Source organism: Pantoea sp. YR525, from assembly GCF_900116775.1.
Lineage (GTDB): Bacteria > Pseudomonadota > Gammaproteobacteria > Enterobacterales > Enterobacteriaceae > Pantoea > Pantoea symbiotica.
On record NZ_FPBU01000004.1, the window covers coordinates 286314 to 343984 of the forward strand.

At 54.5% G+C, this 57671-nt stretch carries 48 protein-coding genes (2 of these 48 cut by a window edge); 31 read left to right on the forward strand and 17 right to left on the reverse strand.

Features of this window, described 5'->3' with window-relative positions; genetic code table 11:
- Both BM323_RS10255 and hisP read left to right on the forward strand, forming a co-directional pair.
- On the forward strand, positions 1–315 hold the final stretch of the coding sequence (locus BM323_RS10255; RefSeq protein WP_008105190.1) for an ABC transporter permease. It extends 402 nt beyond the left edge of the window; only the last 315 of its 717 coding nucleotides appear in the window; the start codon falls outside the window, past its left edge; its stop codon occupies positions 313–315.
- An 8-nt stretch (positions 316–323) separates the two neighbouring features.
- Positions 324–1097 carry a histidine ABC transporter ATP-binding protein HisP gene (hisP, locus tag BM323_RS10260; RefSeq protein WP_008105186.1) on the forward strand — a complete coding sequence of 258 codons (774 nt, stop codon included), beginning with the start codon at positions 324–326 and terminating at the stop codon, positions 1095–1097.
- A gap of 59 nt (positions 1098–1156) precedes the next feature.
- Here hisP and BM323_RS10265 read toward each other — a convergent pair whose 3' ends face one another.
- The gene (locus BM323_RS10265) at positions 1157–2104 is read right to left on the reverse strand and encodes a sugar-binding transcriptional regulator (protein ID WP_008105184.1); all 948 of its coding nucleotides are present in this window, start codon (positions 2102–2104) and stop codon (positions 1157–1159) included.
- 195 nt (positions 2105–2299) lie between these two features.
- Here BM323_RS10265 and dalD point away from each other — a divergent pair, with 195 nt between their 5' ends.
- The 3 genes from dalD to BM323_RS10280 are packed head-to-tail and all read left to right on the forward strand — an operon-like array spanning position 2300 to position 6477.
- Positions 2300–3694: a D-arabinitol 4-dehydrogenase gene (dalD, locus tag BM323_RS10270; RefSeq protein ID WP_008105181.1), complete on the forward strand. Its 1395-nt coding sequence runs from the start codon at positions 2300–2302 to the stop codon at positions 3692–3694.
- A gap of 10 nt (positions 3695–3704) precedes the next feature.
- Positions 3705–5174, forward strand: coding sequence for a xylulokinase (gene xylB, locus BM323_RS10275; protein ID WP_008105179.1), 1470 nt, complete (start codon positions 3705–3707; stop codon positions 5172–5174).
- A 22-nt stretch (positions 5175–5196) separates the two neighbouring features.
- Entirely contained in the window at positions 5197–6477 is a 1281-nt protein-coding gene (locus tag BM323_RS10280) for an MFS transporter (RefSeq protein WP_008105177.1), read from the forward strand.
- Between the two features lie 28 nt (positions 6478–6505).
- Here BM323_RS10280 and BM323_RS10285 read toward each other — a convergent pair whose 3' ends face one another.
- Positions 6506–7399, reverse strand: a complete 894-nt coding sequence (locus BM323_RS10285; RefSeq protein ID WP_008105175.1) for a TIGR01777 family oxidoreductase — start codon at positions 7397–7399, stop codon at positions 6506–6508.
- Positions 7400–7603: 204 nt separating this feature from the next.
- Here BM323_RS10285 and yfcF point away from each other — a divergent pair, with 204 nt between their 5' ends.
- A complete protein-coding gene (gene yfcF, locus BM323_RS10290; protein ID WP_008105173.1) occupies positions 7604–8245 on the forward strand; it encodes a glutathione transferase in 642 nt (213 codons plus the stop codon).
- Positions 8246–8356: 111 nt separating this feature from the next.
- On the forward strand, positions 8357–8902 hold the full coding sequence (yfcD, locus tag BM323_RS10295) for an NUDIX hydrolase YfcD (RefSeq protein ID WP_007889295.1): 546 nt from the start codon (positions 8357–8359) through the stop codon (positions 8900–8902).
- 35 nt (positions 8903–8937) lie between these two features.
- On the opposite strand, the gene BM323_RS10300 is transcribed toward yfcD, so the two are convergent.
- The 3 genes from BM323_RS10300 to ackA all read right to left on the reverse strand — a co-directional run bounded on the left by BM323_RS10300 (position 8938) and on the right by ackA (position 13745).
- Entirely contained in the window at positions 8938–10197 is a 1260-nt protein-coding gene (locus BM323_RS10300) for a 4-aminobutyrate--2-oxoglutarate transaminase (RefSeq protein ID WP_008105170.1), read from the reverse strand.
- A gap of 127 nt (positions 10198–10324) precedes the next feature.
- Positions 10325–12469, reverse strand: a complete 2145-nt coding sequence (gene pta / locus BM323_RS10305; protein WP_008105167.1) for a phosphate acetyltransferase — start codon at positions 12467–12469, stop codon at positions 10325–10327.
- Positions 12470–12542: 73 nt separating this feature from the next.
- Positions 12543–13745 (reverse strand): acetate kinase, encoded by a 1203-nt coding sequence (ackA, locus tag BM323_RS10310; RefSeq protein ID WP_008105164.1) that lies wholly within the window; start codon positions 13743–13745, stop codon positions 12543–12545.
- Between the two features lie 338 nt (positions 13746–14083).
- Between ackA and yfbV the strand changes: the two genes are divergently transcribed.
- The 3 genes from yfbV (at position 14084) to BM323_RS10325 (ending at position 15855) form a co-directional block, all read left to right on the forward strand.
- Complete coding sequence (gene yfbV / locus BM323_RS10315; protein WP_008105162.1) at positions 14084–14536, forward strand: terminus macrodomain insulation protein YfbV; 453 nt, start codon at positions 14084–14086, stop codon at positions 14534–14536.
- A 150-nt stretch (positions 14537–14686) separates the two neighbouring features.
- Positions 14687–15181 carry a YfbU family protein gene (locus BM323_RS10320; RefSeq protein ID WP_008105160.1) on the forward strand — a complete coding sequence of 165 codons (495 nt, stop codon included), beginning with the start codon at positions 14687–14689 and terminating at the stop codon, positions 15179–15181.
- A gap of 14 nt (positions 15182–15195) precedes the next feature.
- Positions 15196–15855, forward strand: a complete 660-nt coding sequence (locus BM323_RS10325; RefSeq protein WP_008105158.1) for a sugar phosphatase — start codon at positions 15196–15198, stop codon at positions 15853–15855.
- Positions 15856–15883: 28 nt separating this feature from the next.
- On the opposite strand, the gene yfbR is transcribed toward BM323_RS10325, so the two are convergent.
- The 3 genes from yfbR to BM323_RS24290 form a co-directional block, all read right to left on the reverse strand.
- Entirely contained in the window at positions 15884–16483 is a 600-nt protein-coding gene (yfbR, locus tag BM323_RS10330; protein ID WP_008105157.1) for a 5'-deoxynucleotidase, read from the reverse strand.
- 70 nt (positions 16484–16553) lie between these two features.
- Positions 16554–17771, reverse strand: a complete 1218-nt coding sequence (locus BM323_RS10335) for a pyridoxal phosphate-dependent aminotransferase (protein WP_008105154.1) — start codon at positions 17769–17771, stop codon at positions 16554–16556.
- Entirely contained in the window at positions 17755–17943 is a 189-nt protein-coding gene (locus BM323_RS24290) for a hypothetical protein (RefSeq protein ID WP_139221411.1), read from the reverse strand. Before BM323_RS24290 ends, BM323_RS10335 begins: the two co-directional genes overlap by 17 nt.
- 796 nt (positions 17944–18739) lie before the next feature.
- Between BM323_RS24290 and lrhA the strand changes: the two genes are divergently transcribed.
- The 15 genes from lrhA (at position 18740) to BM323_RS10410 (ending at position 35999) form a co-directional block, all read left to right on the forward strand.
- Positions 18740–19663: a transcriptional regulator LrhA gene (gene lrhA, locus BM323_RS10340; protein ID WP_007889314.1), complete on the forward strand. Its 924-nt coding sequence runs from the start codon at positions 18740–18742 to the stop codon at positions 19661–19663.
- Positions 19664–20323: 660 nt separating this feature from the next.
- Positions 20324–20767 (forward strand): NADH-quinone oxidoreductase subunit A, encoded by a 444-nt coding sequence (locus tag BM323_RS10345; protein ID WP_007889316.1) that lies wholly within the window; start codon positions 20324–20326, stop codon positions 20765–20767.
- A gap of 15 nt (positions 20768–20782) precedes the next feature.
- On the forward strand, positions 20783–21463 hold the full coding sequence (locus BM323_RS10350; RefSeq protein ID WP_008105151.1) for a NuoB/complex I 20 kDa subunit family protein: 681 nt from the start codon (positions 20783–20785) through the stop codon (positions 21461–21463).
- 116 nt (positions 21464–21579) lie between these two features.
- A complete protein-coding gene (nuoC, locus tag BM323_RS10355; RefSeq protein ID WP_008105149.1) occupies positions 21580–23379 on the forward strand; it encodes an NADH-quinone oxidoreductase subunit C/D in 1800 nt (599 codons plus the stop codon).
- 2 nt (positions 23380–23381) lie between these two features.
- Positions 23382–23897 (forward strand): NADH-quinone oxidoreductase subunit NuoE, encoded by a 516-nt coding sequence (nuoE, locus tag BM323_RS10360; protein WP_008105146.1) that lies wholly within the window; start codon positions 23382–23384, stop codon positions 23895–23897.
- A 2-nt stretch (positions 23898–23899) separates the two neighbouring features.
- Positions 23900–25240 (forward strand): NADH-quinone oxidoreductase subunit NuoF, encoded by a 1341-nt coding sequence (gene nuoF, locus BM323_RS10365; RefSeq protein ID WP_175501701.1) that lies wholly within the window; start codon positions 23900–23902, stop codon positions 25238–25240.
- A 103-nt stretch (positions 25241–25343) separates the two neighbouring features.
- Entirely contained in the window at positions 25344–28067 is a 2724-nt protein-coding gene (nuoG, locus tag BM323_RS10370) for an NADH-quinone oxidoreductase subunit NuoG (RefSeq protein WP_036648501.1), read from the forward strand.
- Positions 28064–29041 (forward strand): NADH-quinone oxidoreductase subunit NuoH, encoded by a 978-nt coding sequence (gene nuoH, locus BM323_RS10375; protein ID WP_091003726.1) that lies wholly within the window; start codon positions 28064–28066, stop codon positions 29039–29041. The genes nuoG and nuoH overlap by 4 nt, the downstream gene beginning before the upstream one ends.
- Before the next feature lie 11 nt (positions 29042–29052).
- The gene (gene nuoI / locus BM323_RS10380; protein ID WP_007889332.1) at positions 29053–29595 is read left to right on the forward strand and encodes an NADH-quinone oxidoreductase subunit NuoI; all 543 of its coding nucleotides are present in this window, start codon (positions 29053–29055) and stop codon (positions 29593–29595) included.
- A gap of 10 nt (positions 29596–29605) precedes the next feature.
- Entirely contained in the window at positions 29606–30157 is a 552-nt protein-coding gene (nuoJ, locus tag BM323_RS10385; RefSeq protein ID WP_008105138.1) for an NADH-quinone oxidoreductase subunit J, read from the forward strand.
- A complete protein-coding gene (gene nuoK / locus BM323_RS10390) occupies positions 30154–30456 on the forward strand; it encodes an NADH-quinone oxidoreductase subunit NuoK (RefSeq protein WP_007889334.1) in 303 nt (100 codons plus the stop codon). The genes nuoJ and nuoK overlap by 4 nt, the downstream gene beginning before the upstream one ends.
- Positions 30453–32288 (forward strand): NADH-quinone oxidoreductase subunit L, encoded by a 1836-nt coding sequence (gene nuoL, locus BM323_RS10395; RefSeq protein WP_008105135.1) that lies wholly within the window; start codon positions 30453–30455, stop codon positions 32286–32288. Before nuoK ends, nuoL begins: the two co-directional genes overlap by 4 nt.
- A gap of 84 nt (positions 32289–32372) precedes the next feature.
- A complete protein-coding gene (gene nuoM, locus BM323_RS10400) occupies positions 32373–33893 on the forward strand; it encodes an NADH-quinone oxidoreductase subunit M (RefSeq protein ID WP_036648497.1) in 1521 nt (506 codons plus the stop codon).
- Positions 33894–33899: 6 nt separating this feature from the next.
- On the forward strand, positions 33900–35357 hold the full coding sequence (nuoN, locus tag BM323_RS10405) for an NADH-quinone oxidoreductase subunit NuoN (RefSeq protein ID WP_008105131.1): 1458 nt from the start codon (positions 33900–33902) through the stop codon (positions 35355–35357).
- Positions 35358–35546: 189 nt separating this feature from the next.
- On the forward strand, positions 35547–35999 hold the full coding sequence (locus tag BM323_RS10410) for a GNAT family N-acetyltransferase (protein WP_008105129.1): 453 nt from the start codon (positions 35547–35549) through the stop codon (positions 35997–35999).
- Between the two features lie 29 nt (positions 36000–36028).
- On the opposite strand, the gene BM323_RS10415 is transcribed toward BM323_RS10410, so the two are convergent.
- Positions 36029–37687: a glucan biosynthesis protein D gene (locus tag BM323_RS10415; RefSeq protein WP_008105127.1), complete on the reverse strand. Its 1659-nt coding sequence runs from the start codon at positions 37685–37687 to the stop codon at positions 36029–36031.
- 291 nt (positions 37688–37978) lie between these two features.
- On the opposite strand from BM323_RS10415, the gene elaB reads away from it, so the two are divergent.
- Together elaB and BM323_RS10425 are read left to right on the forward strand one after the other, a co-directional pair.
- Positions 37979–38287: a stress response protein ElaB gene (gene elaB, locus BM323_RS10420; protein WP_008105125.1), complete on the forward strand. Its 309-nt coding sequence runs from the start codon at positions 37979–37981 to the stop codon at positions 38285–38287.
- A gap of 145 nt (positions 38288–38432) precedes the next feature.
- Entirely contained in the window at positions 38433–39629 is a 1197-nt protein-coding gene (locus BM323_RS10425) for a nicotinamide mononucleotide deamidase-related protein YfaY (protein ID WP_008105123.1), read from the forward strand.
- A gap of 39 nt (positions 39630–39668) precedes the next feature.
- Here the strand turns inward: BM323_RS10425 and yfaE are convergent, their stop codons facing one another.
- From yfaE to ubiG, 4 genes are all read right to left on the reverse strand, one after another.
- Positions 39669–39929, reverse strand: a complete 261-nt coding sequence (yfaE, locus tag BM323_RS10430) for a class I ribonucleotide reductase maintenance protein YfaE (protein ID WP_008105122.1) — start codon at positions 39927–39929, stop codon at positions 39669–39671.
- 2 nt (positions 39930–39931) lie between these two features.
- The gene (nrdB, locus tag BM323_RS10435) at positions 39932–41062 is read right to left on the reverse strand and encodes a class Ia ribonucleoside-diphosphate reductase subunit beta (protein WP_008105120.1); all 1131 of its coding nucleotides are present in this window, start codon (positions 41060–41062) and stop codon (positions 39932–39934) included.
- Between the two features lie 53 nt (positions 41063–41115).
- The gene (nrdA, locus tag BM323_RS10440) at positions 41116–43401 is read right to left on the reverse strand and encodes a class 1a ribonucleoside-diphosphate reductase subunit alpha (RefSeq protein WP_008105118.1); all 2286 of its coding nucleotides are present in this window, start codon (positions 43399–43401) and stop codon (positions 41116–41118) included.
- Positions 43402–43960: 559 nt separating this feature from the next.
- A complete protein-coding gene (gene ubiG, locus BM323_RS10445) occupies positions 43961–44686 on the reverse strand; it encodes a bifunctional 2-polyprenyl-6-hydroxyphenol methylase/3-demethylubiquinol 3-O-methyltransferase UbiG (RefSeq protein ID WP_008105116.1) in 726 nt (241 codons plus the stop codon).
- A 176-nt stretch (positions 44687–44862) separates the two neighbouring features.
- Between ubiG and gyrA the strand changes: the two genes are divergently transcribed.
- A complete protein-coding gene (gene gyrA / locus BM323_RS10450) occupies positions 44863–47502 on the forward strand; it encodes a DNA topoisomerase (ATP-hydrolyzing) subunit A (protein ID WP_008105113.1) in 2640 nt (879 codons plus the stop codon).
- Between the two features lie 162 nt (positions 47503–47664).
- Positions 47665–50520: a two-component system sensor histidine kinase RcsC gene (gene rcsC / locus BM323_RS10455; RefSeq protein ID WP_008105111.1), complete on the forward strand. Its 2856-nt coding sequence runs from the start codon at positions 47665–47667 to the stop codon at positions 50518–50520.
- A gap of 49 nt (positions 50521–50569) precedes the next feature.
- Here the strand turns inward: rcsC and rcsB are convergent, their stop codons facing one another.
- The 4 genes from rcsB to BM323_RS24295 are packed head-to-tail and all read right to left on the reverse strand — an operon-like array spanning position 50570 to position 55404.
- Positions 50570–51220, reverse strand: coding sequence for a response regulator transcription factor RcsB (gene rcsB / locus BM323_RS10460; protein WP_007889370.1), 651 nt, complete (start codon positions 51218–51220; stop codon positions 50570–50572).
- A 1-nt stretch (position 51221) separates the two neighbouring features.
- Positions 51222–53885, reverse strand: coding sequence for a phosphotransferase RcsD (gene rcsD / locus BM323_RS10465; RefSeq protein ID WP_036648519.1), 2664 nt, complete (start codon positions 53883–53885; stop codon positions 51222–51224).
- 23 nt (positions 53886–53908) lie between these two features.
- On the reverse strand, positions 53909–55063 hold the full coding sequence (locus BM323_RS10470) for an MFS transporter (protein ID WP_008105107.1): 1155 nt from the start codon (positions 55061–55063) through the stop codon (positions 53909–53911).
- On the reverse strand, positions 55060–55404 hold the full coding sequence (locus tag BM323_RS24295; RefSeq protein WP_008105105.1) for a hypothetical protein: 345 nt from the start codon (positions 55402–55404) through the stop codon (positions 55060–55062). Before BM323_RS24295 ends, BM323_RS10470 begins: the two co-directional genes overlap by 4 nt.
- 219 nt (positions 55405–55623) lie before the next feature.
- Here BM323_RS24295 and BM323_RS10480 point away from each other — a divergent pair, with 219 nt between their 5' ends.
- Together BM323_RS10480 and BM323_RS10485 are read left to right on the forward strand one after the other, a co-directional pair.
- Positions 55624–57084 carry an Ig-like domain-containing protein gene (locus tag BM323_RS10480; protein ID WP_008105102.1) on the forward strand — a complete coding sequence of 487 codons (1461 nt, stop codon included), beginning with the start codon at positions 55624–55626 and terminating at the stop codon, positions 57082–57084.
- A gap of 72 nt (positions 57085–57156) precedes the next feature.
- A protein-coding gene (locus BM323_RS10485; RefSeq protein WP_008105100.1) for a type I secretion system permease/ATPase crosses the window boundary here: on the forward strand, positions 57157–57671 show its 5' portion. The gene runs 1618 nt beyond the window's last position; the window shows 515 of its 2133 coding nt (coding positions 1–515); it begins with the start codon at positions 57157–57159; its stop codon lies off the right edge, out of view.

Consider the following 57671-nt stretch of genomic DNA (forward strand, 5'->3'; position numbering starts at 1 on the left):
GCGGCGCGTGCCTATGGCTTCTCGCCGTTTAAATTGTATCGCTGCATCATTCTGCCTTCGGCGCTGCGCACTGCGCTGCCGGCGTACAGCAATGAAGTGATCCTGATGCTGCACTCCACCGCGCTGGCGTTTACCGCGACGGTGCCGGATCTGTTAAAAATCGCGCGCGATATCAACTCGGCCACCTATCAGCCGTTTACCGCGTTTGGCATCGCTGCGGTGCTGTATCTGATTATCTCTTACGGGCTGATTAGCTTGTTCCGCAAAGCTGAACAACGCTTCCTGGCGCACGTAAAACCTTCTTCATCGCATTGAGTATCACTATGGCTGACAATAAATTAAGCGTTACCGAACTGCACAAACGTTACGGTGAACATGAAGTTCTGAAAGGCGTATCGCTGCAGGCGAATGCCGGCGATGTGATCAGCATTATTGGCTCGTCCGGTTCCGGGAAAAGTACCTTCTTACGCTGCATTAACTTCCTCGAGAAACCGAGCGAAGGCACCATTGTCGTCAACAACCAGCAGATCAATCTGGTGCGCGACACCGATGGCCAACTGAAAGTCGCGAACAAAGAGCAGCTGCGTATGCTGCGTACGCGCCTGACGATGGTGTTTCAGCACTTCAACCTGTGGAGCCACATGACGGTGCTGGATAACGTCACCGAAGCACCGATTCAGGTGCTGGGGCTGAGCAAAGCGGAAGCGCGTGAGCGGGCGATTAAGTATCTGGATAAAGTCGGCATTGATGCGCGTGCGCGGGCCAAATATCCGGTGCATCTCTCTGGTGGTCAGCAGCAGCGTGTATCGATTGCGCGTGCGTTGGCGATGGAGCCCGAAGTGTTGCTGTTTGACGAACCCACTTCGGCGCTTGATCCGGAGCTGGTCGGCGAAGTGCTGCGCATCATGCAGAAGCTGGCGGAAGAGGGCAAAACCATGGTGGTGGTGACGCACGAGATGGAGTTTGCTCGCCACGTCTCTAATCACGTGATCTTCCTGCATCAGGGCAAGATTGAGGAACAAGGTTCACCAGATGAGCTGTTCGGTAACCCGAAAAGCCCACGCTTGCAGCAGTTTTTAAAGGGATCGTTGAAGTAGTTCCAGGTCGCCATAAATGGCGACCCTACGGCCTAAGGTGCGCATTTATGCGCACTCTTTTATTCCCGCAACAACCTCAGCGCTGTATCCTCATCGGTCACCAGACCTGACACCCAGCCGCCCTGCAGCGCGGCGCGGATCGCTGGATATTTACGTTCGCTGCCGGCAAAGCCAATAATCTGGCGTTGCGTCTTACTCTCCAGTAACACGCTGGTGAGCAGCTCATCGGTTTCACCCAACACGCGTTCACCTTGCTGATTGAAAAAGTGCCCAAGCATTTCGCCCACCACGCCGCGCGCGTTGAGCGCTGATACTTGCGCATCGGTGATAAAGCCTTCGGCATGCAGCGGGCAGCCGGGTTGCACTTCACCAATGCCGACGAAGGCGACATCCGCCTGCAATGCGCGCTGTGTAACGCGTTGGTAAACCTGATGCTGAATCCACATCTCTTTATCTTCGGGCGTATCCGCATACAGCGGCGCAGGAATGAAGAAATATTTGCCCTGCACCTTCTCCGCCATCTTCAGCGGCACGTCGTAGCGTGTACCTGAATCGTCCCGCGCAATCGCGCCAATCATCGACACGCACTGATGCTGGGGTCGCTCAACCCAGGGAAGCACATCGATCATCGAGCGCAGCGTCTTACCGGAACCAATGCCAAACACCTGCGGCTGCTCCTCGCTGATGTATTGCGCCATCACCGCCGCGCCTTCAACTGCCAGCATCTGCTGAATAGCGTCGTCATCCAGATTGGCGGAAGGCACCACGCGACACAGTTGCAGGCCAAACTTCTCCTGAACCTCACGCGCCAGATGCAAACAGTGGGTGACGGGATGATCGATCTTTACGCTGACCATGCCCATTTCACGCGCGCTGGAGACCAAACGCTGCGCCACCTGACGCGACAATCCTAATGCGCGCGCAATCTCCTGCTGCGTGACGCCCGCCACGTAATACATCCAGGCCGCACGTGCTGCCAGTTCTTGTTTTTTCTCTTCTCTGCTCATCGCATTGTTCCGTCAAAACCGGTGCGCCATGTTAACGCGAGATGCCGGTTAAGTGTTAACTGAGCAAAAGCCCTAAAAAAGAGCAAAAGTATTAATTGTGATTTAGCTCGCAGAACATGGCTGCGGGCTCGCACTATGCTACGCGTCATCGGGCAAATGCCCTTAATCGTGGCAAATGTTTATTTTGAGGCAGCTATGACCAATCAATCAGTGTGGATGCATATCGGCGCAGGTTCTTTTCACCGTGCTCATCAGGCGTGGTATCTGCATAAATTACGTGAGCAGGGCGATGACAGCTGGAGCATCGCTCTTGGCAATATCCGCAATGATGCCGCGCCATTGCTGCAGCAACTTGCTGCGCAAGATGGCGAGTATGTGCTGGAAACTGTGACGCCAGACGGCGAACGGGCCTACGAAACCATCACTTCATTGCGCAAAATCCTGCCGTGGGATAACAACATCAGCGCGCTGGTTGAGCAGGGATCGAAAAGTGAAACCCGTGTGATCGGTTTTACCGTCACTGAAGCCGGTTACTATTTGACGCCGGAATTCGAACTGGACCTGACGCAGCCGGATGTGCAGGCCGATGTAAAAGGCGACATCCGCACGATTTATGGCGCGCTGGCGCGCATCCTCACGCAGCGTGTGACAAACGGTGGCGCGCCGGTCACGCTGCTCAACTGCGATAACCTGCGCCACAACGGCGAACGTTTCCGTCATGGCTTCCTCGCGTTTCTTACGGCTAAAGGTGACAACGCCTTAGCGAGTTGGGTGCGCGAAAATACCACCTCGCCCAATACCATGGTGGATCGCATTACGCCGCGCCCGACGCCGGATGTGGCTGAGCGCGTCAAGGCCGCCACCGGTAAAGACGATGGCGCGGCGGTGATGGCCGAATCCTTTATTCAATGGGTAATTGAAGATGACTTCATTGCCGGTCGCCCGGCGCTGGAGAAGGTTGGCGTTGAGCTGGTGGAATCGGTATTGCCTTGGGAAGAGGCGAAAATCCGTATCCTCAACGCCACGCATGCGGCGATTGCCTGGGCAGGCACGCTGATTGGCCTCAATTACATCGATGACAGCACGCGTCAGCCAACGATTTATCAGTTGGCGTATGACTACGTGACGCAGGATGTGATGCCATCGCTGTCGCCCAGCCCGCTGGATTTAGCCGAGTACCGCGATGTGGTTCTGGCGCGCTTTAGTAATCCCTACATCAAAGACACCAACCAGCGTGTAGGTGCAGATGGTTTGTCGAAAATCCCCGGCATGGTGACGCCAACACTGCGCGAATGCTATCAGCGCGGTGCAGAACCGGCGGCCACTGCCGTGCTCCCAGCGTTGTTCTTCCTGTTTCTGCAACGCTGGGCCAGTGATGATTTGCCATACACCTATCAGGATGGCGTGCTGCAAGCCGATGCGCTGCGCCAGCAGTTTAGCCGCTCCGATGCACTGAATGCTTTCCTCAGCGATAGCGCGCTGTTTGGCGAGCTGGCACAGGATAAGGCGTTTCATGCGCTGGTGACGCGCAGCGTGGCGGATCTGCAGCTGTGGCTGAAACAGCCAGAACGCGCGCTGGCCGCAGTGTAAGGAGCGCAGCATGTATCTGGGAATTGATATTGGTACCTCGGAGCTCAAAGCGCTGATCATCAATGCGCAGGGCGAGATCATCGCCTCGAATCACGCCACGCTCAATGTGCAGCGTCCGCATGCGCATTGGGCGGAGCAAGATCCAGAACGCTGGTGGCAAGCGTGCGGTGAAGTGCTTGCTGGATTACGCCAGCAGGCTGCACAGGCATGGAGCGAGATTCGCGCCATTGGCTTGTCGGGACAAATGCACGGCGCTGTGCTGCTGGATGCGCAGGGCGAGGTGCTGCGTCCGTGCATTCTGTGGAATGACACGCGCAGCGCGCCGCAGTGTGAAGCGTTGAGCAGGCAACATCCAGAGATGATGCAAATTAGCGGCAACATGATCATGCCGGGCTTTACCGCACCCAAACTGCGCTGGGTGGCAGAACATGAGCCAGAGATTTTCCGTCGCATCGACAAAGTGCTACTGCCGAAAGATTATCTGCGCTGGCGTTTGACTGGACGCTTTATCAGTGAACCTTCAGATGCGGCGGGCACGCTGTGGCTTGACGTAGCAAAGCGCGACTGGTCAGACGAACTGCTGGCCATCACCGGACTCACGCGCACCAACATGCCGGAGTTAGTGGAAGGCAGCGCAGTCAGCGCCACTTTGAAAGCCGATCTGGCAAGTGAATGGGGCTTGTCGGCTGCGGTCTGCGTGGCGGGCGGCGCTGGCGACAATGCAGCTTCGGCAGTCGGCGTTGGCGCGGTCAATCCGGGCGATGCCTTTATCTCGCTGGGAACCTCCGGCGTGATCTTTGTGGTCAACGATCGCTTACTGGCCGATCCGCAATCGGGCGTGCACGCTTTCTGCCACGCCTTGCCCGGACGCTGGCACCAGATGAGCGTGATGCTCAGTGCCGCCAGTTGCCTGCGCTGGCTGTGCAATCTTCTGTCAGTGAACGAAAGCCAACTAATGGAAGAGATGGCACAGCTCAGCGAAGAACAGCGGCGGCATGCGCCGGTTTTCCTGCCCTATCTCTCTGGTGAACGCACACCGCACAACGATCCTGACGCTTCTGGTTCTTTCTTCAATCTGCGCCATGAAACGCCACGCGCGCTGCTCGGCTACGCGGTGATTGAAGGCGTGGCATTTGGTCTGGCCGACGGTTTCGCGGTGCTCGGTGATGCGCAGCGCCAGATTCAGCAGTGCAGCCTGACCGGCGGCGGGGCGCGCAGCACGCTGTGGGCACAGTTGATCGCCGATGTGCTGCAACTGCCGATCGTCACGCATCCCGCCAGCGCATCGGGCGCTTTGGGGGCTGCGCGTCTGGCGTGGCTGGCGGATGGTGGTGTGGAGAGCGACGTTTGCCTCAAACCGCCAGTGCAGGCGCGGTATCTACCAGATGCTGTTCGCGGCAAGGTGCTGCAGCAGCGATTGCAGCTGTTCCGCACGCTTTATGCCCAACAGCAGCAGGCGCGAGCCTTGCTACCTGAATAACTCCAGACAGAGGATGAATGAGATGCAATCGAATGATTACTGGTTTGGCTTACCGAAAAAGATGTTCTGGGGCTTCCTCGCCATCGCTATTTTTATGGCGGGTGACGGCTTTGAAATGGCGTTCCTGTCGCGCCATATCACCGATATGGGCTTCACGCCGGCGCAGTCGGCGGTAGTGTTTACCTTCTACGGATTGGCGGCAGCATTGGCAGCCTGGGCATCGGGCGTGGTGGCGGAACTGATTACGCCCCAGCGTGCCATGATGATTGGCTTCGTGCTGTGGATTGTGATGCACACGCTGTTTATGTCACTCGGCCTTGGCATGCGTAACTATCCGTTGATGGTGCTGTTCTACGGCATTCGCGGCCTGGCGTATCCGCTATTTATCTACTCATTCATGATGATGCTGGTGCAGGTGCTGCCGCGTGAAAAACTGGCGGCCGCCACCGGTTGGTTCTGGGCGATGTATTCAGTCGGCATCGGTGTGGTCGGCAGCTATTTGCCGAGTCTGACCATCCCGATGCTGGGCGAAACCGGTACGCTGTGGCTGGCGATCATTTGGGTAGCGTGCGGTGGCGTGCTGGCTTACTTCAGCTTGCGTCATGTGCCGGTTGACCGTTCACGCGTCAATTTGCCGATGCGTGACAAAATGACCGAAATGTCGCGCGCGGTAACCATTCTGTTTACCAACCAGCACGTGTTTTATGCCTGCCTGATTCGCATCATTAACACGCTGTCGTTATTTGGTTTCGCTATTATCATGCCGCTGCTGTTCGTCGATCGCCTTGGTTTTACCATTTCCGAGTGGCTGCAAATCTGGGCGGTATTCTTCTTCGTCACCATTTTTACCAACATCTTCTGGGGCATTACCGGCGAGAAACTGGGTTGGATCCGTCAGGTGCGCTGGTTTGGCTGCCTCGGTATGGCGATCTCCAGTCTGGCGTTTTACTACTTGCCGCTTTATGCCGGACATAACTTCTGGGTGGCGTTAATCCCGGCGGTGATGTTAGGGATTTTTGTTGCCGCCTTTGTGCCGATGACTGCGGTGTTTCCAACGCTGGAGCCGCATCATAAAGGTGCTGCGGTATCGATTTACAATCTGTCGGCTGGACTGAGTAACTTTGTTGCGCCTGCGATCGCCTCGGTGATGTTGCCGTTTTTCGATATCGTTGGCGTGGTGTGGGCGTATACCGCGCTGTATGTGTTTGCTGGTGTGCTGACATTTATTATTCGTGTGCCGCAGCCGGGACATACGCGCGAACCGGCTGCGTTGAAATCACGTGTTGTGCAGCAGCGGAGTTAGTTTAACCAGGGCGCCATTAATGGCGCCCCTACACGACATCCCGCAATGCTTCCTCCAGGTCGTACCAGCGAAAACCAAAGCCAGACTCTTCTAAGCGCTTCGGCAACACATGTTGTCCGCCGAGCACCAGCACCGCCGATTCGCCCATCATCAGCTTGATGGCGCTGGCTGGCGTGCGCATAAAGGCCGGACGATGCATCACATGGCCGAGCGTGGCGGCGAACTGCTCATTGCGCACCGCATAGGGCGCAACCATGTTGAAGGGGCCGCGCAGTTCAGCATGATCGATCAACCACAGTATCGCGTTAACCAAATCGTCGATGTGAATCCACGGCAGATACTGTTTGCCGCTGCCAATCGGGCCGCCGACGCCAAGCTTAAACGGCAGCTTCATCTTCGATAACGCGCCCCCTTCTTTCGCCAGCACCACGCCAGTTCGCATTAGGCAGACGCGGGTGCGATCGCTCTGCGCAGTGAGCGCCAATTGCTCCCAACGGGCGCACAGCGCATGGGTAAACTCGTCGTGCCCCGGATCCTCTTCGGTCAGCACCAGATCGCCGGTATCGCCATAAAAACCGGTAGCCGAACCGGAAATCAAAAATTGCGGGGGATTGCTGCTGGCGTGAATCAGCGAAACCAGCTGCTCGGTAATTTGCCAGCGGCTTTCGCATAGCCGCTGCTTCTGCTGTTCGGTCCAGCGTTTATCGGCGATCGGTTCGCCCGCGAGATTGATAACACCATCAATGCCATTTAAATCAGTTTGCTGATTAATGCCGGACCACAGCGCTACGCTGGCATCGAGTTTTTCGCGTGCGGCGGCCACATCGCGCGTAACAACGCTCACCTGATGGCCAAGCTGCAACAGACGCGGAATCAGGTGGCGGCCAATCAGGCCGGTGCCGCCGGTGATCAGTAAATGCATGTTGAGCCTCCTTGTCATTTTTTATCTGCTCAGATTGAGCATAGAAGAGAAGCGTGCGCGCGGCGTGACTCGGCTTACGCTTATGAAGAAAAAGGAAAAGTCAGCGCTGGTCTTAGCAGCTAAAGATCCGACCAGCGCACCATTGCCTTAACAAATAAAAATCGGTAAACATGATGCACACCTGACGCTTTCCTGAGGCAGCCAATGAATTATCCAACCATTACCTTGTGGTCAGATTCCTGCTTTTTCAGTCCTTACGCCATGTCGGTTTATGTTGCGCTAACCGAGAAGGGCATTCCCTTCACCCTGAAGCGCGTCGATTTATCGCAGAATGCGCAGTGGGATGAGGAATACCGCGCGCTGTCGCTGACCTGCCGCGTGCCTACGCTGCAAATCGATGATGTGCTGTTGACGGAATCTTCAGCGATTGCCGAGTATCTGGAAGAGCGCTTTCCGGCGCCAGAGTTCGAGCGCCTTTATCCGCGCGATCGCGAGAAACGCGCGCATGCGCGCGAAGTGCAGGCGTGGCTGCGCAGCGATTTGATGGCGCTGCGCTCCGAGCGTCCCACCGAAGTGCTGTTCGCCGGCGAACGTTTTGCGCCGCTTACGCCAGCGGGTGAGCAAGCCGCTAATAAACTCATTGCTGCGGTGCAGCGCCTTTTGCCTGACGGACAGCAAAATCTGTTTGGCGAATGGTCGATTGCGGATACCGATTTAGCCGTGATGATTAATCGTCTGGCGCTGCACGGCGATGCGCTGCCGGTGAAGCTGCAACACTATGCTGAGTTCCAGTGGCAGCGTGCTTCGGTGCAACTTTGGTTAGCGGAATCCGGTAAAACACGCTGAGCACGATGCGCCTTGCGATGGCGAAAAGAACGCTTTACCTTACCGCCTATTCTAATAAAGCATGGCAAACAGGCGCGTGCTGGGCACGCCGAAAACAGAAAAGGGTTACGGATGGTGGATCAAACGGCAGGTGACGGTATCGAGTGGGTTGATATCGTTAACGAAGAGAACGAAGTCATTGCGCAGGCCAGCCGTGCGCAGATGCGTGCGCAGTGTCTGCGTCATCGTGCGACCTATATTGTGGTGCACGATGGCATGGGCAAAATTCTGGTGCAGCGTCGCACTGAAATCAAAGACTTCATGCCGGGTATGCTGGATGCCACTGCCGGTGGCGTGGTGCAGAGCGGGGAAGACCTGCTGGAATCGGCGCGTCGTGAAGCGGAAGAGGAGTTGGGTATTGCGGCCGTTCCGTTCGCCGAGCATGGACAGTTCTACTTTGAAGATCAGCATTGCCGCGTATGGGGCGGGCTGTTCAGCTGCGTTTCCCATGGTCCGTTTGCTATGCAGGAAGAGGAAGTAGACGAGATCTTCTGGATGACGCCGGAAGAGATCACCGCGCGCTGTGACGAGTTCACCGATGATTCGCTTAAGGCGTTGTCATTGTGGCTGAGCCGTAACAGCGATGCTGCGCGCCGTAAGCAGAGCAGCGAAGCATAATCATGCCGTAAGGTCGCCATTTATGGCGACCTGATTTAATGTTCCCGCAGAATGCCCGTCAACAGCGTCAAAGCATCCTCGAACTGCGCATCCGGAATGGTCAGCGGATAGAGGAAGCGAATCACGTTGCCGTACACGCCGCAGGTTAGCAGAATCAAACCTTGCTCCAGCGCCTGCTGCTGAATAGCTCTGGCAATCTCCGCCGACGGCTTACCCGCCGCATCATTGAATTCCGCCGCTATCATCGAGCCGTATCCGCGTATCTCCGCCAGCGCTTTACAATCCGCACGCTGTAACACCTGTTTTAATCGGCTGCCTAATTGATTGGCGCGGCGGCACAGTGCTTCCTCTTCGATGATCTCTAACACCGCCAGCGCCGCCGCAATCGCCGGTGGACTGCCAGCATAGGTTCCGCCCAGGCCGCCAGGCTCAGGCGCGTCCATGACTTCCGCGCGTCCCGACACCGCCGAGAGCGGGAAGCCGCCGGCCAGACTTTTCGCCATGGTAACAAGATCGGGCTGCACGGTGTAATAGTCGCTGGCGAACAGCTTGCCGGTGCGCGCAAAACCGCTCTGAATCTCATCGGCGATCAACAGAATTCCGTGACGATCGCATAACTCACGCAGCGCAACGACAAACTCTGGCGGCGCACTGTAGAAACCGCCTTCACCCTGCACCGGTTCAAAGATAATGGCCGCCACCTGCTGCGGGCTGATATCGCTGCGGAAAATCGCTTCCAGGCTATCGATCGCATCACTAACTGTGACGTTGTGCAGCGCGTTGGGATAGCGCGCGTGAAATACCGGGCTGGCGAAGGGGCCGAAGCCGGTTTTATACGGCACCACTTTACCGGTTAGCGACATTGTCATATTGGTGCGGCCGTGAAACGCGCCGCTGAAGGCGATGATGCCGGGACGAACGGTGGCCGCGCGCGCAATTTTCACCGCGTTTTCGACCGCTTCTGCACCGGTTGAGAAAAAGGTGGTTTTCACCGCGCCATTAATCGGCACTAACGCATTAAGCCGCTCAGCGAGGTGAATGTAGTTCTCATAAGGAATGATTTGAAATGCGGTGTGGGTAAAACATTCAAGCTGCTGTTGCACCGCCGCCATCACTTTCGGGTGACGATGCCCGGTGTTAAGCACCGCGATGCCTGCGGCAAAATCGGTGTATTCGCGGCCATGCTGATCCCACACCGTGGCATTCTCGGCTTTCACCGCATAGAAATCACACATCACGCCTACGCCGCGCGGCGTGGCTTGTAAACGACGGCTGTGCACATCACTGTTGCTCATTATTAACCTCGCAATTAGCGGCAGACTTCAATCAGTGTTAGCGCAGCGCAGGGTTTATGCCAGTGAAGTGCGGGGCAAAAAAAAGCACGCACCGAAGTGCATGCTTTTTTGCCGGGCGGGGAAGGGATTAGCCTTCGGCCTGCTGGGATTGAATCGCCGTCAATGCGATGGTGTAGACGATGTCATCCACCAGTGCGCCGCGTGACAGATCGTTCACCGGCTTACGCATGCCTTGCAGCATCGGCCCGATGGAGATCAGATCAGCAGAGCGCTGTACCGCTTTGTAAGTGGTGTTACCGGTGTTCAGATCCGGGAAGATGAACACGGTAGCGCGACCGGCAACCGCAGAGTTTGGCGCTTTGGATTTGGCGACGTCTTCCATAATCGCGGCGTCATACTGCAGCGGACCATCGATCACCAGGTCCGGACGTTTTTCCTGCGCGATGCGCGTGGCTTCACGCACTTTCTCAACGTCGCTACCGGCACCGGAGTTACCGGTTGAGTAGGAGATCATCGCGACGCGTGGATCGATACCGAAGGCTTTGGCTGAATCGGCAGACTGAATCGCGATTTCTGCCAGCTGTTCTGGATTGGGATCCGGGTTGATGGCGCAGTCGCCATACACCAGCACCTGCTCCGGCAGCAGCATGAAGAACACCGACGACACCAGCGAGCTGTTTGGCGCGGTTTTGATCAGCTGCAGCGGTGGACGAATGGTGTTCGCCGTGGTGTGAACCGCGCCGGATACCAGACCATCAACTTCGCCGCTTTCCAGCATCATGGTGCCGAGCACCACGTTGTCTTCCAACTGCTCCTGCGCCACCACTTCGGTCATGCCTTTGCTCTTACGCAGCTCAACCAGACGCGGCACATAGTTTTCGCGTACCACTTCTGGATCCACGATCACGATGCCTTTGCCGAGTTCAACACCTTGCGCCGCCGCAACACGCTGAATCTCTTCCGGATTGCCGAGCAGCACACAGGTAGCGATGCCGCGTTCGGCGCAAATCGCTGCCGCTTTGACGGTACGTGGCTCGTCGCCTTCTGGCAGCACAATGCGTTTGCCGGCTTTACGCGCCAACTCGGTGAGCTGGTAGCGGAATGCTGGTGGAGACAGGCGACGGCTGCGTTCTGACGTTGCGGTCAGTGATTCCACCCAATCTTCATTGATGAAGCTGGCCACGTACTCCTGCACTTTTTCGATGCGTTGCGTATCGTCAGTCGGCACTTCAAGGTTGAAGCTCTGCAGGCTGAGTGACGTCTGCCAGGTGTTGGTTTTCACCATAAATACTGGCAGGCCGGTCTGGAACGCACGTTCGCACAGGCGTGCGATTGGCGCTTCAATCTGATATCCACCGGTCAACAGCACCGCACCGATTTCAACGCCATTCATCGCGGCCAAACAGGCAGCAACCAGCACATCAGGACGATCTGCGGAAGTCACCAGCAGTGAACCCGGACGGAAGTGCTCCAGCATGTGCGGAATGCTACGTGCACAGAAGGTCACGGATTTCACGCGGCGCGTCTGGATTTCACCTTCGTTGATGATATCGGCGTTCAGGTGACGGCACATATCGATGGCGCGAGTAGCAATCAGGTCAAAGCTCCACGGCACACAACCCAGCACCGGCAGCGGGCTGTTGGCAAACAGCTGCTTGGGATCGATGTTGGCGATGCTGGCTTTGGTGGAATCATCGAAAATCTCTGACAGATCCGGGCGCGTACGACCTTGCTCATCCACCGGCGCATTCAGTTTGTTGATGATCACGCCAGTGATGTTTTTGTTCTTGCTGCCGCCAAAGCTGCTTTGCGTCAGCTCGATACGCTCTTTCAGCTGCGCCGGAGAATCGTTGCCCAGCGACATCACGAAGACGATTTCTGCATTCAGGGTTTTGGCGATTTCATAGTTCAGCGCAGAGGCGAACTGATGTTTACGCGTAGGAACCAGGCCTTCTACCAGCACCACTTCCGCGTCTTTGGCGTTCGCGTGGTAGTTGGCAATGATCTCTTCCATCAGCACGTCTTGCTGGTTAGAACCGAGCAGCGACTCAACGCGTGACATCTGCAGCGGTTCAGCGGCAGGAATCGCGGAGCTTTTACGGATAATGCTGGTGGTTTGGTCTGGCGCATCGCCGCCCGCACGTGGCTGGGCAATGGGCTTGAATACGCTCAGGCGCACGCCTTTGCGCTCCATGGCACGGATCACGCCGAGGCTGACGCTGGTCAGACCGACGCTGGTGCCGGTAGGAATGAGCATAATTGTACGTGACACGATAGAAACCTCTCAGGTGTTGCAGACTGTCTAAAACAACTCCGTCAGCCTAAGCTGACGGAGAGAAGTGTTTTTAAGCGGTGAGACGCGCGGCGTCTTGAGCAATCACCAACTCTTCGTTGGTTGGGATCACCACGGCCGGGCGCGTGCCTTCTTTGTTGATGAAGCCAGATTTGCCGAAGCGTGCCGCCAGGTTGCGCTCGTGATCGACTTCGAAGCCGAGTAGGCCCAGTTTCTGCAGCGCCAGCTCGCGTACCATCGCAGCGTTTTCACCGATGCCACCGGTGAAGACCACGGCGTCCAGACGGCCTTCCATCAGCGCGGTGTAGCTGCCGATGTACTTCGCCAGACGGTGGCAGAACACATCCATCGCACGCTTGGCATCTTCTTTGGTGGCGTAGTTGTCTTCCACATAGCGGCAGTCGCTGGTGACTTCGGTCAGACCCAGCAGACCAGACTCTTTGGTCAGCAACTTGTTGATGGAATCAACGCTCATGCCCAGGGAATCATGCAGGAAGAAGATAATGGCCGGATCAATGTCACCGCTGCGGGTGCCCATCACCAAACCTTCCAGTGGTGTCAGGCCCATTGAGGTATCAACACACTGGCCGTTGCGAATAGCAGAAACAGAACCGCCATTGCCGAGGTGGCAAGTGATGATGTTCAGTTCGCTAACCGGTTTGTTCAGCATTTTCGCGGCTTCCTGCGTCACATAGTAGTGGCTGGTGCCGTGTGCGCCGTAGCGACGAACGCCGTGCTCTTTATACAATTTATACGGCAGAGCATAGAGATAGGACTCTTCCGGCATTGTCTGATGGAATGCGGTGTCGAAAACCGCCACATTTTTATCGGAAAGATGCGGGAAGTTTTTCAGCGCTTCATCTATACCGATTAGATGCGCAGGGTTATGCAGTGGCGCAAAAGAAGAGGCGTCTTTGATGCCCTGAATAACAGATTCGTCGATGATGACCGATTTGGTCAGCTGCTCGCCGCCGTGAACAATACGATGGCCGATTGCAGCGATTTGTGCCGAAAGCTCTGGTTTTTGTGCCAGAATAGTTTTAACCATGAAGTTCAGTGCTTCGCTGTGTGCCGCACCCGCGCCAAGCTGAGCTTCTTGTTTGCTGCCGTCCAGTTTCCACTTAATGCGTGCTTCCGGTAAGTGGAAGCATTCAGCCAGACCGGACAGATATTCGTCGCCGGTAACAGGGTTAAGGATGGCAAACTTAAGTGAAGAACTGCCGCAGTTCAGAACCAGAACTAACTTCGTCGACATGGAAGTACCTATTTTGTTAAATAGTGGCTAAAAAAAACGCAATCAGACTAACAGCGTAGCCCATGAAAGCTGGTAGGTTAATGATAAACATCATGTGCTAGTCAAAATTTCACTGACATGCAAAAAATTTTGGTGATTTTACGCTTATTTTTGATAAGCACTTAGCGAAACATGGCTCTGGCCGCTCTTTTATTGAGCTAAAGCTTCCGGTAATGTTACTGAAACGGCGTCAGAATACTCACTGTCACCCGCAAAGACAAAAACTTTTGAAGGATGTCACGTAAAGTTGTGTAGTTATCGGTTTATTTTAAATATTGCAGATTTAGTTGAGGTCTATCATGGCGAATGAGACAGACAATCCCGGCTGGTTCGGCTTGTTCCAGCGCGGACAGCGATACATGAAGACCTGGCCTACAGACAAGCGCCTGGCGCCGGTGTTTCCTGAAAATCGCGTGGTCAATGCAACCCGCTTTGCCATTCGTTTTATGCCGCCGCTGGCGATTTTCACTCTTACGTGGCAAATCGCGATGGGTGGACAACTCGGCCCTGCGATTGCGACTGCGCTGTTTGCCTGCAGCCTGCCGATGCAAGGATTGTGGTGGTTGGGGAAACGTTCTGTGACGCCGTTGCCGCCGACGTTGCTGCAGTGGTTTCATGAAGTGCGCACCAAACTGGAAGAAGCGGGGCAGGCGATTGCACCGGTTGATGGTAAGCCGACATATCAGTCACTCGCCGAAGTGTTGAAACGTGCCTTTAAGCAGCTTGATCGCACTTTCCTTGACGATCTTTGATCTGCTGACGCTTTTACCTGCCGGAGAATTTGAGCCAAATCCCGGTTCAAATCAAAGAAAAGTGGTGCGGACATACACGCATCACTCTCCTTGTGTAATCATTTCTTCATTGTTTAAATCTTAAGCGGCCTGCTGGCCCGGGAGCAAACCATGGAAATGACCCACGCACAACGACTGATCCTCTCCAATCAATACAAAATGATGGCCATGCTGGAGCCTGATAACGCTGAGCGTTATCGTCGTTATCAAACCATTATTGAACGCGGCTATGGCTTGCAGTTACGCGAGCTCGATAAAGAGTTCGGCGAGCTAACGGAAGCGACCTGTCGCCTGCTGATCGATATTATGGAAATGCACCATGCGCTGCATGTTTCCTGGTCGAACCTCAAAGATGGCAGCGCGATTGACGAGCGTCGCCTGGCGTTTCTTGGTTTTGATGCGGCCACCGAAGCGCGTTATCTCGGCTACGTGCGCTTTATGGTGAATGTTGAAGGACGCTATACCCACTTTGATTCCGGCACCCACGGCTTCAATGCTCAAACGCCGATGTGGGAAAAATACCAACGCATGTTAACGGTGTGGCACACTTGTCCGCGTCAATATCATCTCAGCGCGAATGAGATCGCGCAGATTATCAATGCCTGAATAAGGAGCGACGCGTGAAGTACAGGGGTTTTCTGTTTGATTTAGACGGTACGCTGGTGGATTCATTGCCTGCAGTGATTCGCGCATGGTCACTGTGGGGCGAGCGCCATGGTTTGTCGGCGGAAGAGGTCCTGAGCTATATACACGGGAAGCCTGCCATCAATTCGTTGCGCCATTTCATGGCAGGGCAATCTGAAGAGGCGATTCAGGCGGAATTTCTCTGGCTTGAACGTCTCGAAGCGGAAGACACGCAAGGCGTACAGGCGATTCCGGGCGCGTTAGCGTTACTGTCAACGTTGAATGAGTTGCAGATCCCGTGGGCGATTGTGACCTCGGGTTCGATTCCAGTCGCCCACGCGCGCCATAAAGCTGCAAATTTACCGATGCCAAAAGTGTTTATTACCGCTGAGAATATCAAGCACGGTAAGCCTAATCCCGAACCTTACCTGCTGGGTGCTGAGCGTTTGGGGCTTTCAGCGACGCATTGCGTGGTAGTTGAGGATGCGCCGGCGGGCATTATTTCTGGTTTGGATGCGGGCAGTGCGGTGATCGCCATGAATGCGCCAGCAGATGCACCGCGCATCAATGAAGTTACCTTCCGCGTCGCAACGCTTGAACCGGTAAACGTCATCAAAGAAGATAGCGGCGAGTTTACACTTTCTATCGTCGCATAAAGTAACGGGCCGATGCGGCCCGTTTTTTTTACAGCGGCGTGTCTTGTGATATTTCATCCAGCGACAGGCTAAAGCTGGGAATAAACACCTCAACAAAATAATCCATTTCCGGTGAACGGCGCTGCGTGAGGGTTTTTTCCAGGCGTGCTTTGGCCAGCAGAAACTCGTTATTACCTGCCGACAACTCTTCCAGACACTTCACGTAGGCGCAAAGTGCATCCGCTTGCTTCACCACGGATTGCTCACTTTCGGTATGCAAGTGTTCATCAATCAGCGGGCGATAAGCGTCCTGCAGTTCAGGCGGCAGCATATCGATGAGCTTCTGCTGAGCAATTTTCTCGATCTTTTTGTATTCGTGCGCAATCTGCGCGTTGTAGTACTTCACCGGCGTCGGTAAATCCCCGGTCAGCACTTCGCTGGCATCGTGATAGAGCGCCAGCATGGCAATGCGCTCGGCATTGAGGTTGCCGTTAAATTTTTTGTTTTTGATGATGGCGAGCGCGTGAGCAACCATCGCCACCTGCAAGCTATGCTCGGAGACGTTTTCAGTGCGCACATTACGCATCAATGGCCAGCGATTGATCAGTTTGAGACGGGAAAGGTGGGCGAAAAAATGGCTACGAGTCATGGACGGTTCCTGTTCGCACGGCGGGAAAGATATTTTTTCCCCGAAATGCGAACAGTATACGCGTCACAATTTACTGGCGATACCCTTGTAAGAAACGACCAAACTTGCTGACGGCCATTTCCAAATCGTCCACGCGCGGCAGCGTAACAATGCGCACGTGATCTGGCCACGGCCAGTTGAACGCGGTGCCCTGAACCAACAGCACTTTCTCTTGCAGCAGGAAATCCAGCACCATCTTCTGATCGTCAAAGATGTTGAATTTCTTGGCATCAATACGCGGGAACATGTACAGCGCACCTTGCGGCTTCACACAACTGACGCCAGGAATATCATTAATTAATTCCCACGCACGCTGGCGTTGTTCATACAAACGCCCGCCAGGCGCGATAAATTCGCTAATACTTTGATATCCACCCAGTGCGGTCTGAATTGCATGTTGTGCCGGAACGTTGGCACACAGGCGCATCGATGCCAGCATCTCCAGCCCTTCAATGTAACCTTTTGCATGTTTCTTCGGACCGTTCAAAACCATCCAGCCCTGACGGAAGCCCGCCACGCGATAGGTTTTCGACAAGCCGTTAAAGGTCACGGTCAGCAGATCGGGAGCCAGCGCAGCAATTGAATGATGTTGTGCTTCGTCGTAAAGAATCTTGTCGTAGATTTCATCGGCGAAAATAATCAGATTGTGCTGGCGCGCAATTTCAACAATCTCAAGTAACAACTCTTTGCTGTAAACCGCGCCGGTCGGGTTATTCGGGTTAATAATGACAATGCCACGCGTACGCGGGGTGATCTTGCTACGAATGTCATCCAGGTCAGGGAACCAACCCGCTGATTCATCACACAGATAATGCACTGCTTTGCCGCTCGACAGCGAAACCGCAGCGGTCCACAGCGGATAATCCGGCGCAGGCACCAGCATTTCATCGCCGCTGTTGAGCAATGCCTGCATCGCTTGCACAATCAGTTCAGATACGCCGTTACCAATATAGATGTCTTCGACGGTGACATCGCGCATGTCACGCGCCTGGTAATGCTGCATGATCGCTTTACGCGCTGAATACAGCCCTTTCGAGTCGCAATAACCTTGCGAGCTCGGCAGATTGCGAATGACATCCACCAGGATTTCATCAGGTGCTTCAAAACCGAATGGGGCAGGGTTGCCGATGTTCAGCTTGAGAACTTTGTTGCCTTCTTCTTCGAGACGTTTAGCTTCTTTCAGTACCGGCCCACGGATGTCATAACAGACATTTTCCAGCTTGCCGGATTTATCAATTTGAAAATTCATTTTTACCGCCTTTACGGGCAGAGTCCTTTAACCTGCCACCAAAAATCAAACTTGCCCAATTTACTCTTCTCACCTTAACAAAAGAAGGGTAGCGCTTGGTTTTGGCGCGTTTGCCATTTTTTCTCTCGCCATATGGCGTAAAAGTCATTGAAAATCGATTAATCTGGTTCATTAATCCACTAATGCGAAAAAAAGTGAGATTAAAAACTGGGAAGGTGGAGTTGACGTGTAAATGCCTTCTTCCATCGCCACAGAAGACTATTCAGAAATTTTTCAGTCACTATTGGCGCAAAAAAAGAATAGCGACCTAACGAAATAGTTAAGTGATTCTTGTTAGATGGCGAAAAAATGTCTGGCAATGATTAAGCTCTGGCTGGCGTCTTAAAATGAAGTGCATTCTTATTCACTTATCAAGGGCGAGATTAAGCGTCAGTAACGGACCTAATATCGTGTAAAACAGTCTTAAAATAGCATTTGCACTGTCACTTTAACGCTGGTGCTGAAGATTCAGAACCTGGGGGGCTTAAAAAAAGAGCAGCGTTATGGCAGGATCTGTGCGGAAAGGCTTTTGGTCAAAAATTGCGATGTTTTGAACAAAAACATTTCCATTTATAACGTAAAAATGATTAAGTATAATTTATTATTTGATGCACTTTATCGCTTCGCATCTACATAACATGATGTTATTTCTTTTTAACCCGCAGGGACTTTACGCGGGATACATAGACAACTACGCAGCTTCCAGCACCTGTACGACATACGTTTTCGGCCCAGAAGTTCTGCTGTCTATAATGACGACGCTGCTCTGATCTCAGAGTGGTGCGATCGTCGGCATCCGCCTGACAAAATTTTTTCATGGCAGCTCCACACAGGGCTGTCATTAAGCACCATTGCCTCTTATCTCTTTGATAAGTCGGGTAATACACCAGGGTAGTAGTTTTAAAAAATCTTATAAGTGAAGAAAAAACATGACTAATGCAAATCGTCCGATACTGAATCTCGACCTCGATCTGCTGCGTACATTTGTTGCCGTTGCCGATCTGAACACTTTTGCAGCAGCCGCTGCCGCCGTGTGCAGAACGCAGTCAGCAGTGAGCCAGCAGATGCAACGTCTGGAACAATTGGTAGGTAAAGAGCTGTTTGCCAGACATGGACGTAATAAATTGCTGACGGAGCATGGCATTCAACTGCTGGGTTACGCCAGGAAAATCCTTCGTTTTAATGACGAAGCTTGCACCTCTTTAATGTACAGCAACATCCAGGGCGTTCTGACCATTGGCGCTTCAGATGATACCTCAGATACCATTCTGCCGTTCCTGCTTAACCGCGTAACGTCGGTCTATCCGAAGCTGGCCATTGATGTGCGTGTTAAGCGCAACCCGTTCATGATGGAAATGCTTAATCAAGGTGAAGTCGATCTGGTTGTGACGACGTCCAGCCCAGGAAACTTTACTCATCAGGTACTGCGTACTTCGCCAACGTTGTGGTACTGCGCGGCAGATTATATCTTCCAGCGCGGGGAAGCCATTCCTTTGGTCCTGCTGGATGAGCCAAGCCCGTATCGCGATATGGCGATTGATCACCTCAACGAAGCTGGCATTCCGTGGCGCATCTCGTATGTTGCTTCTACGCTGGCTGCCGTTCGTGCGGCGGTTAAAGCGGGCTTGGGTGTGACAGCGCGTCCAGTCGAGATGATGAGCCCAGAATTGCGGGTGATGGGCGCTGCAGAAGGTTTGCCAGTGCTGCCGGATACCCAATATCTGCTGTGCCGTAATCCAGACAGCGATAACGAACTGGCGTTGGCCATCTTCAATGCCATGCAGTCTACCAATGATCCTTACAATCTGAGCGCTAATCCAGACGGTACTTTGCTGCTGGATGACGAAGAGTAGGGGTTACAGTTGCTGGTAATTCCTCGCAAATGGAATACCGGTTAATTGTTAAAACGTATAAAAATGGGCCTTAGCGTGGTAATTACCGGCTAAGGCTTTTTTTATTCCATTTTACTTGCCACTTTAAATGTAATTCCCTCGACTTTATTTCAATCTCATTCTTAAAAATGAAACGCGTTCCATTTTTATCCATTTTGGAATGGTTTTATCAATTCGTGCCAATTTTACCAGGGCATTTTTTCGTCCACTCCGCTGTTTTTTGCAGCATAAAACCCAGTTATGTGCTTTAGATCAAAAAAATACCCCTGATAAGGGGGGGGAATCTCGGGCGAGACCTGTCAAAATATGATTGTTAAATGCACGATCCACGCATGTGAATACCCGCTACACTAAAATTAACCTCACAAACTGAAGCGATTTAGCTGGCGCTTCGAGGGTTGAATGTTAATAATATGATGCAGCTGTAAAATAATGTTTGGATACTTTTGTCAAAGTTGACAAAAGGTTATAGAAAGGAGTAAAAACCCCTATAAAATTGCTGCTTTATTGCTAATGACAGCAAAATTTATAAGGTTTTTTATCCTTCCCTTGAATCGATGTGGTGTGTTTGCTGCAACAGAGCAGGATGCCATCACCACTTTTGATGAGTAAGCAAAGAGTATGTCGACAACTACAGAAGTGATCGCTCATCACTGGGCATTTATTGTTTTTATCGTTATCGCATTCGGCCTGTGTGCCTTTATGTTGACCGGTGGCTGGTTGTTAGGTGGTCGTGCGCGTGCGCGACACAAGGACACCCCGTTCGAATCGGGTATTGAGTCGGTCGGTGACACTCATATTCGCCTCTCTGCAAAATTCTATCTGGTTGCGATGTTCTTCGTCATATTCGACGTCGAAGCCCTCTATTTATACGCATGGTCGACGTCCATTCGCGAAAGCGGTTGGGTCGGCTTTGTCGAAGCCGCAATTTTCATTTTGGTGCTCTTGGCAGGCCTGGTTTATCTGGTGCGCATCGGTGCGCTGGATTGGGCTCCTGCGCGTCGTCGCGTAGTGGTCAAATCTGTCCCGGTCAGTCACAGCCACACCAACCCTCATAAGCAGTAAAAGCGAGGCAATAAGATGGACTACACGCTGACACGCGTAGACCCGAACGGGGGCGGCGATAACGATCGTTATCCTCTGCAGAAACAGGAAACGGTTACCGATCCGCTGGAACAACACGTTCACCGCAGCGTCTACATGGGCAAGCTCGAGCATGCCCTGCATGACATGGTGAACTGGGGGCGTAAAAACTCTCTCTGGCCGTATAACTTCGGCCTTTCCTGTTGCTACGTGGAAATGACCACATCCTTCACCGCAGTGCATGACGTGGCACGTTTTGGTGCCGAAGTAATGCGCGCCTCGCCACGTCAGGCTGACTTCATGGTGATCGCCGGTACGCCATTTACCAAAATGGCGCCGGTTATTCAGCGTTTATATGACCAAATGCTGGAGCCGAAATGGGTGATTTCCATGGGCGCTTGCGCTAACTCGGGTGGCATGTACGACATCTACTCGGTGGTGCAGGGCGTGGATAAATTCCTGCCGGTTGACGTTTACATTCCTGGCTGCCCGCCGCGTCCAGAAGCGTATATGCAGGCGTTGCTGCTGCTGCGTGAGTCGATTGGCAAAGAGCGCCGTCCACTGTCGTGGGTGGTGGGTGACCAGGGTGTTTATCGCGCCAACATGCAGCCAGAGCGTGAAAGAAAGCGTGGCGAGCGTATTGCCGTCACCAACCTGAGATCGCCAGACGAAGTTTAAGCTTCCCGTACACGGATGGAGCCACGGCCACAGCAGAACATCACAATTTAATGTGCGCCGCCATCCTGACGCCTTCTTTTGAGCGCCTGATTACAGGCCGGAATGGTGAGTAACGTATGACTGATTTAACCACGCAAGATCTCGCACAGCCTTCATGGCAAACCCGCGATCACCTGGATGACCCAGTGGTCGGCGAGCTGCGTAACCGTTTTGGGCCGGATGCCTTTACCGTTCAGGCTACCCGCACCGGGATTCCGGTTGTCTGGGTAAAGCGTGAACAGCTATTAGAAATCGTTGAATTCCTGCGCAAGCTGCCAAAGCCTTATGTCATGCTTTATGACTTGCACGGTTTTGATGAGCGCTTACGCACTAACCGCGCCGGTTTGCCCGCCGCGGATTTTTCCGTTTTCTATCATCTGCTTTCAATTGAACGCAACCGCGACATCATGCTCAAGGTCGCTTTATCTGAAAACGATCTGAATGTGCCAACCATCACCAAAATTTTCGCCAACGCCAACTGGTATGAGCGCGAAACCTGGGAGATGTTTGGCATCACTTTCAATGGTCACCCGCACCTGACGCGCATCATGATGCCGCAGACGTGGGAAGGACATCCGCTGCGTAAAGATTATCCGGCGCGCGCCACCGAGTTCGATCCCTTCGAGCTGACCAAGCAGAAAGAAGATCTGGAGATGGAGGCGCTGACCTTCAAGCCTGAAGATTGGGGCATGAAGCGCAGCACTACCAATGAGGACTTCATGTTCCTCAACCTCGGTCCAAACCATCCCTCTGCGCACGGTGCGTTTCGTATCATTCTGCAGTTGGATGGTGAAGAGATCGTCGATTGCGTTCCCGATGTCGGCTACCACCATCGTGGTGCTGAGAAGATGGGCGAGCGCCAATCCTGGCACAGCTACATTCCGTACACCGACCGTATCGAGTACCTCGGCGGCTGCGTAAATGAAATGCCGTACGTGCTGGCGGTGGAAAAACTGGCTGGCATCACCGTGCCGGATCGCGTCAATGTGATCCGTGTGATGCTGTCCGAGCTGTTCCGCATCAACAGCCATCTGCTCTATATCTCTACCTTTATTCAGGACGTCGGTGCGATGACGCCGGTGTTCTTCGCCTTTACCGACCGTCAGAAAATCTATGACGTGGTGGAAGCGATTACCGGTTTCCGTATGCACCCGGCGTGGTTCCGCATCGGCGGCGTAGCGCATGACCTGCCGAAAGGCTGGGAACGTCTGCTGCGCGACTTCCTCGACTGGATGCCGAAGCGTCTGAAAGAGTATGACAAAGCCGCACTGCGCAATACCGTGTTGATGGGCCGTTCGCAAGGCGTTGCGGCGTATAACATGGATGAAGCACTGGCGTGGGGCACCACCGGCGCTGGTTTGCGTGCCACCGGTTTAGATTTTGACGTGCGTAAATGGCGCCCGTATTCAGGCTACGAAAACTTCGATTTCGAGATTCCGGTTGGCGCTGGCATCAGTGATGCGTACACCCGCGTGCAGCTGAAAATGGAAGAGATGTGGCAGTCACTGCGCATTCTGGAACAGTGCCTGAACAACATGCCTGAAGGCCCGTTCAAAGCGGATCATCCGCTGACAACGCCGCCGCCGAAAGAGCGCACGCTGCAGCACATTGAAACCCTGATCACTCACTTCCTGCAGGTTTCGTGGGGCCCAATTATGCCGGCCAACGAATCCTTCCAGATGATTGAGGCGACCAAAGGGATCAACAGTTACTACCTGACCAGCGATGGCAGCACCATGAGCTATCGCACCCGCGTGCGTACGCCGAGCTTCCCGCACCTGCAGCAGATCCCATCGGTGATCCGCGGCAGCCTGGTATCCGACTTGATCGTTTACCTCGGTAGTATCGATTTTGTTATGTCAGACGTGGACCGCTAATTATGCACGATCAAAAAATTGCTATTCACACCATCGACCCTACAGAGGTCTTCGTGCTGAGCGAGGCCGAGCACCACGCTATCGAGCACGAGAAACACCATTACGAAGATGCACGCGCCGCTTCGATCGAAGCGTTGAAGATCGTGCAGAAACAGCGCGGCTGGGTGCCAGATGGCGCGATTAACGCCATCGCCGACGTTCTGGGTATTCCTGCCAGTGATGTTGAAGGTGTGGCGACTTTCTATAGCCAAATCTACCGCACGCCGGTTGGCCGTCACGTCATTCGCTACTGTGACAGCGTGGTGTGCCACATCACGGGTTATCAGGGGATTCAGGATGCGCTGGAGCAGAAGCTGAACATCAAGCCGGGCCAAACCACGGCGGATGGACGCTTTACGCTGCTGCCCACTTGCTGCCTCGGTAACTGCGATAAAGGGCCAACCATGATGGTGGATGAAGATACCCACGTTCATCTGACGCCTGAAGGCATCGCCAACTTGCTGGAGCAGTATCAATGACCATTAAACAGATCATTCGTACTGCCGAAACGCATCCGCTGACCTGGCGTCTTCGTGACGACAAGCAGCCGATCTGGATCGATGAATATCGCAGTAAAAACGGTTACGTCGGCGCAGAAAAAGCGCTGAAAGATTTTAGCCAGGACGAAATCGTCGCGGCGGTCAAAGACTCCGGCCTGAAAGGTCGCGGTGGCGCAGGCTTTAACACCGGTCTGAAGTGGAGCCTGATGCCGAAAGACGAATCCATGAACATCCGTTACCTGCTGTGTAATGCCGATGAAATGGAGCCGGGCACGTATAAAGACCGCTTGCTTATGGAGCAACTGCCTCACCAGTTGGTAGAAGGCATGCTGATCAGTGCGTTCGCGCTGAAAGCTTATCGTGGCTACATCTTCTTACGTGGTGAGTACATCGAAGCGGCCGTCAATCTGCGTCGCGCGATTGCGGAAGCTACTGAAGCGGGCTACCTCGGCAAGAATATTCTCGGCACCGGTTTTGATTTCGAGCTGATCGTCCACACCGGCGCAGGTCGTTATATCTGCGGCGAAGAGACCGCGCTGATCAACTCGCTGGAAGGGCGTCGTGCGAACCCACGTTCTAAGCCGCCATTCCCGGCCAGTGCCGGCGTATGGGGTAAGCCGACCTGCGTTAACAACGTGGAAACGCTGTCGAACGTGCCTGCCATCTTCCTTAACGGCGTTGACTGGTACAAAAACATCTCTACCAGCGAAGACACCGGCACCAAAATGATGGGCTTTTCCGGCCGCGTGAAAAATCCTGGCGTCTGGGAATTGCCGTTCGGTACCACCGCGCGTGAAATCCTCGAAGATTACGCTGGCGGCATGCGCGATGGCTTGAAATTCAAAGCCTGGCAGCCAGGTGGCGCAGGAACTGACTTCCTCACCGATCAGCACCTCGATCTGCCGATGGAGTTTGCCAGCATTGGTAAAGCCGGTAGCCGTTTAGGTACGGCGCTGGCGATGGCGGTCGATCACGAAATCAACATGGTTTCGCTGGTACGTAACCTGGAAGAGTTCTTTGCGCGCGAGTCCTGCGGCTGGTGTACGCCGTGCCGCGATGGCTTGCCATGGAGCGTGAAGATCCTGCGTGCGCTGGAGCAGAAGAAAGGTCAGCCGGGTGATATCGAAACCCTGCAGCAACTCTGCCGCCAGCTTGGTCCAGGGAAAACCTTCTGTGCCCACGCACCGGGCGCCGTCGAGCCATTGCAGAGCGCGATTAAATATTTCCGTGAAGAGTTTGAAGCTGGCATTGCGCCGCAGGTGTTTGGCAATACCCGCACCATCGGCGGTATTCAGCCGAACCTGCTGAAAGCGCGCTGGTAATCAGCCGCCGTACACGGAACTCACCTCACGCCGAAATGGCGTGGGGAAAGAATTAGATGTTTAACGCTCGTCTTAGGGCGAGCCTTACGGAAGCATGTTCACTATGGCTACAATCCATGTAGACGGTAAAGAATATGATGTGAACGGAGCGGACAACCTGCTACAGGCGTGTCTCTCTCTGGGCCTTGATATTCCTTATTTTTGCTGGCATCCGGCGCTGGGAAGCGTAGGGGCCTGCCGCCAGTGCGCGGTGAAGCAATTCCAGAATGCCGAAGATACCCGCGGTCGCCTTGTCATGTCCTGCATGACTCCAGCGTCAGACGGCACCTTTATCTCCATCGACGATGGCGAAGCCAAAGAGTTTCGTGAAAGCGTGGTGGAATGGCTGATGACCAACCATCCGCACGACTGCCCGGTGTGTGAAGAGGGCGGTAACTGCCATCTGCAAGATATGACGGTAATGACCGGACACAGTTTCCGTCGTTATCGCTTCACCAAGCGCACCCACCAGAATCAGGATCTCGGTCCGTTCATTTCGCATGAAATGAACCGCTGTATCGCCTGCTATCGCTGCGTGCGCTACTACAAAGATTATGCCGACGGCAAAGATCTCGGCGTTTATGGCGCTCACGACAACGTCTACTTTGGTCGTCCGGAAGATGGCACGCTAGAAAGCGAATTCTCCGGTAATCTGGTGGAAATTTGTCCGACCGGCGTATTTACCGATAAAACGCACTCCGAACGCTATAACCGTAAATGGGATATGCAGTTCGCGCCAAGCATCTGCCAGCAGTGCAGCGTGGGTTGTAATACCAGCCCAGGCGAACGCTATGGTGAATTGCGTCGTATCGAAAACCGTTACAACGGCACCGTAAACCACTACTTCCTGTGCGATCGCGGTCGTTTCGGTTACGGCTACGTCAACCGCAAAGATCGTCCACGTCATCCAGTCCAGCAACGCGGCAACGATTGGGTCAGCCTGAATGCTGAACAAGCGGTGAATGCAGCGGCGGATGTGCTGCGTCGGGCGAAAAAAGTGATCGGTATCGGTTCGCCGCGCGCCAGCATTGAAAGCAACTTCGCGTTGCGTGAGCTGGTTGGTGCAGCGAACTTCTCAACCGGTATGCCAGCAGGTGAGCAGGCTCGCGTTGAGCTGATGCTCAAAGTCCTGCAGGACGGCGGCATCTACACGCCATCACTGCGTGAAATTGAAAGCTACGATGCGGTGCTGGTGCTGGGTGAAGATTTGACTCAGGTCGGCGCGCGCGTAGCGTTGTCGGTGCGTCAGGCAGTAAAAGGCAAAGCACGTGAGATGGCAGCGGCGCAGAAAGTGGCTGACTGGCAGATCGCGGCAATACTTAATATCGGCCAGCATGCCAAACATCCGCTGTTCGTCACCAACGTCGACGAAACCCGCCTGGATGATATCGCTGCGTGGAGCTATCGCGCACCGGTGGAAGATCAGGCGCGTCTTGGCTTCGCGATTGCCAATGCGCTGGATGAAAGCGCGCCGGCAGTCAGCGGCTTCGACAGCAAACTCAACGGCAAAGTTGATGTGGTGGTTCAGGCGTTAGCAGGTGCGAAAAAACCGCTGATTATCTCCGGAACCCATTCCGGTAGCATCGCGATGATTGAAGCCGCAGCTAACGTGGCGAAAGCGCTGAAAGCGCGTGGTGCCGATGTCGGTATTACCTTCCTCGCGGGTGCGGCGAACAGCTTTGGCCTCGGCCTAATGGGCGGCCAATCGCTGGATAGCGCGCTGGAACAGCTGAGCAAAGGCGAAGCTGATGCGCTGGTGGTGCTGGAAAACGATCTCTATCGTCATGCACCTAAAGCCAAAGTCGATGCGGCTCTGGATACTACCGCTAACGTGATTGTGGTCGATCATCAACGTACCGCCACGCTGGAAAAAGCCGGTCTGGTGCTTTCCACCGCCAGCTTCGCAGAGAGCGATGGCACATCTATCAACCACGAAGGTCGCGCGCAGCGCTTCTTCCAGGTTTACGATCCTGCTTATTACGATGACAGCGTAGTGATGCTGGAAAGCTGGCGCTGGTTGCGTTCGCTGCACAGCGCAGTTGAAAGTCGTCACATCGACTGGACTCAGCTGGATCACGTGATTGATGCCACCGTTGCGGCGCTGCCGCAGCTGAAAGGCATTAAGGATGCTGCGCCAGATGCCAGCTTCCGTATCCGCGGTCAAAAACTGGCACGTTCACCGCACCGTAACAGTGGCCGTACTGCGATGCGCGCCAACATCAGCGTGCATGAACCGCGTCAGCCGCAAGATAAAGACACCATGTTTGCCTTCTCCATGGAAGGTAACAACCAACCAAGCGCACCGCGTTCGCAGATTCCATTTGCCTGGGCGCCAGGCTGGAACTCACCTCAAGCATGGAACAAGTTCCAGGCTGAAGTGGGCGGCAAACTGCGTCATGGCGATCCAGGCGTGCGTCTGTTTGAAGCCAGCGACCGTTCACTGCCGTGGTTTACCGCGATTCCGGAAAGTTTTGTTGAAGGCAGCCAGTGGCGCGTCGCACCTTACTATCAGCTGTTTGGTAGCGAGGAGATGACTCAGCGTTCAACCACCTTCCAGAAACGCATGTCGCCAGCCACGCTGGTGATTAACCCGGCTGATGCTGAGAAACTGGGCGTCAATAACGGTGCTTCCGTTGAGCTGGTCTGTGCGGGCGAAACACTGCGCTTGCCGGTACGTTTCTCTGCGTCGCTGCAAGCAGGGCAGGTTGGTTTACCGCTCGGTATGCCGGGCGTGCCGCCGTTCCTCTCAGGTGCGCAAATTGACAAACTGCAGGAGGCCGCGCAATGAGTTGGCTGACACCGGACGTTATTGAAATCCTGATCAACATCGGCAAAGCGCTGGTCATCTTGTTGGTGGTTGTCGGTTGCGGTGCTTTCATGAGTTTCGCCGAGCGTCGTCTGCTCGGCCTGTGGCAGAACCGTTACGGACCGAACCGTGTTGGCTGGGGCGGCTCGCTGCAGCTGGCTGCCGACATTATCAAAATGTTCTTTAAAGAGGACTGGGTTCCACCGTTTACCGACCGCTTCATCTTTACGCTGGCACCGGTTATCGCCTTCGTATCACTGCTGCTGGCCTTCGCCATTGTGCCGGTTTCGCCAACCTGGATGGTCACCGACCTGAACATTGGTCTGCTGTTCTTCCTGATGATGGCGGGTCTGGCGGTGTATGCGGTGCTGTTCGCGGGCTGGTCGAGTAACAACAAATACTCACTGTTGGGTGCGATGCGTGCATCGGCGCAGACGCTGAGCTACGAAGTGTTCCTTGGTTTGTCACTGATGGGCGTGGTGGCGCAAGCCGGCTCGTTCAACATGAATGCCATCGTCGAAAGCCAGGCGCATCTGTGGAACATCATTCCTCAGTTCTTTGGCTTCCTTACCTTCTGCATCGCGGGCGTAGCGGTATGTCACCGTCATCCATTTGACCAACCCGAAGCAGAGCAGGAGCTGGCGGACGGCTACCACATCGAATACGCCGGTATGAAGTTCGGCCTGTTCTTCGTGGGTGAATACGTAGCGATCACCACCGTATCAGCGCTGATCGTGACGCTGTTCTTCGGTGGCTGGCACGGTCCGTTCTTGCCGCCATTCATCTGGTTCGCTCTGAAAACAGCGTTCTTTATGGTGATGTTTATCCTGATTCGTGCTGCGCTGCCGCGTCCACGCTATGACCAGGTGCTGTCGTTCGGCTGGAAAGTGTGTCTGCCGTTGACGCTGTTGAACCTGCTGGCGACCGCCGCAGTGATTCTGTACACCGCGCAGTAAGGGACATTGAGATGACTTTAAAAGATATTGTCGTTGGCTTCGGCACGACAGTGCGCAGTATCTGGATGATAGGCATGCATGCCTTCGCCAAGCGCGAAACCCAAATGTATCCGGAAGAGCCGGTTTACCTGCCGCCACGTTATCGTGGCCGTATCGTGCTGACGCGCGATCCGGACGGCGCAGAGCGTTGCGTTGCCTGTAACTTATGTGCGGTAGCTTGTCCTGTCGGCTGTATCTCACTGCAGAAAGCCGAGACGCAAGATGGACGCTGGTATCCGGAATTCTTCCGCATCAACTTCTCACGCTGCATCTTCTGCGGCCTGTGTGAAGAGGCTTGCCCAACCACCGCGATCCAGCTGACACCCGATTTTGAACTGGGTGAGTTTAAGCGTCAGGATCTGGTGTATGAGAAAGAAGACCTGCTGATTTCCGGTCCGGGTAAATATCCGGAGTACAACTTCTATCGTATGGCTGGTATGGCGATCGACGGAAAAGAGAAGGGCGAAGCGGAAAACGAAGCCAAGCCGATCGACGTCAAAGGGTTGTTACCTTAAGGAGCCAGGTATGGAATTTGCGTTTTATCTTTGCGGACTGGTGGCGGTGTTGACGACGCTGCGCGTCATCACCCACACCAATCCGGTACATGCGCTGCTGTACCTGATCGTTTCGCTGCTGTCCATTGCAGGCGTGTTCTTCTCGATGGGCGCCTACTTCGCCGGTGCGCTGGAAATCATCGTCTACGCGGGCGCCATTATGGTGCTGTTCGTCTTCGTGGTAATGATGTTGAACCTGGGCAAAACCCAGCAGGATCAGGAGCGCGAGTGGCTGAAGCCTTCGCTGTGGATTGGTCCGGGCATCGTCTCTTTACTGCTGCTGGCGGTAATGATTTACGCGATTAGCACAGCAACCGATCAAGGCATTGATGGCACCGTCATCGACGCTAAAGCAGTTGGTATCAGCTTGTTTGGTCCCTATGTTCTGGCGGTTGAGCTGGCATCAATGCTGCTGCTCGCCGGTCTGGTCGTGGCCTTCCATATTGGACGTGAAGAGCGTCATGGCGAAGTGCTGAGCAATCGTCAAGCTGATGCGCAAGCGAATAAGGAGGATCACGCATGATCCCGTTACAACACGGCCTGATGCTGGCCGCTGTGCTGTTTGTTCTCGGCCTGACCTCCGTGGTGCTGCGTCGTAACATCCTGTTTATGCTGATTGGTCTGGAAATCATGATCAATGCCTCCGCGTTAGCGCTGGTGGTAGCTGGCAGCTATTGGGGACAAGCTGATGGTCAGGTGATGTACATCCTGGCGATCAGCCTTGCGGCGGCGGAAGCGAGTATTGGTCTGGCGCTGTTGCTCCAGCTCTATCGTCGTCGTCAGACGCTGAACATTGACACAGTGAGCGAGATGCGCGGATGAATCTTCTCTATTTAACCGTATTATTTCCGCTAATTGGCTTTCTGCTATTGGCGTTTTCACGCGGTCGCTGGTCGGAGAACCTGTCGGCAGCAATCGGTATGGGTTCTGTTGGTCTGGCAGCATTAACCACTATTTATGCCGGTTTCGACTTCTTCAACCAGGGTCAGCAGCCGTTCACGCAGGCGCTGTGGACCTGGATTCACGTCGGCAGCTTCGACATTAAAGTGAATCTGGTGCTGGACGGTCTTTCTCTGACCATGCTGTCCGTCGTCACCGGCGTTGGCTTCTTCATCCACATGTTTGCTTCATGGTACATGCGTGGTGAAGAGGGTTATTCGCGCTTCTTCGCTTACACCAACCTGTTCATCGCGAGCATGGTGGTGTTGGTGCTGGCCGATAACCTGATGCTGATGTATCTCGGCTGGGAAGGCGTGGGCCTGTGCTCATATCTGCTGATTGGCTTCTACTACAGCAATCCAGAGAACGGCAAGGCTGCGATGAAAGCCTTTATTATCACCCGCGTAGGTGATGTGTTCCTCGCTTTCGCCTTGTTCATCCTTTACAACGAGCTGGGCACGCTGAACTTCCGTGAACTGGTTGAACTGGCTCCAGCTCACTTCGCCGCAGACAACCATATGCTGCAGTGGGCAACTCTGATGCTGTTGGGTGGCGCGGTCGGTAAATCTGCACAGCTGCCATTACAAACCTGGCTGGCGGATGCGATGGCCGGTCCTACTCCGGTTTCGGCACTGATTCACGCCGCGACCATGGTGACCGCCGGTGTTTACCTGATTGCACGTACGCACGGCTTGTTCCTGTTAACGCCGGAAGTGCTGCATCTGGTGGGTATCATTGGTGCGATTACCCTGGTGCTGGCAGGTTTTGCGGCGCTGGTGCAAACCGACATCAAACGCGTGCTGGCTTACTCCACCATGAGTCAGATCGGCTACATGTTCCTCGCGCTGGGCGTGCAGGCATGGGACGCGGCGATTTTCCACCTGATGACGCATGCATTCTTTAAAGCTTTGCTGTTCCTCTCTTCAGGCTCGGTCATTCTGGCCTGCCATCACGAGCAGAACATTTTCAAGATGGGCGGCCTGCGTAAAAGCATCCCGCTGGTGTATGTCTGCTTCCTGGTGGGTGGCGCCGCGCTGGCTGCGCTGCCGCTGATCACCGCAGGTTTCTACAGTAAAGATGAAATCCTGTTTGGTGCGATGGCGAATGGTCACATCAATCTGATGGTGGCGGGTCTGGTGGGTGCATTCCTCACCTCGATCTACACCTTCCGCATGATCTTTATCGTGTTCCACGGTGAAGAGAAAATTCATGCTCACGCCGGTAAAGGCATTACTCATCACCTGCCGCTGATTGTTCTGATGGTGCTCTCCACCTTTATTGGTGCGCTGATTACGCCTCCTCTGGCGGGCGTGCTGCCGCAGAACGAGTTTGGTGAAGGCGGCAAAGTGATGCTGGAAATCACCTCAGGCGTAGTGGCTATCGTCGGTATCCTGATCGCTGCAGCGCTGTGGCTGGGTAAACGTCAACTGGTGACCAGCATTGCTAACAGCGCGCCGGGTCGTTTCTTCGGCACCTGGTGGTTCGCGGCCTGGGGCTTCGACTGGCTGTATGACAAGGTGTTTGTAAAACCTTATCTCGGCATTGCCTGGTTACTGAAAAGCGATCCGCTGAATTCACTGATGAACCTGCCTGCGCTGCTGTCGCGCATTGGTAACAAAGGTTTGGTGGTGAGTGAAAACGGTTATCTGCGCTGGTACGTGGCTTCAATGAGTGTCGGTGCCGTTTTGGTACTGGCGCTGCTGCTGGTGATTTAAAGATTGATGAGCGGGGCGGGTTCGCTCGCCCAATTAGAATGTCAAAAATTGCCTGAAGTAAGGCAATAAAAAGGGAAGTTCGCCGTGTTATTACCTTGGCTAATAATTATCCCCTTCGTTGGGGGCTTACTCTGCTGGTTGGCAGAGCGCCTCGGCGCAAAGGTACCGCGCTGGATTGCCATGATCACCATGGGCCTGACGCTAGCGCTTGGCCTGCAGCTGTGGTTGCAGGGAGGCTATTCACTGACGCAGGCTGCGGGCATTCCGCAATGGCAATCGACTTTCTCAGTACCGTGGATTCCGCGCTTTGGCATCAACTTCCATCTGGCGATTGATGGTCTGTCGCTGCTGATGGTGGTGCTGACCGGACTGCTCGGTTTGATGGCGGTGCTGTGCTCCTGGAACGAAATTGAGAAATATCAGGGCTTCTTCCACCTCAACCTGATGTGGATTCTCGGTGGTGTGATTGGCGTGTTCCTCTCCATCGACATGTTCCTGTTCTTCTTCTTCTGGGAAATGATGCTGGTGCCGATGTACTTCCTCATCGCACTTTGGGGCCATAAAGCATCCGACGGTAAAACGCGTATTAGCGCCGCGACCAAGTTCTTCATCTACACCCAGGCATCTGGTCTGATCATGTTGGTGTCGATTCTGGCGCTGGTGTTTGTGCACTACAACGCTACTGGCGTATGGACTTTCAGCTACGAAGAGTTGCTGAAAACGCCGATGTCACACACCGTTGAGTATCTGCTGATGCTCGGCTTCTTCATCGCCTTTGCGGTGAAAATGCCGGTGGTGCCATTACACGGTTGGCTGCCAGATGCGCATAGCCAGGCACCAACCGCTGGTTCGGTTGACCTCGCTGGTATCTTGCTGAAAACTGCGGCCTACGGCTTGCTGCGCTTCAGCCTGCCGCTGTTCCCGAATGCGTCTGCAGAGTTCGCACCGATTGCCATGTGGCTCGGTATCATCGGCATCTTCTACGGTGCATGGATGGCGTTCTCGCAGTTCGATATCAAACGTTTGATTGCTTACACCTCTATTTCGCACATGGGCTTCGTGTTGATCGCCATCTACACCGGCAGCCAACTGGCCTTCCAGGGCGCAGTAATTCAGATGATTGCGCACGGTCTTTCTGCTGCGGCACTGTTCATCTTGTGCGGTCAGCTGTATGAGCGTCTGCATACCCGCGACCTTCGTCAGATGGGCGGTTTGTGGTCACGTATCAAATGGATTCCGGGCCTGTCACTGTTCTTTGCGGTTGCGAACCTCGGTATGCCGGGCACCGGTAACTTTGTTGGCGAATTCATGATTCTGACCGGCAGTTTCCAGGTGGTGCCGGTGATTATCGTCATCGCAACCTTTGGTCTGGTGTTTGCTTCGGTTTACTCCCTGATCATGATGCAGCGCGCTTACTTCGGCGAAGCCAAGTCGAAAGATCCGCTGCCAGGCATGTCACCGCGTGAGTTCCTGACTATCGGCGTATTGGTGGTGTTGCTGGTGCTGCTGGGGATTTATCCACAGCCAATCCTCGACACATCCCATGCTGCGATGAGCAATATTCAGCAGTGGTTTACCGCTTCAATTTCAACTACAAGGCCGTAATTCGCCATGACAATAACTCCTCAACATCTGATCGCGTTACTGCCGCTGTTGATCGTCGGATTGACGGTGGTGGTGGTGATGCTGTCCATTGCGTGGCGACGCAATCACTTTGTTAATGCCACGTTGACGGTGATCGGACTTAACATTGCGCTGTTTTCTCTGTGGTTTGTTGGCCAGGCGGGAGCGATGGACGTCACGCCGCTGCTGCGCGTTGATGGCTATTCGATGTTCTACACCGCGTTGGTGGTGCTGGCGAGTTTAGCCACCTGCACCTTTGCTTATCCGTGGCTGGCCGGTTTCCCGGACAACAAAGATGAGTTCTATCTGCTGGTGCTGATTGCGGCACTCGGCGGGATTGTGCTGGCGAGCGCCAACCATCTGGCGGCGCTGTTCATCGGCATCGAACTGCTGTCACTGCCGCTGTTTGGTTTGATTGGTTATGCTTTCCGCCAAAAACGTTCACTGGAAGCGTCACTGAAATACACCATCCTGTCGGCGGCGGCCTCATCGTTCCTGCTGTTCGGTATCGCGCTGATTTATGCTGATTCTGGCAGCCTGAGCTTTGTGCAGCTGGGCAAAAGTCTGAGCGATAGCATGATTCAGGAGCCGCTGTTGCTGCTGGGTCTGGGCATGATGATTATCGGTCTGGGCTTCAAACTGTCGCTGGTACCGTTCCACCTGTGGACGCCGGACGTTTATCAGGGTGCGCCTGCGCCGGTTTCAACCTTCCTCGCCACCGCCAGCAAGATCGCCATCTTTGGCGTGATTATGCGCCTGTTCATGTACGCACCAGTTACAGACAGCGAAGCCGTTCGCACCGTGCTGGGCATCATTGCCTTCGCGTCTATTCTGTTCGGTAACCTGATGGCGATTTCCCAGAGCAACATCAAGCGTCTGCTTGGTTACTCCTCAATCGCGCACCTTGGTTATCTGTTGGTGGCGCTGATCGCGGTGAAAACCCATCAGCTGTCGCTGGAAACTGCAGGCGTATATCTGGCCGGTTACCTGTTCAGCAGCCTGGGCGCGTTCGGCGTAGTAAGCCTGATGTCGAGCCCGTATCGCGGTCCGGATGCCGACACGCTGTATTCCTATCGCGGTCTGTTCTGGCATCGTCCGATTCTGTCTGCGGTCATGACGGTAATGATGTTGTCACTGGCCGGTATCCCAATGACGCTCGGCTTCATCGGTAAGTTCTACGTTATCGCCTCGAGTGTGAACGCACACCTGTGGTGGTTGAGTGGTGCGGTGGTTGCAGGTAGTGCGATTGGTCTTTACTACTATCTGCGCGTAACGGTAAGTCTGTATCTCAGCCCGCCGGAACTGCACAACCGCGACACGCAAGCCAACTGGGCGTTTACTGCGGGCGGTGTTGTGGTGCTGATCTCTGCGATTCTGGTATTGCTGCTCGGTGTTTATCCGCAGCCGCTGATTACACTGGTGCAGATGGCTCAGCCGCTGATGTAATAAAGACTCGCATCATGACTGAATCAGGCCTTCGGGCCTGATTTTTTTTGCCTGCAATTCACGGTGTAGTGAGAGATTGAGCACAGAGTCACCACGAGGTTTTCAGCTGCCGCTGCTGCTCACTGCGTTTGGCGTAGCCGGTGTGATATTCTCAACGGATCACTTTTTTTGCTCAGACAAGGAAGCACCATGGAAATGCTTTGGCTTGATTGCCACCACAGTGAACTGACGACGCAGCAACTCTACACGCTGCTGGCGCTGCGCAATCATGTCTTCATCGTGGAACAAAACTGTCCGTATCAGGATATTGATGGTCAGGATTTAGCCGCTGATAACCGCCACATTTTGGGATTCCTCGACGGTAAGCTGCTGGCCTATGCACGGGTGTTAACGCCCGCGCTAGACTCTGCGCCTGTGCTGATTGGCCGTGTCATCGTTTCTGAAGAGGCGCGCGGTTTGAAGCTGGGATATCGCTTGATGGAGAAGGCGCTGGAGAGCTGCGAGAAGCATTGGTCGCAGCGCGCTATCTATCTCTCAGCGCAGGCACATCTGGAAGGTTTCTACGGTCGTCTGGGCTTTAAAGCAGTAACCGAAGTGTATATGGAAGATGACATTCCCCACATCGGTATGCAGAAAGCATAACGGCGAGGATTGCTCCTCGCCGTTAATCATCAGCCCGGCGTCATCTGCCGGTCATCAACATATTTGCGTTGATCCGGCGGCGGCGGGAAGTACTGATAGAGCCAGGTTTCACTCAGCGTCTCATCCTTAGTACGCAGGAACAGGCGCATATCAACCGGTTTGGTCGAGTCGCTATTCGGATACCAGTCAAACAGAATGCGGTAACCGTTCAGCGGCTCGACGTAGAGAATCTCAACCTGCTTGAATGTGCCTTCTGAAACGGTAATCACCGGCTCAATGCCTTTCGGCGCTGCGGCTTTCAGATCGCCACCGACAAAATCAATGGCAAAGCGACGAGACCAGGTTTCCGGGAAGTGTTCGCCTGGCGCCCAACCTTCCGGGAAGCCACCGATACCGGTGCGAGTGGCATCGACACGCGCCAAACCACTGCGCACTGGCGGCAACTGACTCCAGTAGAGCTTGTACTGGAAGTTGAACTCGCTGCCGGCTTTCACCGGTTCTGACGGCTGCCAGAAGCACACCACGTTATCCAGCGTTTCACCGGTGGTTGGAATCTCCATTACGTTAATGGCGCCTTTGCCCCATTTACCAATCGGTTCCACCCACAGGCTTGGACGTTTGTCGTACCAGCCAATCACATCCTGATAATTTTTGAAGTCATGATCCAGCTGCAACAGGCCAAAACCACGCGGGTTTTCGTCCTGATAGGCGTTGAACTGCAAACGCTGCGGGTTGTTCAGTGGACGCGCAATCCATTCGCCTTCACCGGTCCACATCGCCAGGCGATCGGAGTCGTGAATTTGCGGATGGTAAGTGTTGCACATGCGGCGCTCGTTGGTGCCACAGCTGAACATGCTGGTCATCGGCGCGATGCCGAGCTGGCGGATGTCGTTACGTGCAAACAGGTGGTTTTCTACCTCCATCACCACGCGTTTTTCTTCGCAGTGAATGGTGAACTTATACGCACCGGTAACGCTCGCGCCATCCAGCAGGGCATAAACTACAAAAGTGGTGTCATCCGCTTTTGGTGTTTCAAACCAGAATGCGGTGAAGTCCGGGAACTCTTCTTTGCCGTTGCTAAACGTGTTGACCGCCACGCCGCGTGCGGAGAGCCCGTACTGGAAGGTCTCATCCACCGCGCGGAAATAGCTGGCACCGAGGAATGAGACGATATCGCGGCGCGCCAGTTCTGGCTTCTTGAACGCGCGGAAACCGGCAAAGCCGAGATCGGTTTTACCCACCAGCTGTTTGGTATCAACGTTGGCGTTGTGATAATTGAACAGCTCCGGGCGGAAGTGGATCTCACGTGCTTCGCGGCTGTCGGCATCGACTGAGAACATGCGGATGCGGCGCTTGAAGCCCATACCGACGTGGAAGAATTGCACGTCCAGCTCACGATCGGCGATGTTGTTCCACAGCGAGTGATTAGCGTCGTACTGAATTTCGTTATAGGCCTGCGGAGTTAGATTGGCCAGGGTGTCGGGCAAGGGGCCGGGTGCGCCGCCCCAGGGCTGTTTTGCCAGTGCGGAGGCTTTCTTTTTCAGTGAGTCGAAATCGAAGCGCACTGCGGTACCGTCGGCGATACCATCATCAGCCCAGGCGGATTGTGCAAACAGCGTGGAGAGACCCGTCATGCCGCTAACAGCGGAGAGGGCCATGGACGCTTTCATAAATTTTCTACGATTCATGCCGGAAATCTAATCCTTAGCTGCTCGGGTGTATTTTGACTCTCGTAAGACGAGAAACGTCTGACTACAGGGGGTTACGACAGTCGTGGAAATAAAAAATTCAGTCTGCGGAAAATTTATCAGATTAATCAAATAAGCGAAGCAGAATTCGCGCCACTCGGCCGTGCATGACACAACTTTGCATTGAGATGGACGAAACTCGGTTAAATCCTGGCAGTCGCCGTCCAGCAAAGCTGGAATTTAAGACTATAGTTAAACCACAACGAGTTAGGAACATGGAGGAACTACATAGTGTCATCTTCAGACCAATTTGAAACGCACCTTGACGACGACCTGGCGCTGCTGACGGAAACGCTGGAAGAAGTGTTACGCGCATCTGGCGATCCGGCCGATCAGAAATACATCGAACTGAAACTCAAAGCTGAACAAGCGCTGGAAGACGTTAAATCGCGCGTTAGCCAGGCGTCAGACAGCTATTACTATCGTGCCAAAAACGCGGCTTACCGCGCCGATGATTATGTGCACGAAAAACCGTGGCAGGGGATTGGCATCGGTGCCGCCGCTGGCCTGTTTGTCGGTTTACTGCTGGCTCGACGTTAAGTTCCAACGGGCGCGACCCGCTTCGCGCCCGCTTCCTGATTATCCCGCCGCTTATTCCCGCTAAATCCCTGTTTCGCATCATCCGCGATTGTGTTTCGCCTGCGCGCTTCCTACAGTAAAGCGACAGGGAAAAGGAGAACGCAACGTGATACGTGTAGAAATGCTCTCAACGGGCGATGAAGTGTTACATGGGCAGATTGTCGATACCAACGCCGCCTGGCTGGCCGATGTGCTGTTCCAGCACGGTTTGCCGATGACCAGCCGCAGCACCGTCGGTGATGCGATGAGCTCGCTGGTGGAGGCGCTGCAGAGCCGCAGCCAGATTGCAGACGTGCTGATCGTTAACGGCGGTTTAGGACCGACCAGTGACGATCTCAGCGCGCAGGCCGCAGCCATTGCCAGCGGCAGCGAGTTAGTCATTCAGCAAGAGTGGCTGGAAAAAATGGAAGCCTGGTTCGCCAGTCGCGGACGCGTGATGGCGCCGAGCAATCGCAAGCAGGCAGAAATCCCCGCCATCGCCGAGATGCTGGATAACCCGGTCGGCACCGCGTGCGGTTTTGCCATGCAGCTCAATCGCTGCTGGATTTTTTTCACGCCCGGCGTGCCGTCGGAATTTAAAGTGATGGTCGAGCAGGAGATCATTCCGCGCCTTAAAGCACGCTTTGAATTGCCGGAGCCACCGTTGTGTCTACGCCTCACCACCTTTGGCCGTGGCGAGAGTGATATTGCCGCCGAGCTGGAGCCGCTACCGCTGCCGGAAGGCGTGGTAATGGGCTATCGCTCATCGATGCCGATTATTGAAATCAAACTCACCGGACCCGCCAGCCAGCGCGTGGCGATTGAGCAAGTGTGGCAGCAGGTAAAACTGTTGCTGGCTGAGTGCACCATCTTTGAAGGCACCGAAGGTTTACCGGCGCTGCTGGCGCGCGAGTTGCAGCAGCGCGGCTTCCAGTTGGCGCTGAGCGAGCAGTTCACCGCCGGTTTGCTTAACTGGCAGCTGGCCGCTGCAGACGTTGCGCTCAGCAAAGCAGAGATTCTGCCGCCGCAGGATGAAGATCTGGTAACTCAGGTTGCGCGCACGCGTGATTGGGCGAAACAGCAGGGCGCGGAGCTGGCATTGTCGGTAGGAAATTTAGTCGAAGGCGAAGTGTCGATTGCGCTGCATACACCCGAAGCGAGCTGGGGCCAACGCGTGAAGTTCACCCATGGACGTCATAACGTGGAAACGCGGCAGAGAGTGGTGGCGATGATGGCGATGAACATGTTGCGTCGCTGGCTGCACGGCAGCGAAGTCAGCACCGGGCACGGTTGGATTGATATTCTAGAAACAGTCAAAAACTAACGCGCTGTAGGGTCGCCATTCATGGCGACCCTACCAAAATCACAACTCGATCTCAATCTCCCCTTTGGCGCGACAGCAGCACGGCAAAATCTCGCCTTGCTGCACAAACGCCAACGGGGTTTCCGCATAATCCACTTCGCCTTTCAGCAAGCGCATACGGCAAGAGCCGCAGTAGCCTTCGCGACACTGAAACTCAACGCACAGATTATTGGCTTCCAGCGTCGTCAGCAGATTGGGATGATCTTCTGCGCACTCCAGCCGGGAGCCGGAGCTACGCAGAATAACAACAGAGCGGCTCATGCTTACAGCTGGAAGCCGTCGAAATCGTCTTCGCCCACTTCAGAATCAATCTGACCGACCAAATACGAGCTCACTTCAACTTCCTGCGGTGCAACCTGCACGTTGTCCGACACCAGCCACGAGTTGATCCATGGAATCGGGTTCGAACGCGTCTGGAACGGCAGATCAAGACCGACCGCCTGCATACGGATGTTGGTGATGTACTCAATGTACTGGCACAGAATGTCTTTGTTCAGGCCAATCATTGAACCGCCACTGAACAGATATTCTGCCCACTCTTTTTCCTGCTCGGCTGCCTTCTTGAACAGGTCGTAGCATTCGTCGCGGCACTCTGCGGCGATGGCTTTCATCTCTGGATCGTCTTCACCAGTGCGCAGCAGGTTCAGCATGTGCTGGGTGCCGGTCAGATGCAGCGCTTCATCGCGTGCAATCAGCTTGATGATTTTGGCGTTACCTTCCATCAGCTCGCGCTCGGCGAAAGCAAATGAACAGGCGAAGCTGACGTAGAAGCGAATCGCTTCCAGCGCGTTGACGCTCATCAGGCAGATATAGAGCTGCTTTTTCAGATCGCGCAGGTTAACGGTAACGGTTTTACCATTCACCTGATGCGTACCTTCGCCCAGCAGATGCCAGTAGCTGGTCATCTCGATCAGATCATCGTAGTACTTCGAGATATCTTCGGCGCGCGCCAGAATCTGCTCGTTGGTGACGATATCGTCAAACACCACCGCCGGATCGTTAACGATGTTACGGATGATGTGGGTGTAAGAGCGCGAGTGAATGGTCTCGGAGAACGCCCAGGTTTCAATCCAGGTTTCCAGCTCAGGGATGGAAATCAGCGGCAGCAGCGCCACGTTCGGGCTACGGCCCTGAATCGAGTCCAGCAGCGTTTGATACTTCAGGTTGCTAATGAAGATGTGCTTTTCATGCTCCGGCAGCGCCTGGTAATCGATACGATCGCGCGAGACGTCGACTTCTTCCGGACGCCAGAAGAAGGAGAGTTGCTTTTCGATCAGCTTTTCAAAGATGTCATATTTCTGCTGATCGAAACGGGCAACGTTGACTGACTGGCCGAAGAACATCGGTTCTAACAGCTGGTTATTCTTGTTCTGCGAGAATGTGGAGTAAGCCATTTTGAGTCCAAATGTGAAGAGGGCCGACCAATGCCGGCCCTGACAAGATGAGATTAGATCTTACAAGCGCCGCTTTCGCAGCCATCATCCTGAATGGAAGGCGCCATATCGTCCTGTGCATCTTCCGCACCGTCGCGGGTGTTTTGATAGTACAGGGTTTTCACGCCGAACTTGTACGCGGTCAGCAGGTCTTTCAGCAACTGTTTCATCGGCACTTTGCCATTAGCAAAACGGCTCGGATCGTAGTTGGTGTTCGACGAAATCGCCTGATCGATGAACTTCTGCATTACGCCAACCAGCTGCAGATAACCGTCGTTAGACGGCATTTCCCACAGCAGTTCGTACTGATCTTTCAGACGCTCATACTCAGGCACCACCTGACGCAGAATGCCGTCTTTCGAAGCTTTGATGCTGATGTGTCCGCGCGGCGGCTCAATACCGTTAGTGGCGTTTGAAATCTGCGAAGAGGTTTCAGACGGCATCAGCGCGGAGAGCGTTGAGTTGCGCAGACCGTGCGTGGTGATGGACTCACGCAGACCTTCCCAATCCAGATGCAGCGGCTCGTTGCACACCGCGTCGAGATCCTTTTTATAGGTATCGATCGGCAGAATGCCCTGCGAGTAAGTGGTCTCTTTGAACCACGGGCAGGCACCTTGCTCTTTTGCCAATTCGTTCGAGGCTTTCAACAGATAGAACTGAATCGCTTCGAAGGTTTTGTGCGTCAGGTTGTTCGCGCTGCCATCGGAGTAGCGCACGCCGTTTTTCGCCAGATAATACGCGTAGTTGATCACGCCAATACCCAACGTACGACGGCCCATAGCGCCACGTTGTGCTGCCGGGATTGGGTAATCCTGATAATCCAGCAGCGCATCCAGTGCACGCACCGCAAGGGTGGCCAGCTCATCCAGATCGTCAAGGCTGTTAATCGCGCCAAGGTTAAAGGCAGACAGCGTACACAGGGCGATTTCGCCGCTTTCGTCATTGACGTCGTTCAGCGGTTTGGTCGGCAGTGCGATCTCGAGGCACAGGTTCGACTGGCGAACTGGCGCGATGCTTGGATCGAACGGGCTGTGCGTGTTGCAGTGATCGACGTTCTGGATGTAGATACGGCCAGTTGAAGCACGTTCCTGCATCATCAGTGAGAACAGCTCAACGGCTTTCACGCGCTGCTTGCGGATGCTGTCGTCTTTCTCGTATTTGGTGTACAGACGCTCGAACTCGTCCTGATCGGCGAAGAACGCATCGTACAGGCCAGGCACGTCAGACGGGCTGAACAGCGTGATGTCTTCACCTTTCAGCAGGCGGGTGTACATCAGTTTGTTGATCTGTACGCCGTAATCCATGTGACGCACGCGGTTGCCTTCAACACCACGGTTGTTTTTCAGCACCAGCAGGCTTTCAACTTCCAGATGCCACATTGGGTAGAACAGCGTCGCTGCACCACCGCGCACGCCGCCTTGAGAGCAGGACTTCACGGCGGTCTGGAAATGTTTGTAGAACGGAATACAACCGGTGTGGAATGCTTCGCCACCGCGAATCGGGCTGCCCAGCGCACGAATGCGGCCAGCGTTGATGCCGATACCGGCGCGCTGGGAAACGTATTTCACAATGGCGCTAGAGGTGGCATTGATGGAGTCGAGGCTGTCGCCGCACTCAATCAGTACGCAAGAGCTGAACTGGCGCGTAGGGGTACGCACGCCGGACATGATTGGCGTTGGCAGTGAGATCTTAAAGGTTGAGATCGCATCGTAGAAGCGCTTCACATAGTCCATACGGGTTTCGCGCGGGTAGCCAGAGAACAGGCACGCCGCCACCAGGATGTAGAGGAACTGGGCGCTTTCGTAGATTTCGCCGCTGACGCGGTTCTGCACCAGATATTTCCCTTCCAGCTGCTTAACCGCTGCGTAGGAGAAATTCATGTCGCGCCAATGGTCGATAAACTCGTCCATCTGCTCGAACTCTTCGGTGCTGTAATCTTCCAGCAGATGACGGTCGTATTTGCCCATCTCCACCATCTTCACCACCTGATCGTACAGCTTCGGCGGCTCAAACTGACCGTAAGCTTTTTTACGCAGGTGGAAGATAGCCAGACGCGCGGCCAGGTATTGGTAATCCGGCGCATCACGAGAGATCAGGTCTGCGGCAGCCTTGATGATGGTCTCATGAATATCAGAGGTTCTGATGCCATCGTAGAACTGAATGTGTGAGCGCAGTTCAACCTGTGAAACGGAAACGTTGTTCAGCCCTTCGGCTGCCCAATCCAGTACACGGTGAATTTTGTCGAGATCAATGCGCTCCTGGCGGCCATCGCGTTTAGTAACGAGCAGACTTTGGTTCATGTCGCGTTTTTACCTGTCCATGCATGAATGACGTATTTATCCCCCATCTATGCACAAGGTTTATGCACAAGCCGCTCGTTGTGAGTAAGCCTGTGGATAAACACTATATATAGGGGGTGCGGGAAGTTTGAACAACAATATGGTGAGTATTCTAGTCAGCAATCTCTTCTTAACAAGAGTTGATTTTCACTAAAAAATCGTCCTTAGCGGCTGGCTAAAATCCTGGATCCGCATGCCGCAAGGCCTGCACTTAGTGTCAACCGCTCAGCACTTTTTTTTCACTTTATGATCGGACGCGTGTTTCTTGCTCAACCATCGTGCTTACGGAATTTTCTTAGATGAAAAAAGCCCCGACAAGGCCGCCAGCAGCGAACTTATCTAAAATTGCTTATGAATTTTTTGTGACTTGCTTAGCCTATAAAAAAGAGTGGTACGCGTCTAAAAGGAAATTGATCTGGATAAGGCCAACATCGGGTGAGAAGAGGTCGCCATGAATGGCGACCCTACGAAACCCGTGCGACTTTTCGTAGGGTGCGCATTCATGCGCACCAGGAAGACATCACTCCTGACGATGCGTATGAATCATATAGTTAACATCGACACCGCGCCCCAAACGGAACTGGTTGGTCAACGGATTGTAGTGCAGGCCAATCATGTTTCTTTCACGCAGCGGGGTTTCATCGACCCAGTTCAGCAACTCGGCAGGACGGATGAACTTCTTCACGTCGTGCGTCCCGCGCGGCACCATGCGCAGCACATACTCGGCACCAAACACTGCCAGCAGCCAGGCTTTTGGATTGCGGTTGATGGTGGAGAAGAACACTTCGCCGCCGGGCTTCACCAGCTGCGCGCAGGCCAATACCACCGAGCGCGGATCCGGCACATGCTCGAGCATCTCCATGCAGGTCACCACATCATATTGCCCGGCGTGGCTTGCGGCGTGATCTTCCACGGTTTGCTGCACGTAGTTAACACTAACGCCGCTCTCCAGCGCGTGCAGACGCGCCACTTCCAGCGGATCCGCGCCCATATCCAGGCCAGTAACCTCAGCGCCTTCACGCGCCATGCTCTCCGCCAGAATGCCGCCGCCGCAGCCGACATCGAGCACTTTCTTACCGAACAGGCCATTGCTGTGCTGCGCTATCCAGCCGAGTCGCAGGGGATTGATACGGTGCAACGGCTTAAATTCACCCTCTAAATCCCACCAGCGGGATGCCACGGCCTCAAACTTAGCAATCTCGGCGTGGTCAACGTTCTGGCGGCTTTCCTGCGGTTGTTCACTCATTGAATCATCACTCCAGACAAAATATTCCCTCAGTATAAACGCTTAAGTCACGCGAACGCATCTCTCACGCTAAAGGAAAAGCGGGATTAAGGCCTGGTTAACGTTCACCGAAGGGAAGCGATGTGATATACTTTCGCACCTTTAAATCCGGGATTATGTAGAGGGATAGCGGCTCCATGAGCGACCTTGCGAGAGAAATTACACCGGTCAATATCGAAGAAGAGTTAAAAAACTCCTACCTCGATTACGCCATGTCGGTCATTGTTGGCCGAGCCTTACCCGATGTGCGTGATGGTCTGAAGCCGGTACACCGCCGTGTGCTTTTTGCCATGAGCGAACTGGGCAACGACTGGAATAAACCCTATAAAAAATCCGCCCGTGTGGTCGGTGACGTCATCGGTAAATATCACCCGCACGGCGATTCCGCGGTATACGAAAGTATCGTGCGTATGGCCCAGCCATTCTCCCTGCGCTACATGCTGGTTGACGGTCAGGGTAACTTTGGTTCGGTCGACGGCGACTCCGCCGCAGCGATGCGTTATACCGAAGTGCGCATGGCAAAGATCTCTTCGGAGCTGCTGGCTGACCTGGAAAAGGAAACCGTCGATTTCGTGCCGAACTATGACGGCACCGAGCAGATCCCTGAAGTCCTGCCAACTAAAATTCCTAACCTGCTGGTAAACGGTTCTTCCGGTATCGCGGTAGGTATGGCAACCAACATTCCACCGCACAACCTCACGGAAGTGATCAACGGCTGTCTGGCCTTCATCGAAGATGAAGACATCACCGTTGAAGGTTTGATGGAGCACATCACCGGGCCAGATTTCCCGACCGCTGCGTTCATCAATGGTCGTCGCGGTATCGAAGAAGCCTATCGCACCGGGCGCGGTAAAATTTACATCCGCGCACGTGGCGAAGTGGAAACCGATGCCAAGACCGGCCGTGAAACCATCATCGTGCACGAACTGCCGTATCAGGTGAACAAAGCGCGCCTGATCGAGAAGATCGCCGAGCTGGTGAAAGAGAAGCGCGTGGAAGGCATCAGCGCACTGCGTGACGAATCTGACAAAGACGGCATGCGTGTTGTCATTGAGATCAAACGCGATGCGGTCGGTGAAGTGGTTCTCAACAACCTCTACTCGCTGACCCAGCTGCAGGTCTCATTCGGCATCAACATGGTGGCGCTGCATCAGGGCCAGCCGAAGATCATGACGCTGAAAGGCATCATCGAAGCCTTCGTACGTCACCGTCGCGAAGTGGTTACGCGTCGTACCATTTTCGAACTGCGTAAAGCGCGCGATCGTGCTCACATCCTTGAAGGCCTGGCGATTGCGCTGGCGAACATCGATCCGATCATCGAACTGATTCGTCGTGCACCAACGCCAGCCGAAGCGAAACTGGGCCTGCTGGCACAGTCGTGGGATCTGGGTAACGTTGCCGCGATGCTGGAACGTGCCGGCAACGATGCCGCGCGTCCGGAGTGGCTGGAAGCCGAGTTTGGTATTCGCGATGGTCAATATTATCTGACCGAACAGCAAGCGCAGGCGATTCTGGATCTGCGTCTGCAGAAACTGACCGGCCTTGAGCACGAAAAACTGCTCGACGAATACAAAGAGCTGCTGGATCAGATCGCTGAGCTGCTGCACATCCTGCAGAGCGCAGAGCGCCTGATGGAAGTGATCCGTGAAGAGCTGGAGCTGATGCGCGATCAGTTCGGCGATGCACGTCGTACTGAAATCACCGCGAACAGTGCAGACATCAACATCGAAGACCTGATTAATCAGGAAGACGTTGTGGTGACGCTGTCGCATCAGGGTTATGTCAAATACCAACCGCTGACGGACTATGAAGCCCAGCGTCGCGGTGGTAAAGGCAAATCCGCCGCACGTATTAAAGAAGAAGACTTTATCGATCGTCTGCTGGTGGCCAACACCCACGACACTATTCTGTGCTTCTCCAGCCGTGGCCGTCTCTATTGGATGAAGGTCTATCAGCTGCCGGAAGCCAGCCGTGGTGCGCGCGGTCGTCCAATCGTCAACCTGTTGCCGCTGGAAGCCAACGAACGTATCACCGCCATTCTGCCGGTGCGTGAATATACCGAAGGCTTCAACATCTTCATGGCCACCGCGAGCGGTACCGTGAAGAAAACCGCCTTGCAAGAGTTCAGCCGTCCGCGTAGCGCGGGCATCATCGCCATCAACCTGCGTGAGGATGATGAGCTGATTGGTGTAGCGCTGACCAACGGTAGCGACGAAGCGATGCTGTTCTCTGCCGCCGGTAAAGTGGTGCGCTTCGCTGAGACTGCGGTACGTGCGATGGGCCGTTCGGCTTCGGGCGTGCGCGGTATCAAGCTGGCTGAAAGCGACAAAGTGGTGTCGCTGATTGTGCCACGCGAAGAGGGCGCGATCCTCACCGTGACGCAGAATGGTTACGGTAAACGTACCGCCAATACTGAGTATCCAACCAAGTCGCGTGCGACGCAGGGCGTGATCTCGATTAAAGTCACCGATCGTAACGGGCCGGTTATCGGTGCGGTACAGGTGGTGGATGGCGATCAGATCATGATGATCACCGATGCTGGTACGCTGGTGCGTACTCGCGTGTCGGAAGTCAGCGTGGTTGGCCGTAACACCCAAGGCGTGATTCTGATCCGTACTGCGGAAGATGAAAACGTGGTGGGTCTGCAACGCGTTGCTGAGCCGGTGGAAGAGGAAGAACTCGACGCCATCGACGGTAGCGTAGCGGAAGGCGAGGATGATATCGCGCCGGAAGTGGACAGCGACGACGAAGCACCAGAAGCTGACGACGAAGAGTAATTCGTAACGGCTTTATGAAACGGCAGGTCAGGAACTGACCTGCCGTTTTTTTATCTGAGTTTTCCGCTAAAGGCGCGGGCTAGCTGGCTTTTTAGGGCCGATAAAGCTAGTGTATGAAAGCTTTTCAACATCCTGATAACTCTTACCGCCAGTGAGCCTCTTTTGAAATATCTTGTCTCCTTTCGCACTACGCTTCGAATTTCGCGCTATCTATTTCGTGCGCTGGCGTTGTTGCTCTGGGCGCTGGGTGCGCTGCTGACCACTTTCTACATCATCAACGTGCTGCACGAGAAAGAGAACGCGGTGCGTCAGGAGTTTGCTACCAATTACGGTCAGGCTGAGTGGTACGTCCGCCACTCGGCGGATGTGATGCGCGAGCTGAAATACATCACCGAAAATCGCCTGAGCAGCAGCGCTAATGGTCTGGATGTGCTTAACGGTTTGCCGCCAGGCAAAGGCGCGCTGCCGCAGTTCACGCCGCTGTTTTCCGATGGCGACTGCACCTCAATGAGCAACACCTGGCGCAACTCGCTGGATTCGCTCAGCTACTACATCAATTACTGGAAAAGCAATTTTGCTTCGGCGTATGAATTGAACCGCGTGTTCTTCATCGGTGGCGAAAACCAGTGTCTGGCCGATTTCACCATCGGCAGCAACAATTCAGTCGATCGTGAACGTAGCCTGAAAGCGCTGCGTGAACGCGTGTTGCACTATCGCAACGGCAATGAAGAAGAGCGCCGCCAGCCGATGTACTGGATCACCAGCAGCGCGCAGCCGGGCGTCGGCAACTTCTATATGGTGATGCCGGTGTATGTGGCGAACAAGCTGCAGGCGCTGCTGGGCGTGGAGCAGAATATCCGCCTTGATGAGTTCATTCAGCCGGGCGGTTTGCCGCTGGTGGCCACCATCACCGATGAAAACTACCGTCCGCTGCTCAGTTCACGTCGTGGCGGGCCGGGCTACTCGCTTGACGATCTGCCGGACAACAGCACCTGGTTCGGCTATCTCGACAGCTATCGCCAACTGGTGCTGAAGAAGCCGCTGCCGCCGTCAAACCTCAATGTGGTGTGGTCGCTTTCCACCGACGTGTTGATGGATCAGCTCAAGCTGATGCTGATTAACGCGCTGCTGCTCAACATCTTTACGGCGGTGATTCTGTTTACGCTGGCGTGGATTTTTGAGCGCCGCATGTTCCTGCCGGCCGAAGAGAATGCGCATCGGCTGGAGGAGCACGAACAGTTCAACCGCAAGATTGTCGCCTCGGCGCCGGTCGGCATCTGTATTCTGCGCACCAGCGACGGCACCAACATTCTGAGTAACGAGCTGGCACATAACTATCTGACGCTGCTGACGCAGGAAGATCGCCAGCGTCTGAATGAAATCATTGGCGGTCAGCAGGTCAACTTTGTCGATGTGCTGACTGGCAGCAATACCAACCTGCAAATCAGCTTTGTGCATTCGCGTTATCGCAATGAAAACGTGGCGATTTGCGTGCTGGTCGATGTCTCGGCGCGCGTGCGCATGGAGCAGTCGCTGCAGGAGATGGCGCACTCAGCCGAGCAGGCCAGCCAGTCGAAATCGATGTTCCTTGCCACCGTCAGCCATGAACTGCGCACGCCGCTGTACGGCATTATCGGTAACCTCGATCTGCTGCAAACCAAAGTGCTGCCGAAAGGCGTCGATTCACTGGTGACGGCGATGAACAACTCGTCGAGCCTGCTGCTGAAGATCATCAGCGACATCCTCGACTTCTCGAAGATTGAATCCGAACAGCTGAAAATTGAGCCACATCCTTTCTCGCCGCGTGAAGTGGTCAATCACATTGCCAGCAACTATCTCTCGCTGGTGGTGCGTAAACGCCTGACGCTGTATGTGTTTATCGAAAACGATGTGCCGCTGACCATGGATGGCGATGCCATGCGTCTGCAACAGGTGATATCCAACCTGCTGAACAACGCCATCAAATTCACCCATACCGGCTGCATCATCCTGCATGCTTACGTCAAAGAGGGATATCTGGCGTTCCGCGTGCGTGATACCGGCGTCGGTATTCCGGCCAAAGAGGTGACGCGCCTGTTTGACCCGTTCTTCCAGGTAGGTTCGGGCGTGCAGCGTAACTTCCAGGGAACCGGCTTAGGGCTGGCGATCTGTGAAAAGCTGATCAACATGATGGACGGCGATATCGAAGTCGATTCCGAACCGGGCATGGGCAGCCAGTTTATCGTGCGCATTCCGATCTATTCCGGTCAGATGGCGGCACCACCGCTGCTGGACGGCTTGCAGGAAAAAGCCATCTGGCTGGATATGCGCAATGAATATCTCGCCAGCTTCCTGCTGCGTCTGCTGCAACAGCAGGGTATTCAGGTGGCGTATTATCACGGCCAGGCGGCAGCGGATGATGTGATCATCAGCGATCACGATGAGCCCGCTGCGCAAAGCGGACGCGCGCATATTCGTATCTGTGGTCAGCACATCGATATGCCGCACGAAACCGCGCCGGGTCAATGGATCCAGAGCAGCGCGATGCTGCACGATCTGCCGCAGCTGTTGGGCCGCATCTATCGCATCAACATCAATAGCGAAACCGCCACGCCGCTGCCGTTAACCGCGCCAAAAGCGGCCGCGACTTTCGAAGATATCATCGTGCTGATTGTTGATGACCATCCGATCAACCGCATGCTGCTGTCGGAACAGTTGGGCACCGTGGGTTATCAGACCAAAACCGCGCAGGACGGCGTGGATGCGCTGAACGTGCTGAGCCGCAACCATATCGATATCGTACTGAGCGATGTGAACATGCCGAACATGGATGGTTATCGCCTGACACAACGTCTGCGTCAGTTAGGACATACTTTCCCGGTAATTGGCGTCACGGCTAATGCGTTAGCGGAAGAGAAGCAGCGCTGCATGGATGCGGGCATGGATAACTGTTTGTCGAAGCCGGTTACGTTGGATGTACTGAAAAGTACGCTGGCGGTGTATGCGGAACGCGTTCGAAAGGGCAGGGAAGAGACGTAACACGCGAGCAAAAAAACGGGCGGTGTCAGAAGACGCCGCCCATTGAGGATTACTCTTTGTCGACCTGAGTGGCGCTAACAGAAGAGAGATAGTTCAGCAGCGCGATATCGTTTTCCACGCCCAGTTTCATCATGGCTGATTTCTTCTGGCTACTGATGGTTTTGATACTGCGGTTCAGTTTCTTAGCGATCTCAGTCACCAGGAAACCTTCTGCGAACAGACGCAGTACTTCACTCTCTTTCGGCGACAGACGTTTGTCACCGTAACCGCCAGCGCTGATGCGCTCCAGCAGTTTTGCCACGCTTTCCGGCGTATATTTTTTGCCTTTCTGCAGAGCAGCCAGTGCTTTTGGCAGATCGGTTGGCGCGCCTTGCTTCAGTACGATCCCTTCAATATCCAGATCCAACACCGCGCTCAGGATCGCTGGGTTATTGTTCATGGTAAGAACGATAATCGAGAGATCCGGATAGTGACGTTTGATGTATTTAATCAGGGTGATACCGTCACCGTACTTCTCGCCTGGCATGGAGAGGTCGGTAATCAGGACATTGGCGTCCAGTTTAGGCAAGCTGTTTACTAATGCTGTTGAGTCTTCAAACTCACCTACAACGTTAACCCATTCAATCTGTTCCAGTGACTTACGGATACCGAACAGAACGATCGGATGGTCATCGGCAATAATTACGTTCAAGTTATTCATCTTATTGGTTACCTTGCTGCAGCAGTTGGCTGACGTACGCGTCAATTTCACTGGTGGTATTTTTAATGGTTAAATCGTCACATACTTTAATGTGTTGTTCTAACGCTTCACAAAGCAGTTTACCTGACCCCAGATTGAGCATGGCAAACACGCCTTTCAGGCGATGTGCTGTCTGAGCAAGCGAGGGATAATCCTTTTCCGCCGCTTCAGTATACAGTCTCTTCACATCTGGCGGTACTGTCTCGGTAAACAGCTGGAAATAGCCTCCGCTCATCAGCGGCGTGGCTTCTTCATCTTCGCGACTCTCCTCTAACAAATCATGAGAAAGCTGCTTTTCAATCAGGGCCAGCAGCGCATCAAGCAGTGCATTACTGAGATTGAAGTTGACCCGGAATTGTTGATCGTTCAACGCGTGATGACCCATTTCGTCACCGGCCAGTAACAGCGCCCAACCGTTCAGACGGGCGGGATCGTCGGTCACCAGCACATCATGATCCTGACCGGTTAAACGCTCATCCGACGTCAGGCATTTCGCGCCCCAGTTTTCGAGGTGGCGGCAAACGATCTTGTGTACATCTTCGACGGCGATATCCACCAACGCGGTCACGCCTTCCAGCAGTTTCTCTTCCTGCTCGCCTTGCTGCTCTAACGCCAGCGGCAATTGGATGTTGTAGCGTGTGCCGATATCGGGTTTAGCGATGATTTCCAGCTGGCCGCCCATCTGTTTGCACAGTTGCTTACAGAGGAAAAATGCCATGCCGGACGCCTGGCCAAAACGATCCTGCGTGGTTTCACCAAGATAGGGGAAATCGACATTCGCCAGTTCATCGACGCTCAAGCCAGCGCCGGTATCCACCAGCTGCAGCAAGACCTGATTAGGCTTGTCTTCAGTGGTTTTAATCTCCAGCGAAATCTTGCCCCAGCGCGTGGTAGTCAGCGAATAGTGCATCAACGTGGTCAGCACTTTACGCAGCGCACGACGATCGCCAAAGCGCATCTCGTCATTGGCTAAATGGTTGTTCACCACCAGCGCTAAACCTTTACGGCGCAGCAGCGGCAGGCTTTCCAGCGCGATTTCATCCAGCATATCCTGCAGGTTGAACACGCTGGCATCTGGAGACCAGTCATGCGCTTCAAGGCGATTGAGCAGCACGATGTCATCCACCAGGCGCGCCAATCCCTGGCTCTCGTCGAGCAGATCGAGCACGCTTTCATCATCGTCGCGCTGGCTAAGTTGCACCAACTGCTTAACCATGCTTTGCAGCGGACGATTAAGCGCATGGCCGAGATTGTGCATCAGTTGCTGACGCATCTGGTGATTGCGATCCAGCACCTGTTGCGCTTTCTGCAGCTTCTTATTCACCAGCAATTCACGGTCCTGATCGCGCATCATAAACAGCTGGGTATGCGGCGACAGCACGCTGCGCGCGTGGCGAATCTCATACACTTCGTTATTGATGGTCGCCTGCAATACACCCTGATGCTGATCCGACATATTGATGATTTTCTGCAAATTCAGGTGCGGCAACAGGTGTTCAGCAATTTTATTGCTGAGTAGCGTGCGGTTGGTGGCGAAGTCATACACCAGCAAACCAACCGGCAAGCTGGCCACGATCTCTTCATTCAGCATACGCAGTGAATCCAGCTCGGCGCTCTGGTTTTCGTTCGGGCGCAGCGACTGCTGACGCAGCAGTGTAATACCGGCAATTGAAAGCAAAAACAGCACAAGGTTAATCAGCAGCGGCCACATCAGGTTATGCAGTGTATCCAGCGCCAGACTGGTGAGCGGTACGCGATATACAAGCTGCAGCGACGTACTTGGCAGCGATGCGGCGATCTCCAGATTCGGGTTTACCAGCGCCACGTGGGTGCTTTCGCTGCTGGTATCGTCGCTGGTGGTGGCGGTGGTGGAAGTTTGCGCGGCGTCCTGACGCAGCTGGAAATTCTCCAGCGGCATATTGCGCGGGATCAGATCGTTAACCGGCAAATCGAACGCCACCACGGTGGCTAAATGGCCTGGCTGATTGAAGGTGGTGCGCAGCGTAAAGTAGTGATCGTTCTGCCAGGCGAAATGACGCAGCGGCGAGAAGCTTTCACGCTCATCCAGCGCATTGGCCTGCTGCAACATTTCGGCGCGGCGGCTATCAACCAGCGTATTAATCGCGCTCTCTTTATAACGCGTCGCCATGTCTTTCAGCGGCAGCGTGGAGATCATAATCAGGCTGTTATCCTGACCATTAAGGAAGTACATCGACCAGGTCGGATTTTCCGCGCCCCACAGCGTATCGAGATAGTTGGACATGCGCATGGTCATATCCAGCGTGCTGCTATCGTGCGAACCAAAAATCAGCGCTTCGGTTTTGCGGCGGGTTTTTTCCAGATAATAGACATCCGGGCGCAGGCGGGTTTCCTGAAGATTGCTGTTCGGCGACGATCCGGCGGCGCTGGTGGCAAGGTTTTCATAGATCTGCCACGTAGCGAAGCGCGACGCATCGATACGTTTCTGCATCGCGCGCGCCAAATCGGTCATCGCATAGCGCTTCTCTGTAATCCAGGCATTGACGCTATTGTGCACCATCGCGCCCAGCGCCAGAAAAAGCACCAGGTTAAACACCACGAAAAAGCGCGTTACATTGCCGGATGTCAGAGGAAATTTATAAGGCAGCATAGTGTCTCAGGATCATGGAATTAGCGCGCAACCCGTCGGGCACTGGCAGCGACGGCCAGCAGCAGCAGAGCGATAAGCAAAAATGCACCACTCAGGCTGATCCACTGGGAAATTAATCCGATTAAAGCCGGACCTGAAAGAATACCTGCATAGCCTAACGTTGTCATGGCCGAAATCGCCAGATTCGACGGCATATCGTGTTGATTCCCGGCAGCATTGAACAACATCGGTACCGTATTGGCGAGACCAAAACCCACCAGCAGGAAAGCCAGCAGCGCAATTTGCGGCCAGGGTAACAACACCGCCAGCGTCATGCCCGCTGCAGCGGCTAACGCACCGGTCAACATCACCGGATAACGGCCAAAGCGTTGAATCACTTTATCGCCGGTCAGACGACCAATGGTCATCGCCACCGAGAACACCGCATAACCCAAACCGGCGTGCGCCGGGCTCATCTCCGGGCTTTGCAGCAGCAACAGCGCGCCCCAATCCAGCACCGCGCCTTCGGCAAGAAACAGAATAAAGCAGAGCAAACCGAGGAAAGCCACCCAGCCGCGCGGGATTACCAGCCACGGCTGATCGGGCTGATGCAGGCGCTCGGTCATCAGCGTCGGCAGGCTCCATACCAATAGCAACACAATCAGCACCATCACCGCGCCAACCGCTTGCAACGGTGTCAGGCCGCTGCCGAGCAGCAGGCTGACGGAACCCGCGCCGATAATGCCGCCGAGGCTAAAGAAACCGTGGAAACCGGACATCATCGGCTTGCGCGCGGCTTTTTCTACTTCCACCGCCTGCACGTTCATCGCCACGTCCAGCATGCCGAGTCCGGCACCAAACACCATCAAGGTGGCGGCCATCAGCCACATCACATCGAGTGTTGCCAGCAGCGGTAACACCGCCAGCACCACCAGCGTGGAGCACAACATCACCCGACGACCACCGAAACGCGCGATTAAACCGCCGGTAATCGGCATCGCCGCCAGCGATCCAATGCCTAAACACAGCAGTAAACCGCCCAATGACGCGCCGCTCAACGTCAGACGCTGGCTGGCGAATGGCACCAGCGGTGCCCATGCGGACATACCCAACCCGGCGATAAGGAAAACGATGCGTGTCCCAAGGTTGACACGGTGATGCAATTTATTGTGCGGCGCGGCGTCCAGTGCTGTCATAAAGAGTATTTTTCAGTAGCGGTTGAAGCGACGAAGTTTAGCATCAAAGCGGGCGTCACACCGCGCATCAGACAATTCGGATGGCAGCGATTAAACGCCAGAAACAGGCATATTACCGATTTTTCATGCATCGCTACGCTTTTCCAGAACTTTCCTGGCAAGTGCCAACCAAAACTGGAGTGACTTAAGTAAAATTTTTTCTGCTGAATGATGCAGTATACTGATGAAAGATTCCGCGCCACACGCGGCTTACACGTCAATTTTTTGGCGCTGTCGCAAAGCACGCATTTCCGGATTTTCGCCAATAGGCAGCGACCACCTAAAACCGATATGTTAGTCATCCCATCGGTTCCCGATGCGGAATATAGCGAGATCGAGATTATTTCTCCCGATTGGGAGAGTTTTGCTGTGTCTTATTTTAATCCTTGTTACCTGCAGGTAACCCGTTTTCATCAGGCGAAGCGGACCGTTTATTAACGGCCTGTATGGCGCACCGGTACGCTTAAATCATTAATAAGCTTAATGGCCGCTGCAATACATTCCCTGTAACGAGGTTACCTATGTCTTCACGTCAATCAGAACAACAATTAGCGGCGATTCTGCAATCCGCGGTCAGCCTTTATCCGGTGGCAGACGACGCTTCAACTTTGCAAACGCGCAGCGTGGATACCACGCCGCCCGCGCCGCTACGTCCGTATGAACCCATAGCGATGGATGGTGTGATCGCCGCCTGGGAATCCGGCAGGAACATTCACCTGCGCGGTCGCGCCGAATCCGAACCGGGCGCCACCGTAACGCTGAGCTTTAACGGTGAAAGCTGGCACAGCACGGTGAATAAATGGGGTTACTGGAATGCCTCAATGCCGCCTTCGGTGCTCAACGGATTAGCCGATGGCGCCTATTCGTTGACGCTAACCATCACCGACAAAGCTGGCAACAGCACCGATACGCAGGTGGGCTTCGGGGTTTACGTGGATAAAACCATCAAGCCCACGCTGACGATGGATCCAATCAGCGGGGATAACGCGGTCAACGTGGCAGAAGGGATTTACGGCGTGGAGGTGCACGGTAGCGTCACGCATATGCCGGCGAACAGCCATATCACGGTGATCTTAGCCGGCAATAAATATATTGGCGGCGTTAATGACAAAGGCGAATGGACCGCCGCCATTCCCTCACAAGATCTTCAGGCATTACAGGATGGCGTCTATAGCCTGAAAGTCAGCGCCACCGATCCCAACGGCAAAACCACCGCTTATCAGCAGGATGTCACCTTAATTACCCACGTCAGCAGTTTGCCGCACATCAGCTTCGATAAGGTCACGGCGGACAACGTGATCAATAAAGAAGAGAGCCAAAACGATCTCACCTTTAGCGGCGACCTCTCGGTGATGGTGCCGGGCCAGCAACTGTTGCTGTGCAGTGGTGATGCGGTCTATCACGCGCAGATTGGCAGCGATGGTCACTGGCAGGTAACGATTCCGTCCACTGAAGTGGCGAGTTTCATTTCCCTGGGCGAAGTGCGTGTATATGCGCAGGATGGCGCCGGCAACAGTACCGACGCATTGCTGGAACTCAACGTGGTCACCAAATTGCCAGACATCTATTACGAAATTGATATTGGCGGCGATACCACGCTGAGTCAGCAGGAAGCACAGCACGATCTCAGTTTCTATCTTGAAGGCGTAAAGGAGCTGACGCTCAACGGCAAAAACTACACGCCGGTCAATGGCATGGTGACCATCAGCGCCGACGATCTGCAGGCGCTGCCGGATGGTGAAGTGTCGCCGCTGGCCACGCGCTGGGATGAGTACGGTAACCACGACACGCAAATCATCGAAAACCTGTTCAACGTCGCTACGCATCAGGTGCCGACCGTTACGCTGAATCAGCCGTCAGGCGACAGCGCCGCCGCTCAGCACAGCGATGCGCGCGCCACGGAGAGCCACTATAACGCCAGCGATAGCAGCTACACCCTCGCCGATCATCTGCAGCAACATCAGGTTCAGAACCTTGCTTAATCCGCACATCAACCGCTAGCGACCTCGGCTAGCGGTTGCCAGCTCACTCTCATTTCTCACGGGACAACAAGGATGACTGCACAACCCTTCAACAGCGACAACGGCATCGCGGCGATGCTGCGCGTGGCGGCACGCTTCGGTAAACCAGCAGACGCCAGCACGCTGCGTCAGCAGATGCGCTGGTTTCAACATCTGGCGCCGACGCAACAATTAGAACGTTTAGCCGGGCTGTTAGGCCTGCATTTCATGCTGGTGCCGCATAGCAAACTGCGCTGGCGGCAGGAAATCGTGCCGGTATTGCTGCTGTTGGAAAACGGCAGCGTGGCGTTGATAGAAGAGGTGGATAGCAAAGGTGGTGTGCGTTACTGGCTGAGTGAAAGTGGCGATGTGGTGCGCGCAGGTCAGCTGCAGGATTTGTTACTGCAGGCCGACATGCAGGTTGGCGTAATTGGCGTGGCGGCACGGGCGCGCGATGCGCGCATCGACGAGTTTGTGCAGCCGTATCAGCCGCACTGGTTCTGGCATAATTTTCACGGCATGAAGCGGCGCATCGCGGAGATCAGCCTGGCATCGCTGGTTGGCAACGT

Coding starts and splice junctions, on each gene's coding strand:
- lrhA (WP_007889314.1), top strand. CDS start 18,740: ATGACTAATGCAAATCGTCCGATACTGAATCTCGACCTCGATCTGCTG.
- rcsB (WP_007889370.1), bottom strand. CDS start 51,220: ATGAATAACTTGAACGTAATTATTGCCGATGACCATCCGATCGTTCTG.
- nrdA (WP_008105118.1), bottom strand. CDS start 43,401: ATGAACCAAAGTCTGCTCGTTACTAAACGCGATGGCCGCCAGGAGCGC.
- BM323_RS10415 (WP_008105127.1), bottom strand. CDS start 37,687: ATGAATCGTAGAAAATTTATGAAAGCGTCCATGGCCCTCTCCGCTGTT.
- nuoG (WP_036648501.1), top strand. CDS start 25,344: ATGGCTACAATCCATGTAGACGGTAAAGAATATGATGTGAACGGAGCG.
- BM323_RS10335 (WP_008105154.1), bottom strand. CDS start 17,771: ATGAATTTTCAAATTGATAAATCCGGCAAGCTGGAAAATGTCTGTTAT.
- nrdB (WP_008105120.1), bottom strand. CDS start 41,062: ATGGCTTACTCCACATTCTCGCAGAACAAGAATAACCAGCTGTTAGAA.
- nuoK (WP_007889334.1), top strand. CDS start 30,154: ATGATCCCGTTACAACACGGCCTGATGCTGGCCGCTGTGCTGTTTGTT.
- BM323_RS10480 (WP_008105102.1), top strand. CDS start 55,624: ATGTCTTCACGTCAATCAGAACAACAATTAGCGGCGATTCTGCAATCC.
- dalD (WP_008105181.1), top strand. CDS start 2,300: ATGACCAATCAATCAGTGTGGATGCATATCGGCGCAGGTTCTTTTCAC.
- BM323_RS10265 (WP_008105184.1), bottom strand. CDS start 2,104: ATGAGCAGAGAAGAGAAAAAACAAGAACTGGCAGCACGTGCGGCCTGG.
- BM323_RS24295 (WP_008105105.1), bottom strand. CDS start 55,404: ATGACTAACATATCGGTTTTAGGTGGTCGCTGCCTATTGGCGAAAATC.
- nuoL (WP_008105135.1), top strand. CDS start 30,453: ATGAATCTTCTCTATTTAACCGTATTATTTCCGCTAATTGGCTTTCTG.
- nuoH (WP_091003726.1), top strand. CDS start 28,064: ATGAGTTGGCTGACACCGGACGTTATTGAAATCCTGATCAACATCGGC.
- BM323_RS10345 (WP_007889316.1), top strand. CDS start 20,324: ATGTCGACAACTACAGAAGTGATCGCTCATCACTGGGCATTTATTGTT.
- BM323_RS10285 (WP_008105175.1), bottom strand. CDS start 7,399: ATGCATTTACTGATCACCGGCGGCACCGGCCTGATTGGCCGCCACCTG.
- nuoI (WP_007889332.1), top strand. CDS start 29,053: ATGACTTTAAAAGATATTGTCGTTGGCTTCGGCACGACAGTGCGCAGT.
- nuoJ (WP_008105138.1), top strand. CDS start 29,606: ATGGAATTTGCGTTTTATCTTTGCGGACTGGTGGCGGTGTTGACGACG.
- BM323_RS10280 (WP_008105177.1), top strand. CDS start 5,197: ATGCAATCGAATGATTACTGGTTTGGCTTACCGAAAAAGATGTTCTGG.
- BM323_RS10410 (WP_008105129.1), top strand. CDS start 35,547: ATGGAAATGCTTTGGCTTGATTGCCACCACAGTGAACTGACGACGCAG.
- BM323_RS10300 (WP_008105170.1), bottom strand. CDS start 10,197: ATGAGCAACAGTGATGTGCACAGCCGTCGTTTACAAGCCACGCCGCGC.
- ubiG (WP_008105116.1), bottom strand. CDS start 44,686: ATGAGTGAACAACCGCAGGAAAGCCGCCAGAACGTTGACCACGCCGAG.
- yfaE (WP_008105122.1), bottom strand. CDS start 39,929: ATGAGCCGCTCTGTTGTTATTCTGCGTAGCTCCGGCTCCCGGCTGGAG.
- yfcD (WP_007889295.1), top strand. CDS start 8,357: ATGGTGGATCAAACGGCAGGTGACGGTATCGAGTGGGTTGATATCGTT.
- yfcF (WP_008105173.1), top strand. CDS start 7,604: ATGAATTATCCAACCATTACCTTGTGGTCAGATTCCTGCTTTTTCAGT.
- yfbV (WP_008105162.1), top strand. CDS start 14,084: ATGGCGAATGAGACAGACAATCCCGGCTGGTTCGGCTTGTTCCAGCGC.
- BM323_RS10350 (WP_008105151.1), top strand. CDS start 20,783: ATGGACTACACGCTGACACGCGTAGACCCGAACGGGGGCGGCGATAAC.
- BM323_RS24290 (WP_139221411.1), bottom strand. CDS start 17,943: ATGAACCAGATTAATCGATTTTCAATGACTTTTACGCCATATGGCGAG.
- nuoN (WP_008105131.1), top strand. CDS start 33,900: ATGACAATAACTCCTCAACATCTGATCGCGTTACTGCCGCTGTTGATC.
- ackA (WP_008105164.1), bottom strand. CDS start 13,745: ATGTCGACGAAGTTAGTTCTGGTTCTGAACTGCGGCAGTTCTTCACTT.
- hisP (WP_008105186.1), top strand. CDS start 324: ATGGCTGACAATAAATTAAGCGTTACCGAACTGCACAAACGTTACGGT.
- gyrA (WP_008105113.1), top strand. CDS start 44,863: ATGAGCGACCTTGCGAGAGAAATTACACCGGTCAATATCGAAGAAGAG.
- BM323_RS10470 (WP_008105107.1), bottom strand. CDS start 55,063: ATGACAGCACTGGACGCCGCGCCGCACAATAAATTGCATCACCGTGTC.
- BM323_RS10320 (WP_008105160.1), top strand. CDS start 14,687: ATGGAAATGACCCACGCACAACGACTGATCCTCTCCAATCAATACAAA.
- yfbR (WP_008105157.1), bottom strand. CDS start 16,483: ATGACTCGTAGCCATTTTTTCGCCCACCTTTCCCGTCTCAAACTGATC.
- nuoE (WP_008105146.1), top strand. CDS start 23,382: ATGCACGATCAAAAAATTGCTATTCACACCATCGACCCTACAGAGGTC.
- nuoC (WP_008105149.1), top strand. CDS start 21,580: ATGACTGATTTAACCACGCAAGATCTCGCACAGCCTTCATGGCAAACC.
- xylB (WP_008105179.1), top strand. CDS start 3,705: ATGTATCTGGGAATTGATATTGGTACCTCGGAGCTCAAAGCGCTGATC.